This is a genomic window from Mycobacterium sp. (genome assembly GCF_008709575.1).
Taxonomy (GTDB): Bacteria; Actinomycetota; Actinomycetes; order Mycobacteriales; family Mycobacteriaceae; genus Mycobacterium.
The window spans coordinates 1-57,671 of sequence record NZ_VYIK01000013.1 but is presented as its reverse complement, the minus strand read 5'-3'; the positions used below and the strand labels follow the sequence as shown (position 1 = coordinate 57,671).

Here is a 57,671-nt window from a genome sequence, read left to right as displayed (position 1 = left end):
GCGTCAGGCGGCCGCCGTCTGCTCGCTGCCGCAGTATTTGCACTTCTGCGCGGCCGCGGGGATGTCGGACAGGCACTGCGGGCAGGCTTTCGTGGCCGGTTCCTCCCCGAATACGATGACCCCGCGGCGCTTCTGGATGTGCTTGTAGGGCACGACGATCACGAAGTAGACCACCGCTATGAAGACGACGAAGTAGACGATCGCCGAGATCACTGCCCCGATGTCGAGGAACGTCGACTTGTCGCCTGCCGGGCCGAGCTGCCAACCCAAACCCAGGCCGGCAGTCGGCTGCGCCGCCGTGACCAGCGGATTGACCACGCTGTCGGTGAAAGCCTTGACGACGTTGGAAAACGCCAAGGCCACCACCAGCCCGACGGCCACGGTGATCACGTCACCGCGCATCAGAAAATTCTTGAATCCCTGCACCGCGACCCTCCCGATCACCAGGGCGATGCCGCACCGCCCGGAAAAACGCTATGCCCAGATGCGGCCCACGACCCGGCCCGGCCACAATTAGTCACCGAGATTTGATCGCCCCGTGACCTTGAAAGCCTTGCTCAGACATGGTGCGGCGGGACGTTCTCGATGAGCCAGCGCTCGTGCTCGTCGGCCTCCCCGGCATCGTCCGGGTCGGTGGTCGGCGTCATCTCTCCAGACTCGACAGTTCACCGATGATCTGGCCCGCCAGAGGATTGAGGGTCGCCATTCCGTCCCGCACCGCGTAGCGCGAGCCGGCCAAGTTGACCACCAACGTGCTTCCCGAGATGCCGGCCAGGCCGCGCGACAATCCGGCATCGACGATGCCGGCGGACAGTCCCGAGGCCCGGATGGCTTCGGCGATCCCGAGGATTTCCCGATCGAGAATGGCGCGGGTGGCTTCCGGTGTGACGTCGCGCGGCGTCACACCGGTACCGCCGACCGACACCACCAGATCCACCCCACCGATCACAGCGGTGTTCAGCGCATTACGGATCTCGACCTCGTCGGCCGCCACGGCCACCACGCCGTCGACGACAAAACCCGCCTCGGTGAGCAGCTCGGTGACCAGCGGGCCGCTGTGATCCTCCTCGTCTCCGTGCGCCGTGCGGTCGTCGACCACCACGACGAGCGCTCTGCCGACCACCAACTCGCCACGCTCGTGCATGAGTGCAAACGTATCTCCGAGAGCCGCCCCCGGCACCACGGTCCTTCTCACTGCTGCGCCTTCCCCAGCGTGACCTGCAGCGTCTTGGTGTCACCGGACGGGTCGAGGTAGGTCAACGTCACCTTGTCGCCGGGCGCCTTGGACCGTACCGCGGCCACCAGACCGTCGGCGCTGTTGACCGGGCGGTCATCGACCTTGGTAACCACCGACCCTTTGGGCAGACCGGCGCTCGCCGCCGCGCCGTCGGGCACCACCTCGACGACCTTGGCGCCGGGGACCTCCTTGTCGCTGGTCACCTGGACACCCAGCGAGGCATGCGACGCCTTCCCGGTGCTGATCAGCTCGTCGGCGATCCGCTTGGCCTGGTCGACCGGGATGGCGAAGCCCAGGCCGATCGAGCCGCTCTGACCGTCGGGAGACTCGCCACCCAGCGTGGCGATCGCCGAGTTGACCCCCACCAGTTCAGCGTTCATGTTGACCAGCGCACCTCCGGAATTACCCGGGTTGATCGCGGCATCGGTCTGGATGGCGTCGAGCACGGTGTTCTGGTTACCCGCTTCGCCGGTGGTCGACACGGGCCGGTTGAGCGCGCTGACGATCCCGGTGGTCACCGTCCCTTCCAAACCCAACGGCGATCCGACCGCCACGACGGGCTGACCCACCCGCAGGTTTGCCGAGGACCCCAGGGTGATCGGCGACAACCCGGAAACGCCTTGCGCGTGGACCACCGCGATATCGGTGGTGGGATCGGCCCCGACGACGGTGAACGCAGCCGTGCGTCCGTCGGAGAAGGTCACGGTGGTCTTCGGCGCCGGACCCGTCGCGCCGGGGTGCTTTGCGCCGGCAGCGGCCGCGATGACGTGGTTGTTGGTCAGGATGAGCCCGTCGGGCGACAAGATGATGCCCGAACCCTCCTCGGATTGATGCCCGAGATCGGTCTCGAGCATGACGACGCTGGGTACCACCTTGGCGGCGACCTGCTCGACGCTCTCGGCCGGCGCATTAGCCGTCGGGACACCCGGGGTCTTGCCGCCCAGCGTCATGCGGGCGGCGCTGCTGCCGGGCTGGCCGCTGTGCTCGACCACCGAGGCCACCGCCCCGCCGATACTGGCCGAGACCACCGCGATCACCAGCGCACCGATCGCTAATACCCCTGCCCGGGGCCACTTTTCGGTTACGGACCCAGATTGCGACCGAGTAGGCTGAACGCCGAAGGGATTGAACGGCTGACCACCATAGGGCGGCTGCTGGCCATAGCGCCAGTCATAGGGCTGGCCATACATTTGCTGTTGCCCATGACTGGGGTACCCGGGGAGGGCAGGCTGATCGGCTGCCGGCCCATAGCCCGGTTGCTGCGGTGGCGAATACCTCGGGTGATTCGTCATAAGCGCTGGGTCGCTCTTTCTCTATGGTCGGTCAAGGGGTCGGTCAGTCAAGGGGTCGGTTAAGGGGTCGGTCAAGACTTCAACTACCTTGCCTGGGTGGACTGAGAATCCACTGTGATAACGTTCGCCAGGCTTTCGGAGTTCCCCCCGATGTCGGTGGCGCAAACATCGGGAGCCCGATATGTCGCCGGCGGGATCGGACGCCCGGGGAGCACCATGTGGACCGATGTGCCCGGGGGTTGACCACCTGCAACGGTATCCTCGATGCGAAGTGTCCCACCGTGATTGACCACCACTTGCTTGACGATCGCCAGACCCAGCCCGGAGCCGGGCATTGCCCGCGCTGTCGCGGAGCGGAAGAACCGTTCGAACACCAGCTCGCGCTCGTGCGCGGGAATACCGGGTCCGTAGTCGGAGACCACCAGCTCGGCGTGTGTCGGGTCGAGCTGGGTCATCCGGATGCCCACACTCGAGCCCGAGGGACTCCACTTGGCAGCGTTGTCCATCAGATTCAGCACTGCCCGCGAGAGCGCAGCACTGTCGCCGTAAACCTGCCAGGGCGTGACCTGGACGTCGAATCCGATGTCGTTGCGGCGCCGTCGAACCCGCTCCAAGCTGCGATCAATCACCTCGGACATGTCCACCGGCTCGTGGACCACCTCGCGGGCCTCATCACGGCTCAGATCAACCAGATCGCCTACCAATGTTGATAATTCCTCGATCTGCGCGATGACATCGGCGCGCAAACCTGCCATCTCCTGCTCAGGCAGCGGCGGCGCACCGGGCTCCATCGACGCCATCAAAAGCTCGACGTTGGTGCGCAACGACGTCAACGGAGTCCGCAGCTCGTGGCCCGCATCGGCAACCAGACGTGCCTGCCGTTCCCGAGATTCGGCCAGCGCTTGCAGCATCAGATTGAATGACTCTGTCAGCCTGGCTAATTCGTCGCTGCCGAACACCGGAATGGGCCGCAGGTCGTCGGTCCGCGCGACCCGCTCGGCGGCCTCGGTGAGGCGCGCCACCGGCCGCAGGCCGGCCCGGGTGACCATCCCCCCGGCCACCGCGGCCACCACCACACCGACCCCCCCGACGATCAGCAGCACCAAACGTAGTTTCTGCATGACCGCGTCCGTCGGCGCCAGGCTCTTGGAGATCAGCAGCGAGCTGCCGTTGGGCAGGTGAATCGCCAGCACCCGCTGGTTGGCCACGGTGCGTCGCGACAAGAGCAGCTCACCACGGATCACCGCCTTTTCCGGCCCGCCGACCGGAAGCTTCTGACCCGGTTGATTGGCGGTGTAGATCGCTCGACCGGGCTTCACCAGCATCGCATTGACATCGGAATACGCGGTGCCCTCAATGGCTCGGCTAGGGTCGGCCGCCAGTGATCCGCTGGCGATCAGCAGCTGCGCCCGGCTCTCCAACTGGTGATCGATGTCCTTGTAGAGCGCCGCCGAGATCACCGCGTAGACCGCAACCGCCATCAAGACGACCACCATCGCGACCATCGACATCGCCAGCAACATCACCCGCCACCGCAACGACAGCGAGGTGGTGGCCCGCGGTGCGCGACGTCGCCAGCCGAACGGGGACATCAAGGGGGTGTTTCACGCAACACATACCCCACACCGCGCACGGTGTGGATCAGTCGTGGCTCTCCCTCGGCCTCGGTCTTGCGACGCAGGTATCCGACATAGACTTCCAGCGCGTTACCCGAAGTAGGGAAGTCGAACCCCCACACTTCCTCCAGGATCCGGCTGCGGGTGAGTACCCGCCGGGGATTGGCGATGAGCATCTCCAGCAGAGCGAACTCGGTGCGGGTCAGGCTGATATGGCGTTCCCCCCGGGTCACTTCCCGGGTCACCGGATCCAGGGTGAGATCGGCGAACGTCAGCGGCGTCGCCTCGGTGACATCCTCGAGCTTGGTGCGGCGCAACAGCGCCCGCATCCGCGCCAGCAGCTCTTCGAGCGCGAATGGCTTGGGCAGGTAGTCGTCGGCGCCTGCGTCCAGCCCGGCGACCCGCTCGGAGATCGAGTCGCGGGCAGTCAGCACCAGGATCGGCAGATCGTCGCCGGTGCTTCGCAGCTGACGGCATACCTCCAGGCCGTCCAGCCGCGGCATCATGACATCGAGCACGACAGCGTCGGGCCGGTCGGTGGCGATCACGTCGAGCGCCTCCACACCGTCCTGCGCCAGTGTCACCGCGTAGCCGTTGAACGACAGCGACCTGCGCAGCGACTCACGTACCGCACGATCATCATCGACGACTAAAATTCGCACGGCCATCAGTGTTGTCCCATCGCCTGAGAGCGAGCTAAGTACCCGCGCCCGACAACTAGCGGCGGTCCAGGTCGACAAGACCCAGCCGGGCGGCTTTGAGCAACCGGCGCGGAACCTTGCGCGGCTGACCGGCCACCGTCACGCCGACGAGCTCGGGCTTGGTGGCCTTCCATTGCGCACGCCGGCTTCTGGTGTTCGCACGCGACATCCTGCGCTTGGGGACAGCCATACACGAGCCTTACTGCTGGTAGGGGTCGCCGTTCGGGTGAATCCACGGTGACTATTAACTTTCAGAATAGTCGCTGACCTGCTACCCGCCAAAATCTCGGCCGGACCCACGGCTGACCCGCGACAGAAACCGGCCGGTCGGCGTCCTTGACGCGGCACCGCCCACACCCGTTAACCTACCGGTTGGTTGGCGTGTCGGTTGTCGCCCGGCGGGGATGAGCGCGCGGCGCGCCGGTAACAGCGCACAGCGCAGTGGTGAAGAGGAGCGGAGCCCATGAGCACTGCGGTCCGCATCGGGAACTGCTCGGGGTTCTACGGCGACCGGCTCTCGGCGATGCGCGAGATGCTCACCGGAGGCGACCTCGATTACCTGACCGGCGACTATTTGGCCGAGCTGACCATGCTCATCCTGGGCCGTGACCGCATGAAGCACCCCGAACGCGGCTACGCGACGACGTTCCTCACCCAACTCGAGGAGTGCCTGGGACTGGCCCACGACCGCCGGGTACGCATCGTCGCCAACGCCGGCGGTCTCAACCCCGCCGGCCTGGCCGACGCGGTGCGCGCGCTGGCCGAGCGCCTAGGCATCCCGACGAGGGTGGCCCACGTCGAGGGCGACGACCTGGCGCCCCGCGCCGAAGAACTCGGACTGGGTCGGCCCCTGACCGCCAACGCCTACCTGGGCGCCTGGGGCATCGTCGACTGCCTGGCCGACGGCGCCGACATCGTGGTCACCGGCCGGGTCACCGATGCCTCGGTCACGGTGGGTCCCGCGGCCGCGCACTTCGGCTGGGACCGCACCGACTACGACCGGCTCGCCGGTGCCGTCGTCGCCGGCCACGTCATCGAATGCGGCGTGCAGGCCACGGGCGGAAACTTCGCGTTCTTCACCGAGGTATCTGATCTCACCCACGCCGGCTTCCCGCTGGCCGAGATCCACGCCGACGGCTCGTCGGTGATCACCAAGCACCCCGGCACCGGCGGACTGGTCAGCGTCGACACGGTCACCGCGCAACTGCTCTACGAAATCAGCGGCGCCCGCTATGCCAACCCCGATGTCACCGCCCGGATGGACACCGCCGAACTATCAGCCGAAGGCCCCGACCGGGTCCGGATCAGCGGTGTGGCCGGCGAACCGCCGCCGCCGACGCTGAAGGTGTCGTGCAACAGCATCGGCGGATTCCGCAATTCGATGACGTTCGTGCTGACCGGACTGGACATCGAGGCCAAGGCCGCGTTGGTGCGACGGCAACTGGAAGCCGGACTGGCCGTCAAACCGGCAGAGTCGGAGTGGACACTGGCCCGCACCGATCACACCGACGCCGACACCGAAGAAGCCGCCAGCGCATTGCTGCACTGCACGGTCCGCGATCCCGACCCGGCCAACGTCGGACGCCCATTCTCTTCGGCCGCCATAGAACTGGCGCTGGCCAGCTACCCCGGTTTCCACGTCACCGCGCCGCCGGGCGAGGGCCAGGTGTACGGCGTGTTCGCCCCCGGTTACGTCGACGCCGCCGAGGTGGCGCACATCGCCGTGCACGCCGACGGCACTCGGGTCGATATCCCCTGCGCCACCGATACTCTCGAGCTTGTCCCAGCCGAACAGCCGCAGCTTCCCGAGCCGCTGCCGGCAGGACCGACCCGCCGCGTGCCGTTGGGCACGATCGCCGGTGCCCGAAGCGGCGACAAAGGCGGTTCGGCCAACGTCGGGGTCTGGGTACGCACCGACGAGCAGTGGCGCTGGCTGGCGCACACCCTGACCGTCGAGTTGCTCAAGGAGCTGCTGCCCGAGACCGCCGCGCTGCCGGTCACCCGCCATCTGCTGCCCAACCTGCGCGCGGTGAACTTCGTCGTCGACGACATCCTCGGCCAGGGCGTCGCCTACCACGCGCGATTCGATCCGCAGGCCAAGGGACTGGGCGAATGGCTGCGCAGTCGCCATGTCGACATCCCCGAGAGGTTGCTGTGAGCATCTGGACCACGCCCGAGCGCGACCAGCTCCGCAAGGCGGTGCGCGCGTTCGCCGACCGGGAAATACTGCCGCACGTCGACGAGTGGGAGCGCGCCGGCGAGCTGCCGCGCAGCCTGCACCGGCGCGCCGGGGAGGCCGGGCTGTTGGGCGCCGGCTTCCCCGCGGCGGTCGGCGGCGGCGACGGCGACGGTGCCGACGCGGTGGTGATCTGCGAAGAGCTGCACCGGGCCGGCGTACCCGGCGGGGTGTTCGCGTCGCTGTTCACCTGCGGCATCGCCGTACCGCACATGGCGGCCTCGGGTGATCCGCGGCTGATCGACACCTTTGTCCGCCCGACGCTGCGCGGCGACAAGATCGGCGCGCTGGCCATCACCGAGCCCGGCGGCGGCTCCGACGTCGGGCATCTGCGCACCACCGCGGTCAGAGCAGGGGAGCACTATCTGGTCAACGGCGCCAAGACCTACATCACCTCCGGTGTGCGCGCGGACTACGTCGTCACCGCCGTGCGGACCGGCGGCCCCGGCGCGGCCGGGGTGTCACTGCTTGTGGTCGAAAAAGACACACCGGGTTTGCACGTAACCCGCAAGCTCGACAAAATGGGCTGGCGCTCGTCGGATACCGCCGAGCTGTCCTACACCGACGCGGCCGTGCCCGTGGCCAACTTGGTCGGCGCCGAGAACAGCGGCTTCGCCCAGATCGCGCAGGCGTTCGTCGCCGAGCGCATCATCCTTGCCGTGCAGGCGTATTCGAGCGCGCAACGCTGCCTGGACATCACCGCGGCCTGGTGCCGCGAGCGTGTTACCTTCGGTCGACCGCTGATTTCGCGGCAAGCCGTGCAGAACACCCTGACCGAGATGGCCCGGCGCATCGACGTCGCCCGGGTCTATGCCCGCCACGTGGTGGAGCGCCAGCTGGCCGGCGAAACCAACCTGATCGCCGAAGTGTGTTTCGCCAAGAACACCGCGGTCGAAGCCGGCGAATGGGTGGCCCACCAGGCTGTTCAGCTCTTCGGCGGCATGGGCTACATGACCGAATGCGAAGTCGAACGGCAATATCGCGACATGCGGATCCTGGGCATCGGCGGGGGAACCACCGAGATCCTGACCGCGCTGGCCGCCAAGACTCTGGGATTCAGATCATGACCGTGCTGCAGTCCACGCTCGACCCGAAAAGTCCCGCCTTTGCCGAGGCGGCCTCGGCGGCGACCACCAAACTCGGCGAAATCGAAGCGGAACTCGCCAAAGTACTTGCCGGCGGAGGACCCAAATATGTGGAACGTCACCATGCCCGCGGCAAGCTGACCGCGCGCGAACGCATCGAGCTGCTCGTCGACCCGGATTCCCCTTTCCTGGAGTTGTGTCCGCTGGCCGCCTGGGGCAGTCAATTCCAGGTAGGCGCCAGCGTCGTTATCGGAATCGGTGCCGTCTCGGGCGTGGAATGCATGATCGTGGCCAACGACCCGACCGTCAAAGGCGGCACCAGCAATCCCTGGACTCTTCGCAAAATACTGCGGGCCAACCAGATCGCCTTCGAGAACCGGCTGCCGGTCATTTCGCTGGTGGAGTCCGGCGGGGCCGACCTGCCCACTCAGAAGGAGGTGTTCATTCCCGGCGGGCAGATGTTCCGCGACCTGACCCGGTTGTCGGCGGCCGGAATCCCCACCATCGCTCTGGTCTTCGGAAATTCCACCGCCGGTGGGGCCTACGTACCCGGGATGTCCGATCACGTCGTCATGATCAAAGAACGGTCGAAGGTTTTTTTGGCCGGTCCTCCGCTGGTGAAGATGGCCACCGGGGAGGAGTCCGACGACGAATCCTTGGGCGGTGCCGAAATGCACGCCCGCATATCGGGTTTGGCTGATTACTTCGCTCTCGACGAGCTGGACGCGATCCGGATCGGACGCCGTATCGTGGCCAGGCTGAACTGGCGTAAGCTCGGTCCCGTGCCCGGGCCGGTCACCGAGCCGCTGTTCGACGCCGACGAGCTGATCGGGATTGTGCCGCCCGATCTGCGAATTCCGTTCGATCCGCGAGAGGTGATCGCCCGCATCGTCGACGGATCGGAATTCGACGAGTTCAAAGCCCTTTATGGCTCATCGCTGGTGACCGGCTGGGCCCGGCTGCACGGTTATCCGCTGGGAATACTGGCCAACGCCCGTGGGGTGTTGTTCAGCGCGGAGTCGCAGAAGGCCACTCAGTTCATCGAGTTGGCCAACCGCTCGGATACGCCGCTGTTGTTCCTGCACAACACGACCGGCTACATGGTCGGTAAAGACTACGAAGAGGGCGGCATGATCAAGCATGGCGCGATGATGATCAACGCCGTGTCCAATTCCACGGTCCCGCACATCTCACTGCTGATCGGTGCGTCTTACGGTGCCGGGCATTACGGCATGTGCGGCCGGGCCTACGATCCCCGGTTCCTGTTCGCGTGGCCCACCGCCAAGGCGGCGGTGATGGGCGGCGCCCAGCTTGCCGGCGTCTTGTCGATCGTTGCCCGGGCGGCCGCACAGGCTCGCGGGCAACACTACGACGACGCCGCCGACGCTTCCATGCGAGCCGCGATAGAAGGCCAGATCGAAGCCGAGTCGCTGCCCCTGGTGTTGTCCGGGATGCTCTACGACGACGGCGTCATCGACCCTCGCGACACCCGCACCGTGCTGGGCATGTGTTTGTCGGCCATCGCCAACGCGCCGATCAAGGGGACGTCGAGCTTCGGCGTCTTTCGGATGTGATACCGATGGCGATCACCCGGGTTCTGGTGGCCAACCGCGGCGAGATCGCCCGGCGGGTATTCGCGACCTGTCGACGGCTGGGTCTGCATACCGTCGCCGTCTACACCGATCCCGACGCCGCCGCCCCGCACGTCGCCGAGGCCGACACCCGGGTGCGGCTGCCCGCAGTCAACGATTACCTCAACATCGAGGCCCTCATCGCCGCGGCGAACGAAGCCGACGCCGACTCCGTGCACCCCGGCTACGGATTCCTCTCGGAGAACGCGGATTTCGCAGCTGCCGTACAGGACGCGGGCCTGACCTGGATCGGACCGCCGGTCGCGGCGGTGCGGGCGATGGGCTCCAAGATCGAAGCCAAAAAGATCATGGCGGCCGCGGGTGTTCCGGTTCTCGAGGAGCTCGATCCGGAATCGGTCACGTCCGCGCAGTTGCCGGTGCTGGTCAAGGCCTCGGCGGGCGGTGGCGGCCGGGGCATGCGGGTGGTGACCGAATTGTCCTCGTTGGCGGGCGAAGTCGCGGCAGCACGACGTGAAGCGGCTTCGGCGTTCGGCGACCCCACGGTGTTCTGCGAGCGTTACCTGCCTGCCGGGCACCACGTCGAGGTTCAGGTGATCGCCGACACCCACGGCACCGTGTGGGCGGTTGGGGAACGCGAATGCTCGATTCAGCGCCGGCACCAAAAGATCGTCGAGGAAGCACCGTCGCCGCTGGTGCAACGCACGCCGGGGATGCGCGCCACCCTGTTCGAGGCCGCACGCAAGGCGGCCGAAGCGATCGGCTACACCGGTGCCGGGACGGTGGAATTCCTGGCCGACGATGCGGGGGACTTCTACTTTTTGGAGATGAACACCCGGTTGCAGGTCGAGCACCCGGTGACCGAGGAGACCACCGGTCTCGATCTGGTCGAACTGCAGCTGGCGGTAGCCGACGGCGACCGGCTCGACCCTGAACCACCTGCCGGGCAAGGGTATTCGATCGAAGCCCGGCTGTATGCCGAAGACCCGGCGCGGGGCTGGCAGCCGCAGGCCGGTCCGGTGCACCACATCGAGGTGCCGACGGCGCGCACCGAGTTCGCCTCGCTGGGGTTTCGCACCGGTGTGCGGCTGGACTCCGGTGTCACGACGGGGTCGACGGTCTCGATTCACTACGACCCGATGCTGGCCAAGATCATCTCCTACGCGCCGACCCGGCGCGCGGCGGCGGCGGTGCTCGCCGACGCGCTGGCCCGGGCCCGGCTGCACGGGCCGCGCACCAACCGCGACTTGCTGGTCACCGTGCTGCGGCATCCGGCGTTTCTGGCAGGCGCTACCGACACGGCGTTCGTCGACACCCACGGGCTGTCGGCGCTGTCGGCGCCGCTGGCCGACGAATCGACGGTGCGGCTGTCGGCGATCGCGGCCGCGCTCGCCGATGCCGCCCGCAACCGGGCGACAGCCGGCGTCTTCGCCGCCGTCCCCAGCGGCTGGCGCAACCTGGCGTCGGGCTACCAGCACAAGAGCTACCGCGACGACGGCGGCGCCGAGCACCACGTCGAGTACCGTTTCACCCGGACAGGGTTGGTACTGGCCGCCGACGAAGGGATCGCTCTGGTCTCGGCCGGCGCCGACGTCGTCGTGCTGAGCCGGGGATCGGTGTCCTGGGCTTTCACCGTCGCCCGCTACGGAGACGACGTCTACGTCGACTCACCGCGGGGACCGGTGCACCTGGTCGCGTTGCCGCGATTCCCCGAATCCGCTTCGGCCGTCGAAAAGGGATCGCTGGTGGCCCCGATGCCCGGCAGCGTCATCCGCGTGGGGGCGTCGGTCGGCGACACCGTGACTGCGGGCCAGCCGTTGGTCTGGCTGGAAGCGATGAAGATGGAGCACACGATCACCGCACCGACCGGCGGTGTGCTCGCCGAGCTCAACGTGCAACCCGGCAACCAGGTCGAGGTCGGTACCGTGCTGGCCCGAGTCGGGCACACCGAAGCACAAGGAGAGTCGCCATGACCGACACGAGTTTCATCGAGAGCGAAGAGCGCCGGGCGCTGCGCAAGGCCGTAGCCGCCCTGGTGTCCAACTACGGCCAGGAGTACTACCTGGAAAAGGCCCGCGCTCACCAGCACACCGACGAGCTGTGGAACGAGGCAGGCAAACTCGGCTTCCTCGGGGTGAACCTGCCCGAGCGCTACGGCGGCGGCGGCGCCGGAATGTACGAGTTGTCGCTGGTGATGGAGGAGATGGCCGCTGCGGGGTGTGCGCTGCTGATGATGGTGGTCTCGCCGGCCATCAACGGCACGATCATCGCCAAGTTCGGCACCGACGAACAGAAACAACGCTGGCTGCCGGGCATCGCCGACGGATCGATCACGATGGCGTTCGCGATCACCGAGCCCGACGCCGGCTCGAACTCCCACAACATCACCACGACCGCACGCCGTGACGGGCCGGACTGGATCTTATCCGGGCAGAAGGTCTACATCTCCGGCGTCGACCAGGCGCAGGCGGTGCTGGTGGTGGGCCGCACCTACCAGGAGACCACCACCAAGACCGCCAAGCTGCGTCCGGCGCTGTTCGTGGTGCCCACCGACGCCCCCGGATTCAGCTTCACCCCGATCGAGATGGAGCTGATCAGCCCGGAGCGCCAATTCCAGGTGTTCATCGACGACGTGCGGCTGCCGTCCGATGCACTGGTCGGCGCGCAAGACGCCGCGATCGCTCAGCTGTTCGCCGGGCTGAACCCGGAGCGCATCATGGGAGCGGCCAGCGCGGTCGGCATGGGCCGCTTCGCGATCAACAAGGCCGCCGACTACGTCAAGACCCGCCACGTGTGGGGCGTCCCGATCGGCTCCCATCAGGGCCTCTCGCACCCATTGGCCCAGAACTACATCGAGATCGAGCTGGCCAAGTTGATGATGCAAAAAGCCGCCACCCTCTACGACAGCGGCGACGACGCGGGTGCGGCCGAGACCGCCAACATGGCCAAATACGCCGCCGGTGAGGCCTCGGCGCGCGCAGTCGACCAGGCCATCCAGTCGCTGGGCGGCAACGGGTTGACCAAGGAGTACGGCATCGCCGCGGCGTTGGCCGCGTCCCGCTTGTTCCGGATCGCACCGGTCAGCCGGGAGATGGTACTCAACTTCGTCGCCCAGACCTCGCTGGGACTGCCCCGGTCTTACTGATGGACAGGCTGGTCGACTACGCAGGGCCGACGGGCACCGGGCAGCCTTGTGCGCGGCTGACGCTGAACTCCCCACACAACCGCAACGCGTTGTCGGGCACCCTGGTCAGCCAACTGCATCAGGGGCTGCAGGACGCAGCCGCCGACGATGCCGTGCGGGTGGTGGTGCTGGGCCACACCGGTGGCACGTTCTGCGCCGGCGCCGACTTGGCCGAATCTTCGGCTGCATCGGACCCGTTCGACATGGCCGCCGGGCGGGCCCGGGAGCTGACCAGGCTGCTGCGCGCCATCGTCGAGTTGCCGCTGCCGGTGATCGCCGTGATCGACGGGCACGTCCGCGCCGGCGGCCTGGGCCTGGTCGGCGCGTGCGACATCGTCGTCGCCGGTCCGCGCAGCACCTTCGCACTGACCGAAGCCCGGATCGGAGTGGCGCCGGCGATCATCTCACTGACGTTGCTGCCGAAACTGTCCGCACGTGCGGCGGCGCGCTACTACCTGACCGGCGAGCAATTCGACGCGCGCCAAGCGGCGGCAATCGGACTGGTCACGATGGCCGCCGACGACGTCGACGCCGCCGTCACGTCGCTGGTCGCCGACATCGCCCGCGGCTCGCCGCAGGGACTGGCAGCGTCGAAAGCCCTGACCACCGCGGCAATTCTCGCGGGCTTCGACCGCGACGCCGATCGCCTGGCCACGGAGTCGGCGCAGCTGTTCGTCTCGGCGGAAGCCCGTGAAGGCATGCTGGCCTTCCTCCAAAAACGCCCACCTCGCTGGGCCGCCCCGTAACGATGACGAGCCGGTTTGACGAAGTTGCCTTGCAGCAAAACATCTTCGTCGTAGGCTCATAGGTGATGAGCAATCCAGCGCAGAGCGGCGCGGCGAACGCGCGGGGGGACGCGCCCGACGAATGGTCGCGCGCCGACGACACCGACCGTATCCAGGTGGCGCACGTGCTCTCCGACGCGGCTGCGCAGGGCCAGCTTCCGATGAGCGAATACGAAGACCGTCTCGCCAAGGCCTACGCGGCGAAGACCTATGACGAGCTGGACCGGCTGCGGGCCGATTTGCTCGGATCGACGGTGGTCCCGCGCCGCAGCGGCGGCAAACCCGCCCCGTCCACTGTGCTGCTGGCCATCATGAGCGCATTCGAGCGGCGCGGCCGGTGGAATGTGCCGAAAAAACTGACGACCTTCGCGCTGTTCGGCGGCGGGGTCATCGATCTGCGGTACGCCGATTTCACCTCCACCGAGGTCGAGATTCGCGCGTGTTCGGTCATGGGCGGCCAAACCATCCTGCTGCCGCCGGAAGTCAACGTGGAGATCGACGGCCACGGCGTCATGGGCGGTTTCGACCAGCAGGTGCCCGGCTCGGGCACGCCCGGGGCTCCGAAGGTCACGATCCGCGGCTTCTCGCTGTGGGGTCGGGTCGGCATCAAGCGCAAGAAACGCAAGGCCTGAAGCGAACAGCCGCCCGGATCGTCGCCGGGCTATCAGCGCCGCCGGCGACGGGATCGCAGATAGTCGCCGACCACCGCCGCGCCCAGCCCGTCGAGATCGGGAACCACGACCCGGCCCTCGACACGGCGGGCGACCTGGTCGATGAACCGCGCCAGGCCGGGGTCGCTACCCAGCCGGAAGATCGTCACCTGCGCGCCCAGCCGGGCCATGTCATCGAATCCGCGCACCGTGTGGGCGATGGTTCGAGGATGCGGCGGGTAGTCGAAAAACACCTCCGACCCGCCGCCGTCGGCGTCTTCGAGGTGCGCGGTCGGCTCGCCGTCAGTGACCACCAGCACAACCGGCTGCGCGGTGGGGTGTCGGCGCAAGTGCCGTCCGGCCAGCGCCAGCCCATGATGCAGATTGGTGCCCTGCTCGTACACGCCTTCCAGGCCCGCCAGCTCGGCCGGCGTCAAAACTCGTGCGTAACGGCCGAATGCGATGATCTGCAACGCATCCGAGCGGAACCGGGTGCTCACGAGGTGATTGAGCGCCAGCGCCGTTCGCTTCATGGGCAGCCAGCGGTTCTCCATCACCATCGAAAACGAGGTGTCCACGAGCAACGCGACCGCCGCCTGCGTGCGCGTCTCGGTCTCGGAAATCTCGACGTCGTCCACGGTGATCTGAATCGGACCGGCCGGGGCGGCCAGACTGGCAGTGCCGGCCTGCCGCAGTACGGCGTTGGTCAGCGTGCGGGTGACATTCCACGGCTCGGTGTCACCGAACTGCCAGGGCCGGGTGGCGCCGGTCAGCTCACCGGCGGCGCCGGCGCGGCGGTGGTCGCGCTCCCCGCGCCGACCCGCGAGCTGCTGTGCCACATCACGCAGTGCGGTCTCGCCGAGCCGGCGCATCGCCTTGGGGGACAGCCGCCACTGACCGTCGCTGCCCCGGTCCAAAAAACCCTGGTGCAGCAGCGCTCGTTCCAGCTCGGCCAATGTCCGGGCGTCGACGGCGGCGCGGTCACCGAGTTGGCGGGCCAACGCGTCCAGGTCGACGTCGTCCATCGTCGCGCCCGGATAGCTTTGCGAGAGCTGCTCGGCCAGCTGCTCCAGTTCGGCGATGTCGGCCAGTGCCTGCGTGCCTTCGCCCAGGCCCAGCGGGTCGTCGCCGGAGAATTGCGCCGACCCCGCCCAGTCCTCGGCAGGCCGGGCCGCCTGCAGGTGGGCGTCCAAGCGATTCAATGACTGCATCAACGCCGGTGACCCGAATGCCTGCTGCGCCAAAGCATCTAATTCGGCACGCTGGTCGGGGCTCAGGCTGTTGCGGAAGCGCTGCGCGGCAGCGGCCCGCTTGGCCAGCGAATCCAGCAGCTCGTCGATGTCGCGGGGGTTTTCCGGAAAGAACTCGCCGTGCCTGGCCATGAAGTCGTCGAAATCGTCTTGGGTGTCTTCGCCGCGGGCGTGCTTGTCCAGCAAATCGTTGAGGTCGTCGAGCATCTCGGTGACCCGCCGGCGGTCCTCGTCGGTAGCGCCCTGAAGCGCCTGCTTCATTCCGGCGAAACGTTGGTCGAGCAGCTCTCGACCCAGCAGATCCTTGATCTGCTCGTAGGATTCGCGGGCAGCGCCGCTGCGCCAGTTGTACTCGGAGAGCTCCTGCACGGCTTTGGCCGGCGACGGCGAAAGCGCGTCGAGCTGCAGCTCCGCGAAACGGGCATCGTCGTCGAGCGCGCGAGCCAGTTCCTTGCGCTCGGCCAGCACCGCCTCGTCGAGCAGCTTCTTGATCTGTGCCAGCGTGCCATCCAGGTTCTTGCTGCGCAGTAGTTCTCGGCGGCGCCGGTGGACCTCGGCGGCCAGCCGGTCCGCACCCGGCATGTTCTTGGTGCCGCGGCGCAGCAACTCCGACAGCGCCCGCCGCGGCGACGTCCCGGCCATCACGTCCTGCCCGATCTGCTCGAGCGCCTCGCGCAGATCCACCGGCGGGGCCAGCGGGTCCGGCCCGCCGGTGTAGGCCGAGTAGCGCAGCGAGTGCCCCCTGAAAGATTCAGCCATACACGGTTCGGCCCTCTCCGGACACCTTGTCGACGCGCCTGGCCAGATACAGCGCTTCCAACGCCAACTCCAGCGCTGCGGCGCGCTCACCTTCGGATTCCGCGCCCAGCCGGCGCGCGATCGCGTCGACGACGGGCAGCTCCGGCAGCGCAGCCAGCACATCTTTGGCCGACACCCGCTCCCCCGTCGTCACCGACGCGCCCCCCGCCACGGCGCCAACCAGCGCGCCGACGTCGAGGCCGCCGAGCGCCTTGGCTGCGGTGTCGGCGGTGGCGCGACGCAGCAGGTGCTCGAGCACCGCCTGCTCGCGTCCCTCCTCGCCGGACTCGAACTCCAGCTTGCCGCGCAGCACGTCGACCACCGTGCCCAGGTCGACCACCCGGGCCACCGGATCCGTCTCGCCGAGCACCGCGCCGCGATGCCGGGCCGCGGCCGCCACCGTCTCAGCCGCCGCGATCGCGAAGCGGGCCGACACCCCGGAACGTTGATCGACCGAGCTCGATTCGCGCAGGTATCGGGCGAATCGGGCGATGACCTCGATCAGGTGATCAGGCACCTGAGCACTCAACTGGGCCTCCTGGACGATGACGCCCATCTCGGCATCGAGCTCCAGCGGGTAATGGGTGCGGATCTCGGCCCCGAACCGGTCCTTGAGCGGGGTGATGATGCGACCACGGTTGGTGTAATCCTCCGGGTTGGCGCTCGCGACGACCAGGACGTCCAGCGGCAGGCGCAACGTGTAGCCGCGGACCTGGATGTCACGTTCCTCCATGACGTTGAGCATCGACACCTGGATGCGCTCGGCCAGGTCGGGCAGCTCGTTGACCGCGACGATGCCCCGGTGCGCCCGGGGGATCAGACCGTAGGCGATGGTCTCCGGGTCGCCCAACGAGCGGCCCTCGGCGACTTTGATCGGGTCGATGTCGCCGACCAGGTCGGCCACGCTGGTGTCGGGGGTGGCCAGCTTCTCGGTGTAGCGCTCGCTGCGGTGTTTCCACGCCACCGGCAGGTCGTCGCCGAGTTCGGCGGCCCGCCGGATCGACTCCGGGGTGATCGGCGCGTAGGGGTGTTCGCCGAGTTCAGCGCCGCCGATCACCGGCGTCCACTCGTCGAGCAGGCCGACCAGCGCCCGCAGCAGCCGGGTCTTGCCCTGGCCGCGTTCACCGAGCAAGACGAAGTCGTGTCCGGCGATCAGCGCCCGCTCCAGCTGCGGGATCACGGTGTCCTCGAAGCCCAGGATTCCCGGCCAGATCTCGTCACCCTCGGCCAGGGCGGTCAGCAGGTTTTCCCGGATTTCGGCTTTGACTGCCCGGGCGCGGTGCCCGGACGCGCGGAGTTCGCCGAGGGTCCGGGGCAGCTGGGTCGGTGCGGTCACGTCTCCACGCTACGACGACGGACGGACTCGTGCGCGTCGGATCCCTGTCCCCCGGTTCAATGCGCGAAGTGCCGGGCGCCCGTCACATACAGCGTCACCCCCGCCTCGGCCGCTGCGGCGGTCACTTCGTCGTCGCGGACCGACCCGCCGGGATGCACGACCGCGCTCACGCCCGCGGCGGCCAGCGTCTGAAGCCCGTCGGGGAACGGGAAGAAGGCATCCGAGGCCGCCACCGCGCCCCGCACCCGCTCACCACCGCGCTCGACCGCCAACCGCGCGGCATCGACCCGGTTGACCTGACCCATGCCGACACCCACCGTGGCGCCGTCGGCGGCGATCACGATTGCGTTGGACTTGACGGCACGGCAAGCCCGCCACGCAAAAACCAAGTCGGCCAATTTCGTCGGGTTGGCCGCCGAACCGGCGGCCAGGGTCCAGGTGGCCGGGTTGTCGCCCGGGGCGGTCAGCCGGTCGCGTTGCTGCAGGAGCAGGCCGCCGCTGATCTGACGCAGCTCGGTGCCGACCCCTATCGGCTCGGAGGCGACCAGCACCCGGATGTTCTTCTTGCCTGCCAGCACCTCCACGGCGCCCGGCGCGTAAGCCGGCGCGACGATCACCTCGGTGAAAATCGTGTTGACATACTCTGCCATCTCGACACTGACCTCGGTGTTGGCCGCGATCACGCCGCCGAATGCACTGCGCGGGTCGCATGCGTGGGCCTTGCGGTGCGCATCGGCCACCGAGACCGACGAGATCGCGATCCCGCACGGATTGGCATGCTTGACGATCGCCACGCAAATCTGCTCATGGTCGAAGGCCGCCCGCCACGCTGCGTCGGCATCGGTGAAGTTGTTGTACGACATCTCTTTTCCGTGCAGCTGATCGGCCTGTGCCAACCCCGGCCAGGCCCGGTCATCACAGTAGAGCGCGGCACCCTGATGCGGGTTCTCGCCGTAGCGCAGCACCGCCGAACGCCGCCACGAGCCGGCAAACCACCCCGGGAACACCGTGCGCGGCTGTTCGGGGGCCAGCTCCGACTCCATCCAACAGGCGATGTCGATGTCGTACTCGGCGGTGTGGCGAAACGCCAACGACGCCAGCTTCTTGCGCTGGGCGAGGGTGAATCCGCCGTCTCGCACCGCGGCCAGCACCCCGTCATAGCCGCGCGGGTCGACGACAACAGCCACGCCGGCATGGTTTTTGGCGGCCGCCCGCACCATCGCCGGCCCGCCGATATCGATCTGCTCGACGCAGTCGTCGGTACCGGCACCGGAGTCGACGGTTTCGGTGAACGGATACAGGTTCACCACCACCAGATCGAATGCCGCGATCCCCAGTCGCTCGAGCGCCGCGGCATGGTCGGGCTTGCGCAGGTCGGCCAGCAAACCGGCATGGATGTGAGGGTGCAAGGTTTTCACCCGGCCGTCAAGCACCTCGGGAAACCCGGTCACCTGCTCCACCGGTGTCACCGGAATACCTTGATCAGCAATGGTTTTCGCGGTCGACCCGGTCGAGACGATGGCCACACCGGCCGCGTGGAGTCCGCGCGCGAGGTCGATCACTCCGGTCTTGTCGTACACGCTGATCAGTGCCCGGCGAATCGGCCGTTTGGACTCCACACCGTTTTCTGCACCGTTTTCTGCGCTCATCCGAGGGTCGCCTTTCGTCCGGTCCAGGTCACGCCCCGAGTCACCACCGCGGCAACGACGTCCACCAACAGCTGCCGCTCGACGACCTTGATGCGTTCGTGGAGGGTCGATTCGTCGTCGCCATCGAGCACCGAGACGGCTTGCTGCGCCAGGATCGGCCCGGTGTCCACGCCGGCGTCGACCAGGTGCACCGTGGCCCCGGTGACCTTGACGCCGTAGTCGAGGGCGTCGGCCACCGCGTGCATGCCGGCGAATGCCGGCAGCAGCGCCGGGTGGGTGTTGATGACGCGCCCGGTGAACCGCGCGAGGAATCGCGGTCCCAGGATCTTCAGGAATCCGGCCGACACCACCAGGTCAGGGGAATGGGCTGCGGTGGCGTCGGTGAGCGACAGGTCCCAGGCTTCACGGCTGGGGCAATCGGCCAGCCGTACGGTGAATGTGGGCACCGAGGCCCCGGTGGCGACGCCGACGGCGGGGCAGTCGCGGTCCACGCCGACGGCGACGATGCGGGCCGGGTAATCCCCGGCGGCGGCGTCCAGCAGGGCGGCGAGCAGCGTGCCGGTACCCGAGGCCAGGACCACCACCCGTGCCGGTAGTTCCGGGGCCACATGAAGAGATTGCTGCACAGGGCGAGCCTATCCGCAGCATCAGGTGGAGCCCGGGGGCTCTTCGGTCTCGGTCGGTGCTTCGGAGGCCGCGGCGGTGGCGTCGACGGCGAAGTCCTCCGGCACCGTCGGGGCAGCCTCCGGACTGTCGGCCGGCACCGGGCCCGCCGGGGGACGGCTGATTCCGCGGGCCAACACCACGGTGATCGCGCCGATGACGGCGAACCACACGAACACCGCGATCGCGAACGTGCTCTGGTCCACCCCGACGTCGCCGAAGTTGCCCAGCTGCCCGCCCGCCGCGTAGCCCAGTAGCGCCATCGCCAGCGCCGCCATCGCGGCAGCCGTCAGCAGCTTGGCCATCGCCGGCAACAGCGGCAGCGGCCGCCGCGCGCACTGCTGCCCAACCGCCACACCCGATGACGCCCCGACGATCAACAACGCCACCCACACCGGCCCCAGCGGCGGGCTGGGTGCGGCCGCCAGCACCGGAACCGCCGGTATGTCGCCGCCGAACACGGTGAACGCGCTGAAAGCGGCGGCACCCAGATGGACGCTGGAACCCACGGCGACTGCTGCGGTCCCGACGACGACGTTGGGCACGTACAACACCGACAGCACGGTGAGACTGAGTTGGCCGAACAGCGAGTCGGTGATCTCGTAGAGCCGATGCATCGTCGCCCAGTGCACTACCAGCGACCCGGCGGTGACCAACCCGGACAGCCCCACCAGCGCCAACACACCCGCCGTTGCGGCACGCAGCGAGTCGGCCAGCCAATCCGGCAGTCGCGCGGCAGCCAGCGCCCGCCGGCCCACCCGCGAGCCCACCCCGGTCACCGCGCCGATCCCGTGCACTGCCAGCACACTGACGAAGGCGCGCAATGCGCTGGGCGTCTGCAGCTCGGTAACCACCGAGGCCGCGTCGTGAATAACCGCCAGCGCCACGGCGGCGATCAGTAGCGGTCCGCCCAGCGCCGAGGCAACGACCCAGCGCAGGACGAACCAGGACGCCGTGCTGCGGGTGGCCTGCGCCGTGGTGCGCGCGGTGGCCCATACCATCACCATGGTCGGCAGCAGCGGCAGCACGCCCAGTTCCCGGCCACCGATCGAAATCGGCACCAGATGCACGCCCAGCCACATGCTGGCGACGGCCCCCAGGGCGCCGGTCATGTCGCTGTTGGCCAGCAGTAACTCCAGCAACGTGACCGCGGCGATGATGACCAGCGCCACCACAGCCGGGCCGAACGCCACCCGTAGTAAGTCGCGCGCCTGATGCGCGCCGGTTGCGCTAGTGTCGTCCGCCCGCGTCATGCTTCGCGCGTCACGCGGTCGGTCTCGGCATCGCGAGCCGATGCGCCCGCCTCGCCGCGCCGGTGATCCCCACGAGCACGAGGGACCGGCTAGGACTGGGGCTGACCCGAGGACGACGACTGCGGACCCGGATCATGCGCCTGGCCGCCCTGGCTTCCCGAATCCTCGTGAGCCTGCCCGGACGGGTCCGATCCGGAACCGGTCGAGGGGGGCGGGCTGAAGCTGGGGAAGCCGGTCGGCGGAGTGGGCGTTCCCTGTTGGGGTCCCGATTGCGATTGCTGCGATCCCGCCGAGCCGAACCCGCCGGTCGGCGGTGCGGAGGAGTAGCCGCTGTAGGGCGACCCGTATCCGGATTGCTGCGGGCCCGGTGGCGAATAGGGCATCTGCTGCCGGCCGTAATAGCCGCCAGGCTGCCCGCCGTACTGGCCGTACTGGCTGTACTGGTCGTATCTGGGCTGCGGCATCGCCGCGCTGATGACGCCCGCGTCCAACAGGACCACCCCGGCCGCGGCGCAAGCCTGCAGCACGGTGCAGGCCAGGACGAACCACAGGGCCCAACCCCGTCCGGAGGCGCTGACCGTGTTCTCGACAAGCATCAGTGCGCCCAGCGCGGAGATCGCCGCGACGACCGGGGCGTAGCTTTTCGCCTTGGGCAGCAGACCGGTCGCCGCCAACAGCGCCGCCAACAGCGCCGCAGCCACGGGGAAACCGCCGCCGGTCTGAACCAGCTCCTCACCACCGGGAAGCATCGTGGTGAACATTTTGCCGTAACTGGCCAGATAGGCGAGTAGGCCGAGCACGATGACCGCGCCGGTCAGATAGGGCTGTGGCTTCTCCCCGCCAACGGATTTGGCGAACGACGGTGCGGTTGCCCCATAGAAGCCGGGCGGATATCCGGAACTGCCGGGCGGGTAGGTCATCACTTCTCCTGTGCTTCACGTACCGTTTGCGACGCCGCTGGCGTGCGGCACTGCACTCGCCGGCGTCGCTGCCCGCGGCGCCGCGTCGGACCGCTCCATGCACGCCCCTGACTGGCTGCGGGCGTAGCGACGCGATTCGATGCTCCACGCTAGCGCACTGTCGTGGCGGCCGCCGCGGCGCTCCGGATGTCTCGCCGTGCGACCCCGCGCTTGCCCCCCAGATTGGAACACGTTCTAATTCAGGGCATGGATTACGGGCTTGTGCTCTTCACCAGCGACCGCGGCATCACCCCGGCGGCGGCTGCCGCACTCGCCGACAAATACGGCTTCCACACCTTCTACGTCCCCGAACACACCCACATCCCGGTCCGGCGCCAGGCGGCACACCCGACCACCGGAGACGCGACCCTGCCCGACGATCGTTATCTGCGCACCCTGGATCCGTGGGTCAGCCTGGCGACGGCGTGCGCGGTCACGTCCCGCGTGCGGTTGGCCACCGCGGTGGCGTTACCCGTCGAGCACGATCCGATAACCCTGGCCAAGTCCATTGCCACCCTCGACTACCTGTCCGGCGGCCGGGTGCGCCTGGGTGTCGGGTTCGGTTGGAATACCGACGAACTCGCCGACCACGGCGTGCTGCCCGGGCGCCGGCGCACCATGCTGCGCGAATACATCGAGGCGATGCGCGCACTGTGGACCCAGGAAGAAGCCGCCTACGAGGGCGAATTCGTCAACTTCGGACCAAGCTGGGCCTGGCCCAAGCCGGTGCAGCCGCACATTCCGGTCCTGCTCGGCGCGGCCGGCACGGAGAAGAACTTCACCTGGATCACGCGCAACGCCGATGGGTGGATCACTACTCCGCGCGACGTCGATATCGATGAGCCGGTGAAGCTGTTACGAGACATCTGGGCCGACGCCGGCCGGCGCGGAACGCCGCAGATCGTGGCACTGGATGTGAAGCCGGTGCCCGAGAAACTCGCGCACTGGGCCCAACTGGGGGTGACCGAAGTGCTCTTCGGGCTGCCCGACCGCACCGCGGACGAGGTCGCCGCCTACGTCGAGCGGCTGGCCGGCAAGCTCGCCGCGCGCGGGTAGCAGCGGTTGCCGTGGTCGAACGACCGCACCAGGACCGGTTGGTTGAGCGGATCCCCGGTGATGAGCAGCGCGATGAGGTCGTCGTCCTCGGTGGTCGCCAAAAACCGGCTGCCGTCGGCGTCGAGGCGGCCGATGATGATCCCGGTCGGTCGGCCGCCGTCGCGACGGACCGTATAGGTCTCGACGGTAGCCGGGCCGTCGGCGTGCTCGGTCACCGGCTGGGTGGGGGCTGCGGCGATCTGCGCCTGTAACCGCGCGCTGTCGTCGGGCTTCCATTCCACCGGTGTGGTCGAGTAGATTCCGACCGAATACTTGCTCATGATGCCACCGTTGGCGCCGACCAGACCGAAAGCTCCTGGGCGGCTGCGCATTGCGGCCACCGTCTCGGCCACGGCGTGCATCGAGTAATTGTTGCCCGCGCCGCCGAAAAACGGCAGGCCGCCGGTGCGGGTGAGCCCGCGTGGATCGTCGGTCGCGATACCCGTGCCGTCGCAGATGTTGAACACCGGGACCGGAAAGCAGCTGTAGAGATCGAAGGTGGCGATGTCGTCGATCCCGACGCCGGCCACCGCCAGGGCCTCCCGCACCGCCAGCACCGCCGACGGGGCGTGCCCGAGATCGGGCCGGTCCAGCAAACTCTGCTCTTCCAGATCGGCGTGGCCGTGCAAATACACCCAGTTCTCCTCGGGCACACCGAGTTTGCGCGCGGACTCCACCGACATCAGCAGCGCTGCCGCGCCCTGGTTCACCTGATCGCGCGCGACCAGCAGTCTCGGGTACGGTTCGGCGATCATCCGGTTGCGCTCGGTAACCGTGATCAATTCCTCGACGCTGCGTTCCACCGGTGCGGCGGCGAAGGGATTGCCGGCGGCGACTTTGGTGAACGGTGCGAACAGTTCACCCATCTGCCGTCGATAGTCGGCCGGATCGAGCCCGGTCCCGGCCCGGCGGGCGTTTTCCATCAGTCCGTACTGGGTGGGAGCATCGATCAGCCCGTGAATGACGGTGTAGCGGGTGATGAGCCCGTCGATGCCCGTGCCGCGGTCTTCCAGTGTCCCGTCAACGGTCTCGGAGAAATCCGGTGGGTTGTCCGAGTCGGCGAAGTAGCGGTTCGTCGAGGTCGCGTCGGATCCGAAGACGAGCGCGACGGCTGAGCGGCCCGCGGCGATCTCGCCGGCCAGTTCGTTGATCAGATGCTGCGGACTTTGACCGCCCACGACCTCCAGGATGGCGCGAGCGGGGTCCGCGCCGATGCGGTTGGCCACCGACCGTGGGTAGTTGTTCGACCGCCCCAGTGGGGCTGTGGCGACCGGGCCGGAGATCTCGAACTGGCGCACCCCCGCCACCGTGTCGATCTCCGCCGCCACCGCGGTCGCCTCGGCACCGCAGTCATCGAGTGCGGCCCGGGCTGCGGCGGTGGCTAATTCGACCGCCGACATGCCGCGGTAGTAGGCGTCGTCGATACGCTCGGCGGCCTGTCCGACCCCGACGACGACGGGGGTGCGCGGGTCGATGGTCGGGGTCACAGATCGTGCAGGATCTTTCGGGCCAGCGCCGCTGTGGCCGAGGGTGTCTTGCCGACCTGCACGCCGGCGGCCTCCAAGGCTGCTTTCTTGGCGGTCGCGGTGCCCGACGAGCCCGAGACGATCGCCCCGGCGTGACCCATCGTCTTGCCTTCGGGAGCGGTGAAGCCGGCGACATAGCCGACGACCGGCTTGGAGACGTTGGCCTTGATGTAGTCGGCGGCGCGTTCCTCGGCGTCGCCGCCGATCTCGCCGATCATCACGATGAGCTTGGTGTCGGGATCCTTCTCGAAGGCTTCGATGGCGTCGATGTGCGTAGTGCCGATCACGGGGTCGCCGCCGATGCCGATCGCGGTGGAGAAACCGAAGTCGCGCAGCTCATACATCATCTGGTAGGTCAGGGTGCCCGACTTGGACACCAGGCCGATCGGCCCGGGCCCGGTGATGTTGGCGGGGATGATGCCGGCCAGCGACTCACCGGGGGTGATGATGCCGGGGCAGTTCGGCCCGATGATGCGGGTCTTGGTGCCCTGGTCGACGTTGTAGGCCCAGGCGTAGGCGGTGTCCTGCACCGGGATGCCCTCGGTGATGACCACCAACAGCGGCAGTTCGGCGTCGATCGCCTCGAGGACGGCATCCTTGGCGAACTTCGGCGGCACGAAGACGACCGAGACGTCGGCTCCGGTTTCCTTCATCGCCTCGGTCACGTGGGCGAACACCGGAAGCTTCACCAGCCGGCCGCCCCTGTCCTCGTGGGTGACGGTGGTGCCGGCCTTGCGCGCGTTCACGCCGCCGACGATTCGCGTGCCGGCCCTGAGCATGCGCGCGGTGTGGATGGTGGCCTCACTGCCGGTGATGCCCTGGACGATGACCTTGTTGTCCCTGTTGAGGTAGATCGACATCGGCTAGGCGTCCTTTCCGGCGCTGGCCAGCTCGGCGGCCTTGTCGGCCGCCTCGTCCATCGTGGGCACCATGGTTACCAGCGGGTGATCGGCTTCGGCGAGGATGCGGCGGCCTTCGTCGACGTTGTTGCCGTCCAGTCGCACCACCAGCGGTTTGTTGGCCTCGTCGCCGAGGATCTGCAGTGCCGCAACGATGCCGCTCGCCACCGCGTCGCAGGCGGTAATGCCGCCGAACACGTTGACGAACACGCTTCTGACCTGCTGGTCGCCCAACACCACATCCAGGCCGGCGGCCATCACCTCGGCCGACGCGCCCCCGCCGATGTCGAGAAAGTTCGCCGGTTTCACGCCGCCGTATTTCTCCCCGGCGTAGGCGACGACGTCGAGCGTCGACATCACCAAGCCCGCGCCGTTGCCGATGATGCCGACCTGGCCGTCCAGCTTGACGTAGTTGAGGTCGTGCTCCTTGGCCTTCAGTTCCAGCGGGTCGGTGGCCTCGCGGTCTTCGAACTCTGCGTGACCGGGATGGCGGAAGTTCGCGTTGGCGTCCAGGGTGACCTTGGCGTCTAGCGCCAGGATCTGGCCGTCGGGCGTACGGACCAGCGGATTGACCTCGACCAGGGTGGCGTCTTCGGCGACGAACAGCTCCCACAGCTTGGCGATGGTGACCGCCGCCGCGTCGAGCACTTCCTCCGGCAGGTGGCCCTGCGCGGCGATCGACCGCGCGAACGCCAGGTCCACGCCGGTGACCGCGTCGACGGGAACCTTGGCCAGCCGCTCGGGTTTGGTGGCGGCGACTTCCTCGATGTCCATACCGCCCTCCACCGAGCACATCGCCAGGTACGTGCGGTTGGCCCGGTCCAGCAGGAACGAGATGTAGTACTCCTCGGCGATGTCACTCGCCTCGGCGACCAGCAGCTTCTTGACAATATGGCCTTTGATGTCCAGACCGAGGATGGCGCTGGCGTGGGTGTAGGCCTCCGCGGGCGTGGCAGCGAATTTCACTCCGCCGGCCTTACCGCGTCCACCGGTCTTGACCTGCGCCTTGATCATGACGGGGCGGCCGATTTCCTGGGCGATCGCCTTGGCGCCCTCGGCGCTGTCGGTCACTCGTCCCGGCGTGGTGGGCACGTTGTGTTTAGCGAACAATTCCTTCGCCTGGTACTCGAAAAGATCCATGGGCTCACTGTCCGTGTCGGCCTGGCAGGTGACGGCTATCTCGTGGGCAAGGTTCTGCGTACCTCACCCCGGGGAACTGTATCGAGCCCGCAGGAAGACTTCGCCGCCGCATCCGCTGTTGTGGCGCAGGTCACGGCTTGGACAAACCCGAAAAAGACGGGCACTGACCGCTGCGCACCGGTACTGGGCGCAGGTGATCCAAATCACATTCTCGGCCGGATTTCCGGCTTTGCTTGCGGCCTTCGCACGTCGCTGGTTAACGTCTCAGCGTTCAGATAACGTTATGGTTACGAACAGAGGGACAGTTGACCCAGCATCGTTTTGCCCGGTCTCCTCTCGGATCCGACGACGGGTTGGACGTCGACCCCAACGAGATCACCGACATCATTCCGTTCAACGAGTTCGGACGCCTCGACGAACTCGAGTTCAGCGACAATATCCTCTTCGACACCGAGGTCGAGGTGCTGCGGGCGCCGGAGCTCGACGACCTGACCGACACCGACGACCTGACTCCGCTGCCGCTGGCCACTCCCGGCGAGTGTCCGCCCGATCCACCCGCTCGTGAAAGTGCCACCTACGTGCACGCCGCTGCGATTGCGCCGCGCCGCGGGGCGCATCGCCAGCAGCTCAACGGCGCGGTCAAGGGCCGGGTGTTGATCAGCGCCATGGCGGCCGGCGCTGCTGCTGCCGCCGCGCATTCGGCCGCGCATCCCACCGACCCCGGCAAGGCGCACGCCGTGCGAGCCGCCGACGCCGCCATGCTCCACCGCGGGCCGATCACCGCCTCGTCCCATGGAGTGCAGATGGTCACGGTGCAGCCCGCCGCCACCACCGCCGTGCACAATGCGCAGCTGGCCAGCGCGGTGGCATTCGCCGAAGAGCGAGCTCAGCGCGAAGCCCGATTGCAGCAGCCGCTTTACGTCATGCCGGCCAGAGGCCTACTGACGTCGAACTTCGGTTATCGCTGGGGCGTGCTGCACGCCGGGATCGACATCGCGAACGCGATAGGCACGCCGATAGTCGCGGTGTCCGACGGGGTCGTCATCGACGCCGGCCCGACCGCCGGCTACGGAATGTGGGTCAAGCTGCGCCATGCCGACGGAACGGTCACGCTCTACGGCCACGTCAACACCACGACGGTCCGGGTCGGCGAGCGTGTCATGGCGGGCGACCAGATCGCCACCATGGGCAACCGGGGTAATTCGACCGGCCCGCACCTGCATTTCGAAGTGCTGGCGGGCGGCAGCGCCCGCGTGGACCCGGTGCCGTGGCTGGCGAAGCGCGGACTGAGCCTGGGCGGCTTCGCCGGGTAAGCGGTGACCGACCCGAGCGATATCCCGGCCGGCGAGAGCCTGCCCGGCCCTGGAGTCGGCGGTTCGGCGGGATCCGGGGATCAACCTCCCCGAACCCGGATCATCCGGCGGGCGCCGACGAGGCCGCTCCCGGCCATCGCCGACGAGGCTCACACCACCCACCTTCCGCCGCCGGGCACCGGTGACCGGGCCGGACCGTCTGACCGAACCGCGGTGGCCGCGTGCGCAGTCGCCATTGTCAGCGGCTGGGCCACCATGGTGGTGGCGACCGACCTGATCGTGGGCTGGTGGCGTTCCGATCGGCTGTTCTGCGGGGCGGTGGCCTTCCTGGCGCTGGTGTTCGCGCTGGCCACGATTTCCGGCGTGATCACCCTCCTGCAGCGTCGCAACCTGGGGCGTCACCTCATCGTGGCGGGCGCCGTGGTCGCCCTGCTGACCTACGGTGGCGTGTTCGTCGCCGGCGCGCGGGTCGCCTGGATCGTGCATCTGCTGCCGCTGCTGCCGATCTTCAGTGCGGTGCTCGCGCTGCATCCGCGGACGAAACGGTGGCTGGTTTCGAGCCTCTAGAGCACCGCGGGTCTAAAGCTTGGTCAGCGGGGCGTGGTTGTGCATCAGCTTGACCCGCCCCGAGCTGCCGAAGTCGATCAGCGACATCGCCGATTCCCCGACGCCGGTGACTTCCTCGACCCGGCCAAGTCCGTACTTGTCGTGGGAGACCCGGTCGCCGGGTTGCAGCACCAGCAGCGGACGCCGGTCCGCCGCCCCGCGCATCGGTGCCGGCCGCGCCGACCCGAAGCGACCGGCGCCGCTCACCGGCGCGGACAACGACGGCACGGGATCGCTGCGCCGCCAGTCGATCAGCTCCTGAGGAATCTCCCGCAGGAACCGCGACTCGGGGTTGGCCATCGGCTGTCCCCACGACGAACGCACTTTGGCTCTGCTCAGGTACAGGCGCCGGCGCGCCCGGGTGATTCCGACATAGGCCAACCGCCGTTCTTCGGCGAGCTCGCCCGGGTCGTGCAATGCCCGCATGTGCGGGAACATTCCGTCCTCCCAACCCGTCACGAAGACCACCGGGAACTCCAACCCCTTGGCGGTGTGCAAAGTCATCAAGGTGACCACCCCGGCGTTGTGCTCGGGGATTTCGTCGGCGTCGGCGACCAGCGACACCCGTTCCAGGAATTCCGCCAGCACGCCGCTCTTCGGCGCGTCTTCGTCGTCGGGGGTCTGCGGGCTCTTCGGCGACGCGGCAGCATTAGCCCGGTCAACGGCGAATTCATGTGCGACGCCGACGAGTTCGTTGAGGTTATCCAGCCTGGTCAGGTCCTGCGGATCGGTGGAGTGCTCTAACTCCGCTCGGTAGCCGGTGCGGTCCAGCACCGCCTCTACCAGCTCACCGAGATCATCCTGCGCCGAGTCCAGGAGGTCACGCAGCTCGCCGAGCAACTCGACGAAATTCGCGATCGCGTTCACTGAACGCGTATTCAGCAGCGGTACTTTGCCCCCGGCGGCTGCGTCGAGCGCCTCGGCGAAACTGCTGCCGGTGTTCTCGGCGTAGACCGCCACGCAGGCTTCCGCACGGTCGCCGATACCACGGCGCGGGGTGTTCAGGATGCGCCGCAGACTGACCGCGTCGCCGGGATTATCCAGCACCCGCAGGTAGGCAATCACGTCGCGAATCTCCTTGCGCTCGTAAAACCGAACGCCACCAACGACCTTGTACGGAATGCCGGCCCTGATGAACACCTCTTCGAGCGATCGCGACGAGTTGTTGGTGCGGTAGAAGATTGCCACGTCGTTGTAGGTGATCTCACCGTGCTGGACCAGAGCGTCGATTTCGGCGGCGACGAACCGCGCCTCGTCGTGCTCGTTGTCGGCGACGTAGCCGACGATCGGCTCGCCTCGCCCGGCATCGGTCCACAGCCGCTTCTCGCGGCGCCCGGAATTCCGTGAGATCACCGAATTGGCCGCCGAGAGAATGTTCTGCGTGGAGCGGTAATTCTGCTCCAACAGAATCGTCGTCGCGTTCGGGTAGTCACGCTCGAAGTCTTCAATATTGCGGATCGTGGCTCCGCGGAACGCATAGATCGACTGGTCGGCGTCGCCGACTACACACAGCTCGCCGGGCGCGATGTCGTCCGCGGTGTCGGGGCCGACCAATTCGCGCACCAGCATGTACTGGGCGTGATTGGTGTCCTGGTACTCGTCGATGAGGATGTGGCGAAACCGGCGCCGGTAATGCTGGGCGACGTGCGGGAAGGTTTGCAGAACCGCGACGGTCTCCCCGATCAGGTCGTCGAAATCCAGCGCGTTGGCTGCGCGGAGCCGGTGCTGGTATGCGGAGTACACGGCGGCCACAGTGCGGGCCAGGTCGTCAGAGTCGTCGGACAGCGCGGATGCCGCCTGCTGCGGGTCGATCAGCTCGTTCTTCAGGTTGGAGATGGCGTTGGCCAGCAGCCGCGGCGAGTACCGCTTGACGTCGAGCCCCATGTCCTTGCCGATCATCTGCAGCAGCCGTCGGGAATCGTCGGCGTCGTAGATCGAGAAATTGGAGTTCAGCCCGGGAATCAGCGCGGCCTGGTTGCGCAGGATCCGCACGCAAGCCGAATGAAACGTCGACACCCACATGGCGGCAAGAGCCCGGGTCCCGGTCAGCGCGGCGACGCGATCGCGCATTTCGGCAGCCGCTTTGTTGGTGAAGGTGATCGCCAGGATCTGTCCGGGTCCCACGTCGCGCGCGGCGATCAGATAGGCGATCCGGCGTGTCAACACCGCCGTCTTGCCCGAGCCGGCACCCGCGACGATCAGCAGCGGCGTGCCCGCGTGCAGCACCGCCTGGCGCTGTTGCGGGTTGAGGCCGTCGAGGAGCGGGTTTCCCCACCTCATCGGCCTCTCCTTCCGGCAGCCTCGGCGGTCTTTCCGTCCCAAACTTACCGCCGTCGGGGACACCTTTTGCACCGGCAGGGCGCTTAGTGGCACACTCGTTGAGTGTTTTACCGGCAGCATCGATTCTGCTACGGGTATCGGTTCGCGGTCCCCGTGGGTTAGCTGCTGCCCGGAGCCCCGCGGTCCGCACCGGCGATCCGGGGCACGTCTGTTGGGCGAGGCCGGATCGGATGACCACCAGAACCCACCAACAGCGAGAACCCGGAGTCACCGACCATGAGTCCAGAAACCCAGCAGCGTCCCGACATCGAAGAGCTGCGGCAGGAGATTGACCGGCTCGACGCCGAGATCCTGGCGGCGGTCAAACGTCGCACTGAGGTGTCCAAAGCCATCGGCCAGGCGCGCATCGCCTCCGGGGGGACCCGGCTGGTGCACAGCCGCGAAATGAGGGTGATCGAGCGCTACAGCGAGCTCGGCCCCGAGGGCAAAGACCTGGCGATGCTGCTGCTGCGCCTGGGCCGCGGCCGGCTCGGTCACTAGCAATTCGGTGTCGCGCGTGCGGCCGTCCATCCTGACTATGGTCGAAAGCATGACTGCCGCTCGAGAAATTCCGGATATCTCCGCTACCAGCGCCTGGCAAGCCCTGCGCAGGCATCACACCCAGGTCAAAGACATCCACCTGCGCGAGCTCTTCGCCGACGACCCAGACCGCGGCCACGAATTCAGCGTCACCGTCGGTGACCTCTACATCGACTTCAGTAAACACCGCATCACGCGCGAGACCCTCAACCTGCTCGTCGACCTGGCCAAGGCCGCGAACCTGGAGCAGCGCCGTGACGAGATGTTCTCCGGCGTGCACATCAATACCTCCGAAGATCGCGCGGTGCTGCACACCGCATTGCGCCTGCCGCGGGACGCCGAGCTGGTCGTCGACGGACAGAACGTCGTCGCGGATGTGCACACCGTGCTCGACGCGATGGGAGAATTCACCGACCGGCTGCGCAGCGGCGCGTGGACCGGCGCAACGGGCAAACCGATTACGACCGTCGTCAACATCGGCATCGGCGGCTCGGATCTCGGGCCGGCGATGGTGTATCAGGCGCTGCGCCACTACGTCGACGCGGGGATTTCGGCACGTTTCGTCTCTAACATCGATCCCGCCGACCTGGTCGCCACTCTTGCCGACCTGGACCCTGCGACAACGCTTTTCATTGTCGCGTCCAAGACGTTCACCACCCTGGAGACGCTGACCAACGCCAACGCTGCACGGCGCTGGCTGACCGGCGCGCTCGGGGACGACGCGGTGGCTAAGCATTTCGTCGCGGTCTCGACCAACAAAAAGCGGGTTGCCGAGTTCGGTATCGACACCGACAACATGTTCGGGTTCTGGGACTGGGTCGGCGGACGCTATTCGGTGGATTCGGCGATCGGGCTCTCGGTGATGGCCGCGATCGGCCGGGAGGCCTTCGCGGACTTCCTATCCGGTTTCCGCATCGTCGACCGCCATTTCCAGACCGCTCCGCTGCAATCCAATGCACCGGTGCTGCTGGGGCTCATCTCCTTGTGGTACTCCAACTTCTTCGGCGCCCAATCGCGCGCGGTGCTGCCCTATTCCAACGACCTGGCCCGGTTCGCGGCCTATCTGCAGCAGCTGACGATGGAATCCAACGGTAAATCGATCCGCGCCGACGGGACTCCGGTGACCACCGACACCGGCGAGATCTACTGGGGCGAGCCGGGCACCAACGGCCAACACGCCTTCTACCAGTTGCTGCATCAGGGGACCCGGTTGGTGCCGGCCGATTTCATCGGTTTCTCCCAACCGCTCGACGACCTGCCCGACGTCGACGGCAGCGGCAGCATGCATGACTTGTTGATGAGCAACTTTTTCGCTCAGACCCAGGTGCTGGCGTTCGGCAAGACCGCCGAGGAGATCGCCGCGGAAGGCACGCCGGCCGACCTGGTGCCGCACAAGGTGATGCCCGGTAATCGGCCAACGACGTCGATCCTGGCGACTCGGCTCACGCCGTCGGTGCTGGGTCAGTTGATCGCGCTCTACGAGCATCAGGTGTTCACCGAGGGGGTGGTGTGGGGCATCGACTCCTTCGACCAGTGGGGTGTGGAGCTGGGCAAGACTCAGGCCAAGGCGCTGGTGCCGGTGATCGCCGGGGCCGCGTCGCCGGGTCGGTTGTCGGACAGTTCCACCGACGCGCTGGTGCGCCGGTACCGAACCGAGCGCGGCCGCGCCGGGTAGATGTCAGGCGAACGGCTTGGTCAGCCGCGGCGGCAACACCCGCAACAGCGCGACCAGCGGTACCCACGGCCAGGCCGGCACGACGGCGTGGCCGGCCTCGCGTTCGATCGCAGCGACCATCGCCCGGACTCCGGTCTCGGTGTCCACCATCAACATGGTGCTCGCCGACCTGGCGGTCATCTCCGACTCGATATAGCCGGGCTCCAGCACGGTGACTTTGATCGGACCGCGGGCGTATTCCGCGCGCAGCGATTCGCCCAGCGAGGAGATGCCGGCCTTGCTGGCCGCGTAGGCGGCTTTGATGCCGGGCACCCCTTTGTTGGCCAGCACCGACGAGATCAACACCAGATGCCCCGCCCCGGTCCGCCGGAACATCTCCAGCGCGGTTTCTATCTGCACCAGCGCGGCCACCAGGTTGGTCTCGATGGTGGCCTTGTTGGCCCACAGCTTGCCCGAACCCAGCGGTGCCCCTTTGCCGATACCGGCGTTGACGACGACCCGGTCGATCCCGCCCAGCGCATCGGAAAGCTCGGCGAACACCTTGGGTACCTGGTCGTGGTCGGTGACGTCCAACGTCGCGGCGGCCACTGTGATGCCCGGATAGCGCGCGGTCAGTTCGGCTTTGAGCTCGTCGAGCCGGTCGGTGCGGCGGGCGCACAGCGCCAGGTCGCGGCCTTTGGCGGCAAAGGCGCGGGCCATCCCGGCGCCCAGACCCGAACTTGCGCCGGTGATCAGAATCTTTTGGCGAGCCACCCGGGCAGCATAACTACCCGGGCTATTTGAGCAGGCGCGACATCCGCCGGTCGGCCAAGACCTTGCCGCCGGTCTGGCAGGTCGGACAGTAGTGCAACGACGTGTCGGCGAACGACACCTCCCGCACGGTGTCGGCACAGACCGGGCACGGTAGACCGGTTCGGGCATGCACCCGCAGACCGGAGCGCTTCTCACCTTTGAGCGTGGCGGCCTGCCGGCCGACCGAGCGGGTCACCGCGTCGGCCAATACCGACACCATCGCCTGGTGCAGCGCCGCCAGCTGCGCGTCGGAGAGTGTGCCGGCGGTGGCGAACGGCGAGATCTTGGCGACGTGCAGAATCTCGTCGCTGTAAGCGTTGCCGATCCCGGCGATCACCTTCTGGTCGGTGATGACGGTCTTGATCCGCCCGGTGCGTCCGGCCAGCAGAGCGGCCAGTTCATCGGCGCCGATCCGCAGGGCGTCCGGGCCCAGCGCGGCGATTCCCGGTACCTGCATCGGATCGTCGACCAGCCACACCGCCAGCCGCTTCTGGGTGCCCGCTTCGGTGAGGTCGAACCCGGGCGCACCACCGGGACTACCCAGGTGGACACGCATCGCGATCGGCCCCTTGCCAGGCCGCAGCACCGCGCCGGCGAGCTTCTCGGACCATCGCAGCCAACCGGCCCGCGACAAGTGAGCGATCACGAACAGGTTCTCGGCCCGCAGGCCCAGGTACTTGCCCCAGCGATCGGCGCCGGTGACGGCCCGGCCGTGCAGCGCGCTGACGGGCGGGTCGACCGTCTTGAGCACCGAGAACGCCGCAACGTCGATGCGCCCGATCGTTCGGCCGAGGGCGCAGCGGCGCAGATGATCGACCAGTGCCTCGACTTCGGGCAGCTCGGGCATGCCTCCATTGTGAGGGTCAGGAGCTGACGACGCGGCGCGCGTCGCGCAGCACGATCTCCAGCAGCCAGCTGACGATCGACAAGACGATCGCCGCCCAGATCGCGGTCCACCAGAAGTGGTCGATGCACAGGCCCCAGTGGGTGGTGTGGCGGGTGATCGAGGCGGTGATCCACAGCATGAACGCGTTGATCACGATGTGGATCAACCCGAGCGTGAGGACATACAGCGGGATCGACAGGATCTGCACGATCGGTTTGACGACGGCGTTCACCAGGCCGAAGATGACCGCGACGACGAACACGATGCCGATCTTCTGCCCAGCTGTGCTACCGCCGACGAAGCTGATTCCGGGCACGAGCAGGGTGACCACCCACAGCGCAAATCCGGTCAACGCCGCGCGGACCAGAAAAGCTCCCATGGCCAGAACTTACTCTGCCGGCCGCAACAAGTAGGTGTCCATGATCCAGCCGTGTCGGGTGCGCGCGTCGGCGCGTATCGCCGCGATCTGCTCACCCACGGCGCCGACCGTGCCCGAGACCAGCAGCTCGCGGGCGGTGCCCAGGTAGGCGCCCCACCAGATCCGGGTCTGGGCGGGGCACCAGCGAAACGAGCAGTCACCGTCGAGCATGACCACCGCCGACCCGGACAGTCCGTGCGCGCGCAGCTGCCGGCCCGTGGTGATCAGGACGGGTTGGCCGACTTCGTTGAGCGGGATGCGGTGCCGCGCGGCGAGGGCCTGCGCAGCGGTGATGCCGGGGATGACGTCGTAGCTGATGTCGATGTCGGCGGCGACGGCCTCGAGGATGCGCAGGGTGCTGTCGTAGAGCGACGGGTCTCCCCAGGCCAGAAACGCCCCGACGCCGCCGGGAGGCAGTTCGGTGGTGATCGCGGACGCCCAGCGGTGGGCGCGGGCCGCATGCCAGTCCGCTACTGCCTGCCGGTAGTCGTCGTCTCCTGACCGCACCGGGTCGGGCAGTTCGACGAATCGGTAGCCGGGCGCGCGGATGAACCGCGCGCAGATCTCGCGACGCAGTGCCACCAGATCGGCTTTGGCCTTCCCCTTGTCCATCGCGAAAAACACCTGGGTGCCGTTGAGCGCCTCGATCGCCTGCACGGTCAGGTAGCCGGGATCTCCGGCGCCGACGCCGATGACGTGGATATGGCGGCTGCTCATTGCCCGGCAGCCTAGTGCGCGCTCTCCGCACCGCCGGGTGGACCGTCGGGCAGACCAGAAAAGTGCTACCTCAGACAGCCGACACCGCAGGTATCGACATAACGCGCGCGCCGGTGTGGGCACGCCGCCGCTGTAGAGCCCGCGCCCCCATCGCGGATTCGGTTCACAAGCCGGGTATCCCGAAGTCGGACTCTAAACCGGGGATCCCCGACTGTGCCGGGGCCTCGGGCTGGGCCGGGGCGTCCGACGCGGGCGGGGCGTCCGTCTGTCGATGCGAGTCGGCGTATTGGATGCCTTGATTGACTTGGTCGATCGCTTGCTTGATCAGGCTGACGGCCTGCGCCTTGTGCCCACCCTTGTCGGGTGGCGCTTGCCCCAGTTCAGTGAGCGCCTGCTGCAGATCGTCGCGGGCGCTAACCATGTGGTCCTGAATCGCATAAGCCGTGCCGAGGCCGAGGACGCTGAAACTGGCAGCGACGAGGATTCCACCAACAAGTAACCGAAACTTCGAAATTTGCAACGCGAGGTCCTTTCGGCATGGAAAACGAAATAGGGGAATATTAGCGGCGCATGAGGCCCCGGACGGGCTGCAACACGCCCGGGGGTGGCCGCGCAGCTAGCATCTGCTGAGAACTCGACGAGCACAGGAGGCGGTGTGCGGTTCAGCTACGCCGAGGCGATGACCGATCCGACGTTCTACATCCCACTGGCGCAGGCTGCCGAGGCGGCCGGGTTTGCCGGCATGACGATTCCGGACAGCATCGCCTACCCGTTCCAATCCGATGCGAAGTATCCGTACTCCCCCGACGGCAGCCGCGAATTCCTCGACGGCAAGCCCTTCGTCGAGGCGTTCGTGTTGGCCGCCGCGCTGGGCGCGGTGACCACGACGCTGCGGTTCAACTTCTTCGTGCTCAAATTGCCCATTCGCCCGCCCGCGCTGGTGGCCAAGCAGGTCGGGTCGCTGGCGGCGCTGATCGGCAACCGGGTCGGGCTGGGCGTCGGAACCAGCCCATGGCCCGAGGATTACGAACTAATGGGCGTTCCGTTCGCCAAGCGGGGCAAGCGCATTGACGAGTGCATCGAGATCGTGCGCGGCCTGACCACCGGCGATTATTTCGAGTTCCACGGCGAGTTCTACGACATCCCCAAGACCAAGATGACCCCGGCGCCCACCGAACCGATCCCGATTCTGGTGGGCGGGCATGCCGATGCGGCGCTGTGCCGCGCGGCGCACGCCGACGGTTGGATGCACGGCGGCGGCGACCCCGGGGAACTCGACCGGCTTATCACGAAACTCACCAGGCTGCGCAGTGAGGCAGGTCAGACCGGGCCGTTCGAGATCCACGTGATCTCCTCCGACGCGTTCACCCTCGACGGCATCAAGCGCCTGGAGGACAAGGGCGTCACCGACGTCATCGTCGGATTCCGCATGCCCTACGTCAAAGGACCCGACACCGAGCCGCTGGATACCAAGCTCCGCAACCTGCGGACGTTCGCCGACAACGTCATCGCAAAACTCTAGACGCTACAGCGAATCCCATATCGGTGGCCGCTTTTCCCGTTGAGCCCTGGCGGCCTGGGCCGGGTTGTTGGTGAATCCGCTGATGATCTGAGTCCGGCTCTCGATCTCCTTGGAGTGGCGCAGGCTGGGCGCATCCAGCACAGCGTTGAGGCCGACCTTGGTTTGCCACACGCCGTAGACGTTGTTCGCCACGATCGATCGGGCCATCGCCAGCGCTGTCGCCATCAGGACATCCGGCGCCACCACCTCGTGGACCAGCGTGATCCGGTACGCCTCGGCGGCGTCGATGATCCGGCCGGTCAGCATCAGTTCCCGCGCCACCCCGGCGCCGACGATCTTGGGCAGCAGATAGCTGGTCCCCATGTCCATCGACGAAAAACCCGCCCTGATGAAAACCGAGCCGAACCATGCGTGTTCGGAGGCGATGCGGACGTCGCAGTGCAGCGCAAACGCCAGGCCGCCGCCAACCGCGACGCCGTTGACCGCGGCGATCACCGGGATCGGCAGCTCGCAGAGTTGGGTGAGAAGATCGGCCAGGCGAACCTGGGCGTCATAGCTGGTCTTGAACGCCGGCGCCGACAGTGTCGACGGTTTTGTCCACTTTGTCCACGGTCCACAGTGCCGCTGAGGTCGGCGCCCGCGCAGAAGCCGCGGCCCGCACCGGTCAGGATCACCGCGCGGAACTCGCCGCCGCCGAGCGCGTCCAACGCGTGATTCATGCCGTCGATCAGCGCGCCGTCGATCGCGGTCAACCGTTCCGACCGGTTGAGCGTGACACCGGCGATGTGGCCCTCAAGACTTGTCAGTTCGGCAGCTGCCATGGCGCAACGCTAGGCGACGCCTCATCCGCACCCGATGACGACCACGCCGCCGCGACGGAACCGCGCTGCACCCGGTGCTGACGTGGCCCGCATCAATGCTTGGCGAACCAATCGGCTTGCATCGACAGCAGCGCCAGCGGCTCCAACTGCGGGATGCCGGGATCGAGCTCGCGGTAGCGCTGATAGACGTTGACGACGATCCGTTCGGCATCCAGCCAGGTCGCATATTCGCCGAGGTCGATGGCGTCGGCGGCCTCGGTGAACGACAAGCCGTTGCGGTAGGCGGCCTCGGCCTGCTCGTTGACGTGCACGAGGTACCCGCGCACCGCGCGAATCCCGTCCGCATCGGTGATCGGGCCGTGCCCGGGCACCACGATCGGTGCGCCGAGCGCGAGCATCGCATCGCAGGCGGCGATCCAGTTGCTGATCGGCCCGGCCCAGACGATCGGGGTGCAGCCGACGAACAGCAAATCGCCGGCGAAGAGCACCCCGGCGTCGGGGATGTGGACCACGGAATCGGCGGCGGTGTGCGCCGGACCCAGGTTCATCAGCCGTACCTCCCGGCCGCCGACGGCGATGGTCAGCTCGCGGTCGAACGTGAGGTCGGCGTTGCGCACCGTGATGCCGCTGAAATCGAACGGCCCGAACCGGTTACGCAGGTACGGGGTGGCGATTGGGCCGAGGTCGGCGGTCTGGACCATCGCCAGCATCGCGGGCGCCATGCCGTGCGCGATCTCCTCTGCGGTGCCCTCGGCGGCGATGATTCGCACCGAGTGGTCCAGCAGCTGGTTGCCGTGGGTGTGGTCGCCGTTGGCGTGGGTGATCAGCGCGTCGGTGATCGGTGCACGGTCGGTGATCTGGCTCATCGCGGACAGCATTTCGCGCGTCAGCGCCAGGTCGAACAGCGTGTCGACGAGCAGCGAGCCGCCGTCGCCGGCGACCAGCCCGGCGTTGCTCCAGCCATACCCGCCGTCGGGCAGCAGCCATGCCCACACCCGGTCGGCGATCTCGTGCAATCCGCGGTTGTAGGGCAGCTTGGGCGGCGCGGGGTTTACCCGCGGCTTGTCGGGCCGGGCGTCGGGGTTGGGCCGCGGCGCCAGCGGCGGCGGGGCCGGGCGGTGCCGGACGGTCTGGCGGGTCTCCCCCAACCCTTGCACACGCAGGGTGACCACGTCGCCGTCGCGCAGCCAGCCCGGAAAGGATGCCAGATCGGTAAGGCGCAGGTGCTCGATCAGGGTGCAGGTGGGCACGGTGCCGGAGCCGAAGACGTCGCCCGGGTTGAGCAACACGCCGCGGGAGGCATAGGAGATCACCTCGGCGAAGCTCCAGTCCATCGCACCGGTCGACCCGGTACCGATCACCGTGTCGTTGACCAGCGCGGTCGCCTCGAGCGCAAGCTTGCCGTCGCGGCGGTAGGGCGCCAGCTCATCCGGAGTCACCAGATAGGGCCCCAGCGTGATCCCGCTGTCTTTGCCTTTGGCCTGCCCGATACCCAGCTGGCCTTCCAACTGCTGCAGGTCGCGCGCGGACCAGTCGTTGAAGATCGTGTAACCGATGATCGCCTGTTCGGCCTCGGTCACCGACAAGTCCGCGCCCCCGGTTCCGATCACCGCGGCGATCTCTAATTCGAAGTCTTGCCAGGCACTTCCGGGTGCTGTCGGCGCATCATCGTACGGGCCGAGGATGGTGGACGGACAGGCGAAGTAGAACGCGGGGATGCGGTACCAGGTGTCTTTGAGGGCCCGGTCACCGCCGATCGCCACCTGGCAGTTGCGCATGTGGTCCAAAAAGCACAGGCAGTCTCGCACCGACGGCGGACGCGGGATCGGCGCCATCAGCGTGACCTGGTCGCAACGCACGACGGTGTGCGGCGAGCGCAGCACGTCATCGCCGGCTTCCCGCAGCCGTGTGGCGCCCCGCCTGATCAGCTCAAGCAGGGTCAGCCCGGGGGGCAGCGCGTGGATCATCTCGCCGGACAGCACCCCGGTGCGTTCACCGTCGCTGTCGGTGAAACTCACCCATTTCATTCCCGCTGTACCTCGCTTCGCTCTTTGTCAGGTCGCAGGCCACGCCAGCTGGGTTGGCGCAACCGGCCGTCGGGGGTCCATTCGCTGTAGCGGACTTCGCCGACCAGTGTCGGCTCGACAAAGGTAACCCCCTTGGCGTCCCGGCCGGGAAGCGGCGCGTCGAACGGCGATTCGTCGGTGCGCAGCCGTGCCAACGCCTCCTTCAGGTTCGACCGATCACGTTCGGTGAACCCGGTGCCGACCCGGCCGACGAAATGCAGGCCCTCCGCGGCGGGGATGCCGACGACCAGCGAGCCGATGCCGCCGGCGCGCCTGCCTTCCCCGGCGCGCCACCCGCCGATGACGATTTCCTGGGTTTTCCAGTGCTTGTCTTTGATCCACGATGCCGAGCGGCGACCCGGCTGGTAGGTGGAGTCACGTTTTTTGGCGATCACGCCTTCCCAGCGGCGCGTCTGCGAGTACTTCAGTGCCTCTGCCCCGTCGCCGGGCAGCAACCCGGGAACGATGAGAACGCTATCGGTGGCCAGTGTCTCCAGCAAACGGCGGCGGTCACCGTAGCGAGCCCGCAGCAGTGACCGGCCGTCCAGATAGAGGAGGTCGAAAGCCCAGAACTCGACGCGGGTGGAGCGACCCCGGTTGTGCAGCGCGGCAAAGCTCGGCCTCCCGGATTTGTCCAGTGCGACCACTTCGCCGTCGAGCACGGCGTGGTGATCGGCGAGATCAGCGGCCACCGACTGCAATTGCGGGTACTCCGCGGTGACGTTGCGCCCGCTGCGAGAGCGCAGCCGCATCGTGCCGTGGTCGGCGTCCATCAGCAGCCGGTAGCCGTCCCACTTGGCCTCGAACGCCCACTGCGCCGCCGTCAGGTTCGCCACCGACCCCGGGGTGGCCAGCATCGGGGCGAGTTCGTCGAAGTTGAAGACTTCTTTCATCCGGTGCGCCAGCCACTGGTCGCCGTCGGTCCGAATCAGCGCGTAGCGGCCCGAGATCCGGTTGCCGTGCAGCGTGACGATGACCTCGTCATCGCCGAATTTCTCGGTGTCGTAGGTGCCGGAGTCCCAGATGGTCACCGTCCCGGCGCCGTAGTGGCCCTTGGGGATCGTGCCCTCGAACGTGGCGTATTCGAGCGGATGGTCTTCGGTGCGGACCGCCAGGTGGTTGACGAAGGTGCTCGCGGGCAGGTTTTTCGGCACCGCCCACGACACCAGCACGCCGTCGCGTTCCAGCCGGAAATCGTAATGCAGTCGCCGGGCGTGGTGCTCTTGGATCACGAACGTGTTGTTTCCCCCGGTAGCGGGTTCGGTGGTGGGCACCGGCTCCGGTGTTTTCCCCGCCTGGCGCTTGCTGCGGTATCTGTTGAGCCGATTCGGTTGCCACACCGGAGGATCCAGCGAAGCCAGCAGGTCGCCGTCTCTTTCGACGCGCGCCAGCACCTCGTCGTAGCGCAACTGGCCAAGCTCGGGATCGTCGAGTTCGTCCCAGGTGCGTGGCGCGGCGACGGTCGGTTGGGCACGACCGCGCAACGAATACGGCGCAACGGTCGTCTTGGATCCGTTGTTCTGGCTCCAGTCCACAAAAACCTTGCCCGTCCGCAGTTTTTTGGTCATTTTCACGGTGACCAGCTCCGGCATCGTTTTCTGCAGCTGCTCGGCGATGCTTTTGGCCAGAACCGACGCGTCTCGGGTGCTTATCGGCTTGTCCAGGGGGCTGTAGAGGTGCAATCCCTTGCTGCCGCTGGTGACCGGATAGGCGATCAGCCCGAGGTCGGCGATCAGGCTCCGGATCGCGCGGGCCACCACCGACAGTGCGGCCATGCTCACACCCTCGCCGGGGTCGAGATCGAACACCAGACGAGTCGCCGGACCCGGTTTGAGGTCTTGCCCTTCTCGCGTCCACTCGGCAACGAAGCGCCACTGCGGAACGTGGACTTCCAACGCGGCCTGCTGGGCAATCCAGGCCAGCGCGGTCGGGCTGTCGATGATCGGGTAGGTCGTGGTCCGAGAGCGGTGCGCGATGCTGCCGCGTGCCAGCCAGCCCGGCGCCGACGAAGGGAGCTGCTTTTCGAAGAACGACGCACCGGTAACGCCGTTCGGCCAGCGCTTGCGGGTGGCGGGGCGTCCCGCGGTGTGGGGAATCATCGCCTCGGCGATGCCGGTGTAGTAGGCAAAGACGTCGGCCTTGGTGGTGCCGGTGTCCGGATACAGCACCTTGTCGGCGTTGGTCAGCTTCACCTGCGCCACCACGGCAGTCAACCTACGCTTGTCGGCAGCCGAAACGTCGTCGGGCAGCCGAATAGCATCGTCGACGTAAATTTTCTGTTAATCAGGACTGCCGGCAGGTTTAGTCAGCGCCCACCGCGGGCACCTGCCCTGATATGCGCAAACTCATCTCCTGGTGCCACAACGCGGGCGTCCCCCTGAGCAATGCGACACTCCGAATGCACTCGCGGCGAATAGCCGTCCCAACCTATGACCGGTCAACCCTTCGGCGAAGTGTCGTGCACATCGGCACAGGCAATTTTCACCGCGCACACCAGGCGGTTTACTTCGACGACCTCGCGTCTTGCGGGATCTCCACGCAGTGGGGAGTGACCGGTGTCAATCTGCACTCGCGCGACGTCAAAGATCTTCTGTCGACTCAGGATGGGCTCTACACCGTCGTGCAATGCGGCCACGAACAGCAGACGGCACGCGTGGTCGGTGCGATCGGCTGCTTTCAGCACGCACCGAACGACACCGCAGCGGTCCGCGCCGCCTTGGCGATCCGCAAACCCGAATTGTCAGCCTGACGGTAACCGGAAACGGGTACTACCTGGATCCGGTGACCGGCGAGTTCGACGCCACTCACCCCGATGCGCGTGCCGACCTCATCGGGTCGAACGCCTCCTTTGTCACGGCGTGGGCTTATCTGACCGAAGCACTCGACCGCCGCCGCCGAGCCGGCATCGCCCCGTTTACCGTGCCCTGTTGCGACAACATTCCCGACACCACCGCGGCGGCGCGGACCGCGCTGGTGTCTTTCGCGACGTTGAAAGACCCCGGGCTCGGCCGCTGGATCGACAGGCACGTCGCCTTCCCGTCGACCATGGTCGACCGCATCATCCCGCGGACCACGGACTCCGACCGCCGGTTCGTCAAAGACACCTTCGGCATCGCCGACAAGTGGCCGATCGTGACCGAGCCCGATTGCCAGTGGATCATCGAGGACACCTTCAGCGGTGCCCGCCCACCACTTGACGAGGTGGGTGTCCAATTCGTCAGCGATGTCAGCGACTACAAACTGGTCAAGACTCGTCTGCTCAACGGAACCCATCTCGTGCTCGGCTGTCTGGGCGCGCTGGCCGGCTACCAGAGCACCACCGAGGCGATGCGCGACCGGGTCATCTTTGACTATCTCGAGCAACTGATGCGCGTGGAGATTCAGCCCTTGCTACCGGCAGTACCGGGAATGAACACACTCGGCTACCGGCACACTCTCCTCGCCCGACTGAGCAACCCCATGATGAGCGACCAGTTGTCACGATTGGCACGCCGGGGATCAGAAAAGGTGCCGTCGTTTCTGCTGCCGTCTTTGCGGGAAGCGATCGAGCAAGGCAGACCGCACACGCTGCTGATGTTGGCTCTGGCCGGGTGGGCACGGTATCTGCGCGGCTACGACCTCAGCGGTCGAACCATCCGAATCGACGATCCGCAGGCAACGTCGCTCACCGGATTGGCGACGATGGGCGGCAACAATCCCGATCCGTTGCTCAGTCATGAGATGTTCACCGAACTACGCTTGATTCCCGGCTTCGGGGAGCGTCTTGGCGAGATGATCGCAGACCTCGACGATAACGGGGTGAGCGCGCCACTGCGCCGTGCACTGCAGCACAACGACCGGGAACTGGTGCGGCAGTGACCAGACACCAGTTCACGATCGTGCGCCAATTCGATCCCGCCCCCATAACCACCCTGCTCTGTGACGCCGACGACAACCTCTTCCCTTCCGAGGAACCGGCATTCGCCGCGTCGGTCGAAGTGACCAATCGTTTCCTGGCCAGATTCGGCGTGACGGCTCCGCTGAGCGCCGAGGAGCTGCGCAGACGAGCCGCCGGGAAAAACTTTCGCAGCACTGCTATCGACTTGGCTGTGCTGTGCGACGTGCCCATCGAGCAGACGCTGGCACACGGCCGGCCCGCAGCGCGTGTCGCGTCACCCGACGACGCGGCAACCGGTCGCGTGCTGCGCGCCGACGAACTCGAACAGTGGGTCCGCCAGGAACGCGACCAGGTCACAGCTCATCTGGCTGCCACGCTGCGACCAAATCCGGGCGTGCTTGCGCCACTGAAAGCCCTCGCATCGCGATACACACTGGCGGCGGCCACTCCAGTGCCACCGCGCGCCTGAACGCCTGTTTCGCCACCACCGGCCTCGCCTCGCTCATCCCGCCGGCACTGCGCTTCAGCGCAGAAGATTCTCTTCCCACGCCGACGAGCAAGCCCGACCCGGCGGTGTATCTGCATGCAGGCCAGACAATGGACATCGACGTCAGCCAGGGCCTGGCCATCGAGGATTCGGTGCCCGGTGTCACGTCGGCAGTCGCGGCCGGTTATCTGACCGTCGGTAACCTGATGTTCGTGCCGGCCGACGAACGGCAAAGCCGCAGCGCAGAGTTGGTCGATGCCGGAACAGCCGCGATAACCGACTCGTGGCAGGCTCTCGCCGAAGTCCTCACGCTGCCGGCCATGAGCCAACCCTGAATCGACCACGACACGTAGCGACGATACGGGCCTCGGCCCGGGAGGAGTGGTGCAATCGTGTCTGACGCAATCAGCCTGAGCAATGCGACGCTGGCAAGCCTGCCCATCGCTACACCGAAATACGACCGCAGCAGCCTCGGTGTCGGTATCGCTCACATCGGAACCGGTCATTTTCACCGGGCCCATCAGGCCAACTACATTCATCGGCTGCTGCAGCAGGGGCTGGCACTGCAGTGGGGCATCTGCGGGATAGGGGTGATGCCCGGCGACTGGACGATGCGCGACGTCCTGGGTGGCCAAGACGGTCTCTACACCCTGATTTCGGAGCACCCGGACGGCAGCCGGGAAGCCCAAGTGATCGGCTCGATCATCGACTACCGTTACGCCCTCGACGATCCGCAGGCAGCGCTGGAGGTGCTGGTCGCGGAGTCGACCCGGATCGTTTCGCTGACCATCACCGAGGGCGGCTACCGCGACCCCGACGGACCCGCGTTCACCCTGATCACCGAGGCTCTGAGCAGGCGCCGCGCCCACGGAATCGCCGCGCCGACAATTGTGTCGTGCGATAACGTCGAGGCTAACGGCGAGGTCGCCAAGCGCGCCGTTCTCGCCCATGCCCACCATCGCGACCCCGAGCTCGCCGAGTGGATAGCAGAGCATGTCCGGTTCCCCAGTTCGATGGTCGACCGAATCACCCCGGCCACGACTCCGGACATGGCCGTGGAGGTGAGCCGCGACTTCGGTGTCGCCGACCGGTGGCCGGTGCTGACGGAGGCCTTCACCGCCTGGGTCCTCGAAGACGACTTCGCGAACGGCAGACCGCCGCTGGAGCGGGCGGGCGTGCTGCTGGTCGACGACGTCGGCCCGTACGAGGCCATGAAGCTACGGCTGCTCAACGGGGGACATCAGTGCCTGTGCTACTTCGCCCACCTGTGCGGGTTCGAGATGGTCAGGGAGGCAGCGTGCGATCCGTTGCTCGCTGAATTCCTGCTCACCTATTTCGAGGATGAGGCGATCCCGACCCTGACGCCGGTGCCCGATATCGACTTCGCCGATTACACCCGCACGCTGATCGAACGATTCGCCAACCCGGGGCTGCGCGACACCGTGGCGCGGCTGTGCGCCTACTCCTCGGATCGTCTCCCGAAATTTCTGCTGCCGGTGATCAACGACAACCTGGCTGCCGATCGGCCGGTCCGGCTCGCGGCGGCGGCGGTCGCCAGCTGGGCCCGCTACGCCGAGGGTATCGACGAACAGGGTGAGCCGATCGAAGTAGTGGACCAACTGGCCCCCTCTCTGGTGCCGATCGCCCGGTCCCAGCGCGAGCATCCCACCGCATTTATCGAGATCACCGCGATCTTTGGGGATCTGGCCCAGCAACCACGCTTCGTCGAAGCCTACCGCTGGGCTCTCGATTCGTTGCACCGCAAAGGAGCCCGGGCAACACTGGAGGCATTGCTGCGTTGACCCGCGCGCTGGTGATCGGGGAGGCGCTGGTCGACGTCGTGCAGCGAGGCGGCCAGGTGAGCGAGCATGTCGGCGGCAGCCCGCTCAACGTCGCCGTCGGGCTGGCCCGATTGGGTCGCGACGTCGATTTGCTGACCTATATCGGGGAGGACGGCTACGGCAGGCGAATCGTCGAATACCTCGATGCTGCGGGAGTGCAACTTGTTCCGGGCAGCCGGACGGCGTGCCGGACGCCGACCGCACGGGCGAGGATCGGCGAAGGGCGTTCAGCCGATTACACTTTCGACCTGAAGTGGCAACTATCCGCCACCCCGGCGTTGCCTCCCCCGCTCGTCGTGCACACCGGATCGATCGCCGCCGTGCTGGAGCCGGGCTGCCTGGCGGTCGCCGACCTCGTCGACACCTGTCACGCGTCGGCCACCACCACCCTCGATCCCAATCTGCGTCCCGCGCTCATCGCCGACCGCGCTGTGGCTCGTCAGCGTATTGAGCGTCTGGTCGGGCGCGCCGACATCGTCAAAGCCAGCGAAGAGGACCTGCGCTGGCTCGATCCGGAGCGGCCGCCCGAGTTGATCGCCCGCGCCTGGCTGGCGCTGGGTCCCGCGATCGTCGCCGTCACGATGGCAGAGCGCGGCGCGCTAGCGATCTGTGCGGCCGGGGAGACCCGGATGCCCGCCATCCCGGCGCGAGTGGTCGACACCGTTGGCGCCGGCGACGCGTTCATGGTCGGTATGATCGACGCGCTCTGGAGCCTCGGACTGCTGGGCGCCGCTCGACGGGACGACCTGCACCGGATCGGGCTCGGCGCACTGACGGACGTGTTGCGGACCGCAGCGCTGTTATCGGCTTTGACGGTGGCCCGCGCGGGTGCCGACCTGCCGGACCGAGCCGCCGTGTTGCGCGCGGGGTGCTCGCGCTAGACGGTCAGCGACACGGCGCTGGGATAATACTGGACGTATGCGTGCCATCTGGAAAGGCTCGATCTCCTTTGGTTTGGTGAACGTCCCGGTCAAGCTGTATGCGGCGACCGAGGACCACGACATCAAGTTCCACCAGGTGCACGCCAAGGACCATGGTCGCATCCGCTACCAGCGGGTGTGCGAGGTGTGCGGTGAGGTGGTCGAGTACCGCGATATCGCGCGGGCCTACGAAGCCGACGAAGGCCAGATGGTGGTGATCACCGACGACGACATCGCGACGCTGCCCGAAGAGCGAAACCGCGAGATCGAAGTCCTCGAGTTCGTGCCGGCGGGTGAGCTCGACCCGATGCTGTATGACCGCAGCTACTTCCTGGAGCCAGACGGCAACGCGTCGAAATCCTATGTGCTGCTTGCTAGGACCCTTGCAGAGACCGATCGGGTTGCGATCGTGCATTTCGCTCTGCGCAACAAGACTCACCTTGCGGCATTGCGGGTCAAAGACTTCAGCAAGCGTACGGTCATGGTGATCCACACCTTGTTGTGGCCCGACGAGATCCGCGACCCCGACTTCCCTTCCCTGGACAAAAAAGTCGACATCAAGCCCGCGGAACTCACCATGGCCGCCCAGGTCGTGGAGTCGATGGCCGCAGACTTCAATCCCGACCGCTACCACGACGACTATCAGGACCAGCTGCACGAGCTGATCGAGGCTAAACTGCAAGGCGGACAAGCATTCACCGTCGAGCAATCGACCGAACTGGACGAGACCGAAGATGTCTCCGACCTGCTGGCCAAGCTGGAGGCCAGCGTGCGGGCGCGCTCCGAGCGCAGTCGCCAGCCGGCCAAAAAGGCCCGGGCCAGGGCGGCTCCGAGGCCCTAGAAGGGTGGCGGACCCGCGAGACAGGTCTCGTTGACGGCGCGCTCACGGCGGATGCGGGCGGCGCGCTCGTCAGCACAGCGTCGGCCGTCGCTTGCCAGGTGTTGGGACCACCCGTTTGCTGTGAGGATCGTTCCGGTTGTTTAGGTTGCCGGGCCGTGTGGTGATGGTGACTGATGGCTGATTGCAGTGGGTCCGTCGTTGACTGGTCTCTCGACGTGGCCGGTCGGCGCCGTCCACTCCCCGGTGTCGTCGGCCAGTTGTCGATCGGCCCAACCGCCGATGCCGCTGTAGAAAGGTCTTCAGCAGATCGTCCCCGGCAGACGCCATCGACAACGCGTTCGACCTCGACCGGGGCGTGTCATAAGTCGCTCTTGCCGGCCATCGACATCGTCGTCAGGTGCGCGTCGCGGATAGACCTCACCCATCGCCGCCAGCCCGCGTGCGCCCATTGCGTTCCGCCGGCGCGTCGCCGCCGCCATGGCATCGACCACACCCGTGTCATCAAGACCAGCGCCGGCGAGCCATTCGGCACATGCCGAGCCCCGGCCCCTGCGCCCTTGTTACGGTGACGTCCGTGATCCTCGATAAATTCCGGCTCGATGGCCGAGTCGCCGTCGTCACCGGCGCCGGCCGCGGGCTCGGTGCGGCCATCGCCGTCGCCTTCGCCGAAGTCGGGGCCGACGTCGTCATCGCCGCGCGCACGCAATCCCAACTCGAGGCCGTCGCCGAACAGGTCAGCGCGGCGGGGCGGCGCGCCCACGTCGTCGTCGCAGACCTCGCGCACCCCGAGGCGACCGCCGAGCTGGCCGGCCGGGCCGTCGACGCCTTCGGGCGACTCGACATCGTCGTCAACAACGTCGGCGGCACCATGCCCAACGCGCTGCTGAACACGTCCACCAAAGACCTCAAGGACGCGTTCACGTTCAACGTCGGCACCGCCCACGCGCTGACCACCGCGGCGGTGCCGCTGATGCTCGAGCACTGCGGCGGCGGCAACATCATCAACATCACGTCCACGATGGGGCGGGTGGCCGGACGCGGTTTCGCTGCCTACGGCACCGCCAAGGCGGCACTGGCGCACTACACCCGGCTGGCCGCACTGGACCTGTGCCCGCGAATCCGGGTCAACGCCATCGCTCCGGGCTCGATCGCCACCTCCGCACTGGACATCGTGGCCTCCAACGACGAGCTGCGCGCGCCGATGGAGCGAGCGACGCCGCTGCGCCGTCTCGGTGACGCGAGCGACATCGCCGCCGCCGCGGTCTATCTGGCGTCGCCGGCCGGAGACTACCTGACCGGCAAGGTACTCGAAGTCGACGGCGGCATCACCTTCCCGAACCTCGATCTCCCGATCCCGGACCTGTAAACATGACCACGCACGGCACCATCCGCGTCGCCCAGATCGGCACCGGCAACGTCGGCGCCCACGCATTGAAGGCACTGATCACCAACCCGCAATTCGAGCTCACCGCGGTATGGGTGTCCTCGCAGGCCAAAGCCGGCAAAGATGCCGCCGAGCTCGCCGGCCTCGACGAATCGACCGGGGTGACCGCCACCACCGATCTGGACGCGGTGCTGGCCACCGGGCCGGATTGCGCGGTCTATACCGCGATGGCCGACAATCGGCTGGCCGAGGCGCTCGAGGACTACCGGCGCATCCTGGCGGCCGGGATCAACGTCGTCGGCAGCAGCGCGGTGTTTTTGCAGTACCCGTGGCAGGTGCTTCCGCAAGAGATGCTTGCGCCACTCGAAGACGCTGCGCGAGAAGGTAAGTCCAGCCTCTTTGTCAACGGGATCGATCCCGGTTTCGCCAACGACTTGCTGCCGCTGGCGTTGGCGGGCACCTGTCAAAGCATCCGGCAGATCCGATGCATGGAGATCGTCGACTACGCCACCTACGACAGCGCGACCGTCATGTTCGACGTGATGGGCTTCGGCAAGCCGATCGACGAGATCCCGATGCTGCTGCAGCCCGGTGTGCTCGGCCTGGCGTGGGGCTCGGTGGTGCGACAACTGGCCGCCGGTCTGGGGCTGGAACTCGACGGCGTCGAGGAGATGTACGTGCGCGAGCCGGCGCCCGAGGATTTCGAGATCGCCGCGGGCCATATCGCCCGGGGCAGTGCGGCGGCCCTGCGGTTCGAAGTGCTCGGACTGGTCCACGGCGACCCGGTCGTCGTCTTAGAACACGTCACCCGGTTGCGGGACGACCTGTGCCCGGACTGGCCGCAGCCGGCCCAGCCCGGCGGTTCCTACCGCATCGAGATCACCGGTGAGCCGTCCTACGCCGTGGACATCTGCCTGGGCAGCCGCTACGGCGACCACAACCACGCCGGCTTGGTGGCCACCGCGATGCGGGTCGTCAACGCGATCCCCGCCGTGGTCGCCGCCCCGCCGGGCATCCGCACCACACTGGACCTTCCGCTGGTCACCGGCCGCGGCCTCTATACCCCGGGCTGAGCGATCCAGCGTTTCGGCTAGCCTAACTTCCGCATTCGCATGGTAGAAAGTGGGTTAGGTGGCTCAAGACCTGCGGTCTCCGTCGGCGACCGGCTGGTATCTGCTCGGGCCGGCCTTCGTCGCCGCCATCGCCTACGTGGACCCGGGCAACGTCGCGGCCGACGTCAGCGCCGGCGCAGAGTTCGGCTACCTGCTGCTGTGGGTGATCGTGGTGGCCAACCTGATGGCCGCCCTGGTTCAATACCTTTCGGCCAAACTCGGCCTGGTCACCGGCCAATCCCTGCCCGAGGCGATCGGCAGCCAGCTGCGCCGGCCGATCCGGCTGGCGTTCTGGCTGCAAGCCGAACTGGTCGCGATAGCCACTGACCTGGCCGAAGTGGTGGGCGGGGCCATCGCGCTGGACCTGCTGTTCGGGCTGCCGCTGCTGCTCGGCGGTGTGATCACCGGAGCCGTGTCGCTGTTGCTGCTGATCGTGCAGAATCGCCGGGGTCAGCGCATCTTCGAGCGCGTCATCGCCGGGCTGTTGCTCGTGATCGCGGTCGGTTTCGCTGCTAGCTTCTTTGTCAAGGGAGCGCCGTCCGGCACCGCGATCGGCGGGCTGGTTCCTCGCTTCGACGGCCCCGAGAGCGTGCTGTTAGCGGCCGCGATCCTGGGTGCCACGGTCATGCCGCACGCCGTCTATCTGCACTCCGGGCTTGCGCTGGATCGGCACGGGCATCCGCGGGCCGGCCCGCGCCGGCGGCAGCTGCTGCACGTGACCCGCTGGGACGTCGGACTGGCGATGTTGGTCGCGGGAGCCGTCAACGCCGCGATGCTGCTGGTCGCCGCCACCAATCTCCAGGGCCACGACACCACCGGTTCCATCACCCATGCCTACGAGGCTGTCCGCGCCACCCTGGGTCCGGTGATCGCGGTGCTGTTCGCCGTCGGGCTGCTTGCCTCGGGTCTGGCATCGACGTCGGTGGGGGCGTATGCCGGCGCCGTGATCATGCACGGGCTGCTGCACCGCTCGATCCCCGTGCTGGCACGTCGGCTGGTGTCGCTGGTGCCCACCCTGATAATCCTGGCGACAGGCGTGAACCCCACACGCACACTGGTGCTCTCGCAAGTCGTCTTGTCGTTCGGTATCCCTTTCGCGCTGTTTCCCTTAGTCCGGCTGACCAGCGACCGCAGGCTCATGGGTGTCGACGTCAATCACCGCCTCACCACAGTGGTTGGCTGGGTCATCGCCGCGCTGGTTAGCCTGCTCAACGTGGTGCTGGTCGTTTCGACCGCGACGGGCTGAACACCGGACCCGATATAACCAAGAGCACCATCGCGCCGGAGACGGCGCCGATGGATGCTCACCGACCAGGCCGGAGGTGCCGCTATGACCCCGCCCACATCGCGTGCTTTTCGCTGTCAAGTCGGCATCCGCACGCTGACGTCGCGCGCCGCGGTGCAGGAGAAGGCACACCGATTCGAGGGTTGGGGGTTCGATGTGCTGGTGTTGCCCGACCACCTCGGCGCACCCGCGCCGTTTCCGGTCTTGACGGCGATCGCCGCGGCCACTACCACCATCCGGTTGGGGACCTATGTGCTCAACGCGTGCTTTTACAAGCCCGCGCTGCTGGCCCGGGATGCCGCCGCGGTCGACCTGCTCAGCGACGGGCGCCTGGAACTCGGCCTCGGCGCCGGCTACGTTCGGGAAGAATTCGAGGCCGCCGAACTGCCCTACCCGAGCGCGGGGCAGCGCGTCGACTACCTCGAGCACGTGACCGGCTATCTCAAGGAACATCTGCCGGGTGTGCCGATTCTGATTGCCGGCAACGGCGATCGTCTGCTGAGGGTGGCTGCCCGCCACGCCGACATCATCGGGCTAACGGGGGCCAAAACGGCCGCAGTTGCCGATCCGCTCGCCGAGCGCGTCGCATTCGTCCGCGCCGCCGCCGGGGACCGGTTCGACGATATCGAGCTGAACCTGGCGATCACCGCGGTGCCCACCGACAGCTCCGGCATCCCCGACTTGTCACTGACCCGCAGATATGCACCCACGCTGTCCGACGACGAGTTGTTGGCGCTGCCCGCTGTACTGCGCGGATCACCGCGCGACATGGCCGACACACTGCGGGCCTACCGCCAGACCTACGGCTTGACGTCATTCACCGTGCAGGAGAACCACGCGGAGAGCTTCGCGAAGGTGATCGCCGAGCTACGGTGAGCAGCGACGGCGTTCGCGAGCGCAGCACTGGCCCTTCACCGCGTCGACTCGGCGCGGCAAACTGGAAGGGTGAGGCTATTCGATGATCGCGTCGACGCCGGCCGCCAGCTGGCCGCGCGGTTGGACTCGTTACGCGGAGCCGACATCGTGGTGTTGGGGCTGCCGCGCGGTGGAGTGCCGGTGGCCTACGAAGTCGCCAAGGCGCTGCGCGCTCCGCTGGACGTGCTGCTGGTGCGCAAGCTGGGCGTGCCCTTTCAGCCCGAACTGGCTTTCGGCGCCATCGGCGAGGGCGGCGCGCGGGTGATCAACGAATCGGTCGTGCGGCAAGCCGAACTGTCCGAGGACGACATCGCGGCGGTCGAGGCGGAGCAGCGGGCCGAGCTGACCCGCCGCGCCCGGCGTTTCCGTCAAGGGCGTGAACCCATCTCCTTGACAGGACGAGTTGCCGTGATCGTCGATGACGGGGTCGCGACCGGAGCAACCGCGAAGGCCGCCTGTGAGGTGGCCCGCGCCCGCGGCGCCGGCCGGGTGGTACTGGCGGTTCCGATCGGCGCCGACGACATCGTCGCGCGGCTCGCCGGATACGCCGACGAGGTGGTGTGCCTCTACACACCTGAGTTCTTTTTCGCTGTCGGGCAAGGCTACCGCAACTTCGCCCAGACTTCGGATGAGGAAGTGGTCGCGTTGCTCGACCGCGCCCGCAGGGGTTTTCCCGACCCGGTGACCACCGGAGCGCCGGGGAACACCGGCTCGCCGTGTTAGCACCGGCGGTCGGCACAGGCGGGCATCGCAGTGTCCCGCATACCGCGGACCTGCGGATCGAGGCCTGGTCGCCTACCCGCAACGGCTGTATCAGGGAGGCGGTGCTCGGCACCGTGGAAAGCTTCCTCGACACGTCGTCGGCTCAGCCCCATCACACTGTCGTGCGCCGACTGAGCGCACACCGTGACGACGATCTGCTGGTTGCGGTGCTGGAGGAGGTCATCTACCTGCTGGACACTACCGGTGAGGCCCCCGTCGACGTCGAGGTGACCGGGACCGACGACCAGGTGGAAGTCAGATTCGCGATGGCCGATGCGGGTTCGCTGCCTCAGGCCGGTGCAGTTCCCAAGGCGGTGTCCCTCACCGATGTCCGTCTGGCGCCCGCGCAGTCGTGCTGGCGCTGCCTGGTGACGCTGGACGTGTGACCGAGAGCAGCCATCGAGAGCAGCCATGAAGATCATCGCGGAAACGCCGTACCGGTTCCGAATCGAACAAGAAGGTCACATGCGCGTGCCGGGAATCGTCTTCGCCTCCGAATCGCTGCTGCCCGAGCAGCCCGCCGATATGGCACTGCAGCAGGTCGCCAACGTGGCCACGCTGCCCGGAATTGTGCGGGCGTCCTACGCGATGCCGGATGTGCACTGGGGATACGGATTTCCCATCGGCGGCGTGGCGGCGACCGACATCGATGCCGGCGGGGTGATCTCGCCGGGCGGAGTTGGCTTCGACATCTCCTGCGGGGTCAGGCTTTTAGTGAGCCCCCTGGACCGCGAGCAGCTACAACCCAAGATGGCGGCGGTGATGGACCGCCTCGACGCAGCGATACCCCGCGGTGTGGGTACCCGAGGCATCTGGCGGCTGAGCAATCGCCGGATGCTCGAGCAGGTGCTCACCGGTGGCGCCGGGTTCGCGGTGGACCAAGGCCACGGCACCGCCCGCGACCTCGAGCGATGTGAAGACCGCGGCGTGCTCGAGGGGGCCGATGCAGCCGGAGTCAGTGATCGGGCGATCGAGCGCGGACTTGGCCAGGTCGGCAGCCTGGGCTCGGGCAACCACTTCCTGGAAGTACAGGCCGTGGATCAGGTTTACGACGCGACCGCGGCCACCCGGATGGGGCTGGTGCCGGGCAGGGTCTGCGTCATGATCCACACCGGCTCGCGCGGGCTTGGCCACCAGATTTGCACCGACCACGTCCGGCGAATGGAAAACGCCATGAACCGCTACGCGATCGACGTGCCCGACCGGCAACTGGCTTGTGTGCCTGTCGACTCGCCCGAAGGGCAGGACTATCTGGGGGCGATGGCGGCTGCGGCCAACTACGGACGCGCCAACCGGCAACTGCTCACCGAAGCCACCCGCCGGGTGTTCGAAGAACTCACCGCGACATCGCTGGAACTGCTCTACGACGTCTCGCACAACCTCGCCAAGCTCGAAACGCATGCGGTCCAGGGGCGGTCCGCGACGCTGTGTGTGCACCGCAAGGGCGCGACCCGGTCGCTACCACCGCATCATCCCGACCTGCCGGCCGAGTTCGCCGCCGTCGGGCAACCGGTGCTGATACCGGGCACGATGGGCACGGCGTCCTATGTGCTGGCCGGTGTGGCGGACAACCCCGCGTTCTTTTCCACCGCCCACGGCGCCGGCCGGGTACAAAGCCGTCATCAGGCTGCCCGCCAGACCGATGCCGACGCGCTGCGTCGCGACCTCGAACGGCGCGGCGTACTGGTGCGCGGCACCTCACGGCGAGGCCTGGCCGAAGAAAAACCGCAGGCCTACAAGGACATCGACGCGGTGGTCGAAATCAGCCACCGGGCCGGACTGGCCCGCAAGGTCGCCCGTCTCACCCCGCTGGGTGTGGTCAAGGGCTGAACACCAGGAACATTGTGACTTCTGTCTCTATCGGTCGTCGGTGCGGAAGTGGGAAAACTTAAAAGCGTTTCCGGCAACAACTCGAAGGAGGATCATGGCTGATCTACCAGTGCGTCGGCACGCCCGCTCGTGGCTTCCGGCTTGGTCCGATTTGTGGTCGGACTTGTGGACCGGTTTTCCGTCCCTGGCCGCTGCGCGGCCGAGCCATCTGATCCGGTTGGAGGACGAGATACGCGATGGCCACTACCTGGTGCGCGCCGAACTGCCCGGCATCGATCCGGAGAAGGACGTCGACGTCACCGTGTGCAACGGCGAGTTGACCATCAAAGCCGAACGCAGCGAGAAGAAGGAAGTCGGCGGCCACTCCGAGTTCGCCTACGGCTCGTTCACCCGCTCGATCACCCTGCCGCAGGGCGCCAACGAGGACACCGTCAAGGCCACCTACGACCGGGGCATCTTGACCGTGGATGTGGAACTCCCCCAGGCAGCCGCCACCACGACGGCGGAGAAGCACATCAAAGTCGAAACGGTCGGCTGACCGACTGGCTCTGTATACCCTGGTGGGTATCGGGTAGGCTTAATCCGGTACACCGACACGGTGCCTGCTGTGATCAGCATGCGCCCGCTACCGAAAGAGGGTAACCATGTCCCTGGCCATCAGCACATCGACCGCCGCAACCGACTTCGACAAAGTTGTCTCAAAAACCCGGGAAGTATTGAAGGACAACGGTTTCGGAATCCTAACCGAGATCGACGTGCAAGCGACCCTCAAAGAGAAGCTGGGCGAATCGATGGAGCGCTACCTGATCCTGGGAGCCTGCAACCCGCCGCTTGCCCACCAGGCGTTGTCGGCAAAGAAGCAGGTCGGCTTGCTGATGCCGTGCAACGTCGTGGTCCGAGAAGACCCGGAGAACCCGGCGACAGTGCACGTCGAGGCGATGAATCCCCAGTTGATGGTGCAGTTCGTCGAGGATCCCGGGCTGTCACCGGTGGCCGAGCAAGCGACCAAGCAGTTGCAGGCCGCGATGGACACCCTCGCCGAGGAACTGCGATGACGTCGATCGACCTCTACGTCGATCCGATCTGCCCGTTCGCCTGGGCGACGTCACGGTGGCTACTGGACGCGGCCGGCGCCACCGGACACGAGGTCACCCTGCGGCAAATGAGCCTGGCGGTATTGAACGAGGGCCGCGACATGCCGCCCCCGCAGCGCGCCAAACTCGACTGGTCACGCCGGGTGGGCCGGGTGTTCGCCGCCGCGACCGCAGAAAGCGGGCCCGGTGCGTTCGCTGATCTCTACGTAGCTTTCGGCCCGTTGGTGCACACCGCAGACGCCGACCCGGGCGACAGTTCGATCAAAGAAGCACTGGCCGCGACAAGCTGCAGCCCCGCCCTCCTCGACGCACTCGAAGACCCGGCCTGGGACGACCTCGTGCGCGTGGCCCACCAAGCCAGTCAGGACGTGCTCGGCGGCAGCGGCGGCAGCCCGATCATCGCCGTCGGCGGCCGGGGATATTTCGGGCCGGTGCTGATGGAGCTCCCGGCTCGCGACGCCGGCATCACTCTACTCGACGCCGTGCTGACCGCCGTGTCGATGCCCGGATTCGCCGGACTGCACCGCCCCTACCAGGGCCCGCCGTCGGTACCCCAGGCCGGAGGTCGCTGATGTGCCATGCCGTTCGATGCCGCATCTGCGGCCTGGTGACCTGGTCGGGTTGCGGTCTGCACGTCGACCAAGTCAAGGCGCAGGTACCGCCATCCCAGTGGTGCGACGGCCACACCGAGGCTAAATCGCGCCG

Annotated in this window: 47 protein-coding genes and 6 pseudogenes; 28 read left to right on the top strand and 25 right to left on the bottom strand. The window is 67.3% G+C overall.

What is annotated here, in order from left to right; genetic code table 11:
* Positions 1 to 3 precede the first annotated feature (3 nt).
* The 6 genes from F6Q13_RS04740 to rpmF all read right to left on the bottom strand — a co-directional run bounded on the left by F6Q13_RS04740 (position 4) and on the right by rpmF (position 5,036).
* Positions 4 to 444: an MscL family protein gene (locus tag F6Q13_RS04740; protein ID WP_293052967.1), complete on the bottom strand. Its 441-nt coding sequence runs from the start codon at positions 442 to 444 to the stop codon at positions 4 to 6.
* Positions 445 to 643: 199 nt separating this feature from the next.
* Positions 644 to 1,144, bottom strand: a complete 501-nt coding sequence (locus F6Q13_RS04735) for a MogA/MoaB family molybdenum cofactor biosynthesis protein (protein WP_293052964.1) — start codon at positions 1,142 to 1,144, stop codon at positions 644 to 646.
* Positions 1,145 to 1,191: 47 nt separating this feature from the next.
* A complete protein-coding gene (locus tag F6Q13_RS04730; protein WP_293052961.1) occupies positions 1,192 to 2,529 on the bottom strand; it encodes a trypsin-like peptidase domain-containing protein in 1,338 nt (445 codons plus the stop codon).
* An 83-nt stretch (positions 2,530 to 2,612) separates the two neighbouring features.
* Complete coding sequence (locus F6Q13_RS04725) at positions 2,613 to 4,121, bottom strand: HAMP domain-containing sensor histidine kinase (protein WP_293052958.1); 1,509 nt, start codon at positions 4,119 to 4,121, stop codon at positions 2,613 to 2,615.
* Complete coding sequence (locus F6Q13_RS04720) at positions 4,121 to 4,807, bottom strand: response regulator transcription factor (protein ID WP_293052955.1); 687 nt, start codon at positions 4,805 to 4,807, stop codon at positions 4,121 to 4,123. Before F6Q13_RS04720 ends, F6Q13_RS04725 begins: the two co-directional genes overlap by 1 nt.
* Before the next feature lie 55 nt (positions 4,808 to 4,862).
* On the bottom strand, positions 4,863 to 5,036 hold the full coding sequence (rpmF, locus tag F6Q13_RS04715; RefSeq protein ID WP_293052952.1) for a 50S ribosomal protein L32: 174 nt from the start codon (positions 5,034 to 5,036) through the stop codon (positions 4,863 to 4,865).
* Positions 5,037 to 5,309: 273 nt separating this feature from the next.
* Between rpmF and F6Q13_RS04710 the strand changes: the two genes are divergently transcribed.
* The 7 genes from F6Q13_RS04710 to F6Q13_RS04680 all read left to right on the top strand — a co-directional run bounded on the left by F6Q13_RS04710 (position 5,310) and on the right by F6Q13_RS04680 (position 14,357).
* Complete coding sequence (locus F6Q13_RS04710) at positions 5,310 to 7,004, top strand: acyclic terpene utilization AtuA family protein (RefSeq protein WP_293052950.1); 1,695 nt, start codon at positions 5,310 to 5,312, stop codon at positions 7,002 to 7,004.
* Positions 7,001 to 8,149: an acyl-CoA dehydrogenase family protein gene (locus F6Q13_RS04705; RefSeq protein WP_293052948.1), complete on the top strand. Its 1,149-nt coding sequence runs from the start codon at positions 7,001 to 7,003 to the stop codon at positions 8,147 to 8,149. Before F6Q13_RS04710 ends, F6Q13_RS04705 begins: the two co-directional genes overlap by 4 nt.
* A 2-nt stretch (positions 8,150 to 8,151) precedes the next feature.
* On the top strand, positions 8,152 to 9,741 hold the full coding sequence (locus tag F6Q13_RS04700; protein WP_293053004.1) for an acyl-CoA carboxylase subunit beta: 1,590 nt from the start codon (positions 8,152 to 8,154) through the stop codon (positions 9,739 to 9,741).
* A 5-nt stretch (positions 9,742 to 9,746) separates the two neighbouring features.
* The gene (locus tag F6Q13_RS04695) at positions 9,747 to 11,729 is read left to right on the top strand and encodes a biotin carboxylase N-terminal domain-containing protein (RefSeq protein ID WP_293052945.1); all 1,983 of its coding nucleotides are present in this window, start codon (positions 9,747 to 9,749) and stop codon (positions 11,727 to 11,729) included.
* Positions 11,726 to 12,901, top strand: a complete 1,176-nt coding sequence (locus F6Q13_RS04690; RefSeq protein ID WP_293052942.1) for an acyl-CoA dehydrogenase family protein — start codon at positions 11,726 to 11,728, stop codon at positions 12,899 to 12,901. The genes F6Q13_RS04695 and F6Q13_RS04690 overlap by 4 nt, the downstream gene beginning before the upstream one ends.
* Positions 12,901 to 13,686 (top strand): enoyl-CoA hydratase family protein, encoded by a 786-nt coding sequence (locus F6Q13_RS04685; protein WP_293052939.1) that lies wholly within the window; start codon positions 12,901 to 12,903, stop codon positions 13,684 to 13,686. Before F6Q13_RS04690 ends, F6Q13_RS04685 begins: the two co-directional genes overlap by 1 nt.
* A gap of 65 nt (positions 13,687 to 13,751) precedes the next feature.
* The gene (locus F6Q13_RS04680) at positions 13,752 to 14,357 is read left to right on the top strand and encodes a DUF1707 domain-containing protein (RefSeq protein ID WP_293052936.1); all 606 of its coding nucleotides are present in this window, start codon (positions 13,752 to 13,754) and stop codon (positions 14,355 to 14,357) included.
* Positions 14,358 to 14,389: 32 nt separating this feature from the next.
* Here F6Q13_RS04680 and F6Q13_RS04675 read toward each other — a convergent pair whose 3' ends face one another.
* The 6 genes and pseudogenes from F6Q13_RS04675 to F6Q13_RS04650 form a co-directional block, all read right to left on the bottom strand.
* A complete protein-coding gene (locus tag F6Q13_RS04675) occupies positions 14,390 to 16,384 on the bottom strand; it encodes a VWA domain-containing protein (protein WP_293052933.1) in 1,995 nt (664 codons plus the stop codon).
* Positions 16,377 to 17,759, bottom strand: a complete 1,383-nt coding sequence (locus tag F6Q13_RS04670) for a sigma 54-interacting transcriptional regulator (RefSeq protein WP_293052930.1) — start codon at positions 17,757 to 17,759, stop codon at positions 16,377 to 16,379. The genes F6Q13_RS04675 and F6Q13_RS04670 overlap by 8 nt, the downstream gene beginning before the upstream one ends.
* Before the next feature lie 56 nt (positions 17,760 to 17,815).
* On the bottom strand, positions 17,816 to 19,408 hold the full coding sequence (gene purH, locus F6Q13_RS04665) for a bifunctional phosphoribosylaminoimidazolecarboxamide formyltransferase/IMP cyclohydrolase (protein WP_293052927.1): 1,593 nt from the start codon (positions 19,406 to 19,408) through the stop codon (positions 17,816 to 17,818).
* Positions 19,405 to 20,034 carry a phosphoribosylglycinamide formyltransferase gene (gene purN, locus F6Q13_RS04660; RefSeq protein ID WP_293052924.1) on the bottom strand — a complete coding sequence of 210 codons (630 nt, stop codon included), beginning with the start codon at positions 20,032 to 20,034 and terminating at the stop codon, positions 19,405 to 19,407. Before purN ends, purH begins: the two co-directional genes overlap by 4 nt.
* A 108-nt stretch (positions 20,035 to 20,142) precedes the next feature.
* Positions 20,143 to 21,324, bottom strand: a pseudogene (locus F6Q13_RS04655) (DUF6350 family protein); the annotation flags it as partial.
* Between the two features lie 89 nt (positions 21,325 to 21,413).
* On the bottom strand, positions 21,414 to 22,244 hold the full coding sequence (locus F6Q13_RS04650; protein WP_293052921.1) for a DUF5336 domain-containing protein: 831 nt from the start codon (positions 22,242 to 22,244) through the stop codon (positions 21,414 to 21,416).
* Positions 22,245 to 22,490: 246 nt separating this feature from the next.
* On the opposite strand from F6Q13_RS04650, the gene F6Q13_RS04645 reads away from it, so the two are divergent.
* Positions 22,491 to 23,339 carry an LLM class F420-dependent oxidoreductase gene (locus F6Q13_RS04645; protein WP_293052918.1) on the top strand — a complete coding sequence of 283 codons (849 nt, stop codon included), beginning with the start codon at positions 22,491 to 22,493 and terminating at the stop codon, positions 23,337 to 23,339.
* Here F6Q13_RS04645 and F6Q13_RS04640 read toward each other — a convergent pair.
* The 3 genes from F6Q13_RS04640 to sucC are packed head-to-tail and all read right to left on the bottom strand — an operon-like array spanning position 23,297 to position 26,943.
* Positions 23,297 to 24,865, bottom strand: a complete 1,569-nt coding sequence (locus F6Q13_RS04640) for an acetyl-CoA acetyltransferase (RefSeq protein ID WP_293052915.1) — start codon at positions 24,863 to 24,865, stop codon at positions 23,297 to 23,299. The two genes, F6Q13_RS04645 and F6Q13_RS04640, sit on opposite strands and share 43 nt — an antisense overlap.
* Positions 24,862 to 25,764, bottom strand: coding sequence for a succinate--CoA ligase subunit alpha (sucD, locus tag F6Q13_RS04635; protein WP_293052912.1), 903 nt, complete (start codon positions 25,762 to 25,764; stop codon positions 24,862 to 24,864). The genes F6Q13_RS04640 and sucD overlap by 4 nt, the downstream gene beginning before the upstream one ends.
* Positions 25,765 to 25,767: 3 nt before the next feature.
* Positions 25,768 to 26,943: an ADP-forming succinate--CoA ligase subunit beta gene (sucC, locus tag F6Q13_RS04630; RefSeq protein ID WP_293052909.1), complete on the bottom strand. Its 1,176-nt coding sequence runs from the start codon at positions 26,941 to 26,943 to the stop codon at positions 25,768 to 25,770.
* Between the two features lie 353 nt (positions 26,944 to 27,296).
* On the opposite strand from sucC, the gene F6Q13_RS04625 reads away from it, so the two are divergent.
* Entirely contained in the window at positions 27,297 to 28,256 is a 960-nt protein-coding gene (locus tag F6Q13_RS04625; RefSeq protein ID WP_293053001.1) for a M23 family metallopeptidase, read from the top strand.
* A gap of 39 nt (positions 28,257 to 28,295) precedes the next feature.
* Positions 28,296 to 28,823, top strand: coding sequence for a hypothetical protein (locus F6Q13_RS04620; protein WP_293052999.1), 528 nt, complete (start codon positions 28,296 to 28,298; stop codon positions 28,821 to 28,823).
* 12 nt (positions 28,824 to 28,835) lie between these two features.
* Here the strand turns inward: F6Q13_RS04620 and pcrA are convergent, their stop codons facing one another.
* The gene (pcrA, locus tag F6Q13_RS04615) at positions 28,836 to 31,142 is read right to left on the bottom strand and encodes a DNA helicase PcrA (RefSeq protein ID WP_293052906.1); all 2,307 of its coding nucleotides are present in this window, start codon (positions 31,140 to 31,142) and stop codon (positions 28,836 to 28,838) included.
* Positions 31,143 to 31,418: 276 nt separating this feature from the next.
* Here pcrA and F6Q13_RS04610 point away from each other — a divergent pair, with 276 nt between their 5' ends.
* Together F6Q13_RS04610 and pgi are read left to right on the top strand one after the other, a co-directional pair.
* Positions 31,419 to 31,682, top strand: coding sequence for a chorismate mutase (locus F6Q13_RS04610; RefSeq protein WP_293052903.1), 264 nt, complete (start codon positions 31,419 to 31,421; stop codon positions 31,680 to 31,682).
* Between the two features lie 49 nt (positions 31,683 to 31,731).
* On the top strand, positions 31,732 to 33,396 hold the full coding sequence (pgi, locus tag F6Q13_RS04605) for a glucose-6-phosphate isomerase (RefSeq protein WP_293052900.1): 1,665 nt from the start codon (positions 31,732 to 31,734) through the stop codon (positions 33,394 to 33,396).
* Between the two features lie 3 nt (positions 33,397 to 33,399).
* On the opposite strand, the gene F6Q13_RS04600 is transcribed toward pgi, so the two are convergent.
* The 6 genes and pseudogenes from F6Q13_RS04600 to F6Q13_RS04575 all read right to left on the bottom strand — a co-directional run bounded on the left by F6Q13_RS04600 (position 33,400) and on the right by F6Q13_RS04575 (position 36,729).
* Complete coding sequence (locus F6Q13_RS04600) at positions 33,400 to 34,149, bottom strand: SDR family oxidoreductase (protein WP_293052897.1); 750 nt, start codon at positions 34,147 to 34,149, stop codon at positions 33,400 to 33,402.
* A gap of 22 nt (positions 34,150 to 34,171) precedes the next feature.
* Positions 34,172 to 34,645: a zinc finger domain-containing protein gene (locus F6Q13_RS04595; protein WP_293052997.1), complete on the bottom strand. Its 474-nt coding sequence runs from the start codon at positions 34,643 to 34,645 to the stop codon at positions 34,172 to 34,174.
* A gap of 156 nt (positions 34,646 to 34,801) precedes the next feature.
* Positions 34,802 to 35,035: pseudogene (locus F6Q13_RS04590) on the bottom strand (DNA-formamidopyrimidine glycosylase family protein); the annotation flags it as partial.
* Positions 35,036 to 35,051: 16 nt separating this feature from the next.
* Positions 35,052 to 35,453: a phage holin family protein gene (locus F6Q13_RS04585; RefSeq protein WP_293052893.1), complete on the bottom strand. Its 402-nt coding sequence runs from the start codon at positions 35,451 to 35,453 to the stop codon at positions 35,052 to 35,054.
* Between the two features lie 9 nt (positions 35,454 to 35,462).
* Positions 35,463 to 36,209 (bottom strand): precorrin-6A synthase (deacetylating), encoded by a 747-nt coding sequence (gene cobF / locus F6Q13_RS04580; protein WP_293052890.1) that lies wholly within the window; start codon positions 36,207 to 36,209, stop codon positions 35,463 to 35,465.
* Between the two features lie 163 nt (positions 36,210 to 36,372).
* Positions 36,373 to 36,729, bottom strand: a complete 357-nt coding sequence (locus tag F6Q13_RS04575; protein WP_293052887.1) for a hypothetical protein — start codon at positions 36,727 to 36,729, stop codon at positions 36,373 to 36,375.
* Between the two features lie 135 nt (positions 36,730 to 36,864).
* Here F6Q13_RS04575 and F6Q13_RS04570 point away from each other — a divergent pair, with 135 nt between their 5' ends.
* Positions 36,865 to 37,731, top strand: a complete 867-nt coding sequence (locus F6Q13_RS04570) for an LLM class flavin-dependent oxidoreductase (protein ID WP_293052884.1) — start codon at positions 36,865 to 36,867, stop codon at positions 37,729 to 37,731.
* A gap of 3 nt (positions 37,732 to 37,734) precedes the next feature.
* Here the strand turns inward: F6Q13_RS04570 and F6Q13_RS04565 are convergent.
* The 3 genes and pseudogenes from F6Q13_RS04565 to F6Q13_RS04555 all read right to left on the bottom strand — a co-directional run bounded on the left by F6Q13_RS04565 (position 37,735) and on the right by F6Q13_RS04555 (position 42,822).
* A pseudogene (locus F6Q13_RS04565) lies at positions 37,735 to 38,552 on the bottom strand (enoyl-CoA hydratase/isomerase family protein).
* Between the two features lie 92 nt (positions 38,553 to 38,644).
* Positions 38,645 to 40,579 carry a fumarylacetoacetate hydrolase family protein gene (locus F6Q13_RS04560; protein ID WP_293052881.1) on the bottom strand — a complete coding sequence of 645 codons (1,935 nt, stop codon included), beginning with the start codon at positions 40,577 to 40,579 and terminating at the stop codon, positions 38,645 to 38,647.
* Positions 40,576 to 42,822, bottom strand: coding sequence for an ATP-dependent DNA ligase (locus F6Q13_RS04555; RefSeq protein WP_293052879.1), 2,247 nt, complete (start codon positions 42,820 to 42,822; stop codon positions 40,576 to 40,578). Before F6Q13_RS04555 ends, F6Q13_RS04560 begins: the two co-directional genes overlap by 4 nt.
* 131 nt (positions 42,823 to 42,953) lie before the next feature.
* On the opposite strand from F6Q13_RS04555, the pseudogene F6Q13_RS04545 reads away from it, so the two are divergent.
* The 15 genes and pseudogenes from F6Q13_RS04545 to F6Q13_RS04470 all read left to right on the top strand — a co-directional run bounded on the left by F6Q13_RS04545 (position 42,954) and on the right by F6Q13_RS04470 (position 57,538).
* Positions 42,954 to 44,476, top strand: a pseudogene (locus tag F6Q13_RS04545) (mannitol dehydrogenase family protein).
* Positions 44,473 to 45,317 (top strand): annotated as a pseudogene (locus F6Q13_RS20265) (HAD-IA family hydrolase). Before F6Q13_RS04545 ends, F6Q13_RS20265 begins: the two co-directional pseudogenes overlap by 4 nt.
* Positions 45,318 to 45,371: 54 nt before the next feature.
* Complete coding sequence (locus F6Q13_RS04530; RefSeq protein ID WP_293052995.1) at positions 45,372 to 46,784, top strand: mannitol dehydrogenase family protein; 1,413 nt, start codon at positions 45,372 to 45,374, stop codon at positions 46,782 to 46,784.
* Positions 46,781 to 47,704, top strand: coding sequence for a carbohydrate kinase (locus tag F6Q13_RS04525; protein WP_293052864.1), 924 nt, complete (start codon positions 46,781 to 46,783; stop codon positions 47,702 to 47,704). Before F6Q13_RS04530 ends, F6Q13_RS04525 begins: the two co-directional genes overlap by 4 nt.
* 37 nt (positions 47,705 to 47,741) lie before the next feature.
* Positions 47,742 to 48,584 (top strand): Ku protein, encoded by an 843-nt coding sequence (locus F6Q13_RS04520; RefSeq protein WP_293052861.1) that lies wholly within the window; start codon positions 47,742 to 47,744, stop codon positions 48,582 to 48,584.
* 574 nt (positions 48,585 to 49,158) lie between these two features.
* Positions 49,159 to 49,950, top strand: coding sequence for an SDR family oxidoreductase (locus tag F6Q13_RS04515; RefSeq protein ID WP_293052993.1), 792 nt, complete (start codon positions 49,159 to 49,161; stop codon positions 49,948 to 49,950).
* Positions 49,951 to 49,952: 2 nt separating this feature from the next.
* On the top strand, positions 49,953 to 51,041 hold the full coding sequence (locus F6Q13_RS04510) for a diacylglycerol kinase (protein ID WP_293052858.1): 1,089 nt from the start codon (positions 49,953 to 49,955) through the stop codon (positions 51,039 to 51,041).
* Between the two features lie 58 nt (positions 51,042 to 51,099).
* Entirely contained in the window at positions 51,100 to 52,326 is a 1,227-nt protein-coding gene (locus F6Q13_RS04505) for an Nramp family divalent metal transporter (RefSeq protein WP_293052855.1), read from the top strand.
* A gap of 84 nt (positions 52,327 to 52,410) precedes the next feature.
* Entirely contained in the window at positions 52,411 to 53,241 is an 831-nt protein-coding gene (locus F6Q13_RS04500) for a TIGR03621 family F420-dependent LLM class oxidoreductase (RefSeq protein ID WP_293052852.1), read from the top strand.
* Between the two features lie 69 nt (positions 53,242 to 53,310).
* Positions 53,311 to 53,958, top strand: a pseudogene (locus F6Q13_RS04495) (phosphoribosyltransferase); the annotation flags it as partial.
* A gap of 38 nt (positions 53,959 to 53,996) precedes the next feature.
* Positions 53,997 to 54,428 carry an archease gene (locus tag F6Q13_RS04490; protein WP_293052849.1) on the top strand — a complete coding sequence of 144 codons (432 nt, stop codon included), beginning with the start codon at positions 53,997 to 53,999 and terminating at the stop codon, positions 54,426 to 54,428.
* A gap of 25 nt (positions 54,429 to 54,453) precedes the next feature.
* A complete protein-coding gene (locus F6Q13_RS04485) occupies positions 54,454 to 55,872 on the top strand; it encodes an RtcB family protein (protein ID WP_293052846.1) in 1,419 nt (472 codons plus the stop codon).
* Between the two features lie 91 nt (positions 55,873 to 55,963).
* Entirely contained in the window at positions 55,964 to 56,410 is a 447-nt protein-coding gene (locus F6Q13_RS04480) for an Hsp20/alpha crystallin family protein (protein ID WP_293052991.1), read from the top strand.
* 106 nt (positions 56,411 to 56,516) lie between these two features.
* On the top strand, positions 56,517 to 56,927 hold the full coding sequence (locus F6Q13_RS04475; protein ID WP_293052843.1) for a DUF302 domain-containing protein: 411 nt from the start codon (positions 56,517 to 56,519) through the stop codon (positions 56,925 to 56,927).
* Positions 56,924 to 57,538, top strand: a complete 615-nt coding sequence (locus tag F6Q13_RS04470; protein ID WP_293052840.1) for a disulfide bond formation protein DsbA — start codon at positions 56,924 to 56,926, stop codon at positions 57,536 to 57,538. Before F6Q13_RS04475 ends, F6Q13_RS04470 begins: the two co-directional genes overlap by 4 nt.
* Positions 57,539 to 57,671 lie beyond the last annotated feature (133 nt).

Bases quoted from the DNA above. Each gene is read 5' to 3' on its own strand.
- F6Q13_RS04520 (WP_293052861.1), top strand. From the start codon at position 47,742: ATGCGTGCCATCTGGAAAGGCTCGATCTCCTTTGGTTTGGTGAACGTC.
- F6Q13_RS04475 (WP_293052843.1), top strand. From the start codon at position 56,517: ATGTCCCTGGCCATCAGCACATCGACCGCCGCAACCGACTTCGACAAA.
- rpmF (WP_293052952.1), bottom strand. From the start codon at position 5,036: ATGGCTGTCCCCAAGCGCAGGATGTCGCGTGCGAACACCAGAAGCCGG.
- F6Q13_RS04725 (WP_293052958.1), bottom strand. From the start codon at position 4,121: ATGTCCCCGTTCGGCTGGCGACGTCGCGCACCGCGGGCCACCACCTCG.
- F6Q13_RS04645 (WP_293052918.1), top strand. From the start codon at position 22,491: ATGGATTACGGGCTTGTGCTCTTCACCAGCGACCGCGGCATCACCCCG.
- F6Q13_RS04685 (WP_293052939.1), top strand. From the start codon at position 12,901: ATGGACAGGCTGGTCGACTACGCAGGGCCGACGGGCACCGGGCAGCCT.
- F6Q13_RS04470 (WP_293052840.1), top strand. From the start codon at position 56,924: ATGACGTCGATCGACCTCTACGTCGATCCGATCTGCCCGTTCGCCTGG.
- sucC (WP_293052909.1), bottom strand. From the start codon at position 26,943: ATGGATCTTTTCGAGTACCAGGCGAAGGAATTGTTCGCTAAACACAAC.
- F6Q13_RS04675 (WP_293052933.1), bottom strand. From the start codon at position 16,384: ATGGCTGAATCTTTCAGGGGGCACTCGCTGCGCTACTCGGCCTACACC.
- F6Q13_RS04610 (WP_293052903.1), top strand. From the start codon at position 31,419: ATGAGTCCAGAAACCCAGCAGCGTCCCGACATCGAAGAGCTGCGGCAG.
- F6Q13_RS04510 (WP_293052858.1), top strand. From the start codon at position 49,953: ATGACCACGCACGGCACCATCCGCGTCGCCCAGATCGGCACCGGCAAC.
- F6Q13_RS04650 (WP_293052921.1), bottom strand. From the start codon at position 22,244: ATGACCTACCCGCCCGGCAGTTCCGGATATCCGCCCGGCTTCTATGGG.
- sucD (WP_293052912.1), bottom strand. From the start codon at position 25,764: ATGTCGATCTACCTCAACAGGGACAACAAGGTCATCGTCCAGGGCATC.
- F6Q13_RS04595 (WP_293052997.1), bottom strand. From the start codon at position 34,645: ATGCAGGTACCGGGAATCGCCGCGCTGGGCCCGGACGCCCTGCGGATC.
- F6Q13_RS04710 (WP_293052950.1), top strand. From the start codon at position 5,310: ATGAGCACTGCGGTCCGCATCGGGAACTGCTCGGGGTTCTACGGCGAC.
- F6Q13_RS04485 (WP_293052846.1), top strand. From the start codon at position 54,454: ATGAAGATCATCGCGGAAACGCCGTACCGGTTCCGAATCGAACAAGAA.
- F6Q13_RS04585 (WP_293052893.1), bottom strand. From the start codon at position 35,453: ATGGGAGCTTTTCTGGTCCGCGCGGCGTTGACCGGATTTGCGCTGTGG.
- F6Q13_RS04680 (WP_293052936.1), top strand. From the start codon at position 13,752: ATGAGCAATCCAGCGCAGAGCGGCGCGGCGAACGCGCGGGGGGACGCG.
- F6Q13_RS04560 (WP_293052881.1), bottom strand. From the start codon at position 40,579: ATGAAATGGGTGAGTTTCACCGACAGCGACGGTGAACGCACCGGGGTG.
- F6Q13_RS04695 (WP_293052945.1), top strand. From the start codon at position 9,747: ATGGCGATCACCCGGGTTCTGGTGGCCAACCGCGGCGAGATCGCCCGG.
- cobF (WP_293052890.1), bottom strand. From the start codon at position 36,209: ATGAGCAGCCGCCATATCCACGTCATCGGCGTCGGCGCCGGAGATCCC.
- pgi (WP_293052900.1), top strand. From the start codon at position 31,732: ATGACTGCCGCTCGAGAAATTCCGGATATCTCCGCTACCAGCGCCTGG.
- F6Q13_RS04500 (WP_293052852.1), top strand. From the start codon at position 52,411: ATGACCCCGCCCACATCGCGTGCTTTTCGCTGTCAAGTCGGCATCCGC.
- purH (WP_293052927.1), bottom strand. From the start codon at position 19,408: ATGAGCGCAGAAAACGGTGCAGAAAACGGTGTGGAGTCCAAACGGCCG.
- F6Q13_RS04690 (WP_293052942.1), top strand. From the start codon at position 11,726: ATGACCGACACGAGTTTCATCGAGAGCGAAGAGCGCCGGGCGCTGCGC.
- pcrA (WP_293052906.1), bottom strand. From the start codon at position 31,142: ATGAGGTGGGGAAACCCGCTCCTCGACGGCCTCAACCCGCAACAGCGC.
- F6Q13_RS04735 (WP_293052964.1), bottom strand. From the start codon at position 1,144: ATGCACGAGCGTGGCGAGTTGGTGGTCGGCAGAGCGCTCGTCGTGGTG.
- F6Q13_RS04730 (WP_293052961.1), bottom strand. From the start codon at position 2,529: ATGACGAATCACCCGAGGTATTCGCCACCGCAGCAACCGGGCTATGGG.